Annotated in this window: 53 protein-coding genes; 27 read left to right on the top strand and 26 right to left on the bottom strand. The window is 72.6% G+C overall.

The window, feature by feature from the left end:
• Positions 1–165: 165 nt before the first annotated feature.
• Together ACZ4NT_RS12690 and ACZ4NT_RS12695 are read right to left on the bottom strand one after the other, a co-directional pair.
• A complete protein-coding gene (locus ACZ4NT_RS12690; protein ID WP_467725134.1) occupies positions 166–627 on the bottom strand; it encodes a hypothetical protein in 462 nt (153 codons plus the stop codon).
• Positions 628–819: 192 nt separating this feature from the next.
• Positions 820–1,536, bottom strand: a complete 717-nt coding sequence (locus tag ACZ4NT_RS12695) for an FCD domain-containing protein (RefSeq protein WP_121408410.1) — start codon at positions 1,534–1,536, stop codon at positions 820–822.
• 252 nt (positions 1,537–1,788) lie between these two features.
• Between ACZ4NT_RS12695 and ACZ4NT_RS12700 the strand changes: the two genes are divergently transcribed.
• From ACZ4NT_RS12700 to ACZ4NT_RS12715, 4 genes are all read left to right on the top strand, one after another.
• Positions 1,789–3,030: an aminotransferase class V-fold PLP-dependent enzyme gene (locus ACZ4NT_RS12700; protein WP_467725136.1), complete on the top strand. Its 1,242-nt coding sequence runs from the start codon at positions 1,789–1,791 to the stop codon at positions 3,028–3,030.
• Between the two features lie 71 nt (positions 3,031–3,101).
• Entirely contained in the window at positions 3,102–4,403 is a 1,302-nt protein-coding gene (locus tag ACZ4NT_RS12705; RefSeq protein ID WP_467725138.1) for an ABC transporter substrate-binding protein, read from the top strand.
• Between the two features lie 2 nt (positions 4,404–4,405).
• Positions 4,406–5,410 carry a carbohydrate ABC transporter permease gene (locus tag ACZ4NT_RS12710; RefSeq protein WP_467725140.1) on the top strand — a complete coding sequence of 335 codons (1,005 nt, stop codon included), beginning with the start codon at positions 4,406–4,408 and terminating at the stop codon, positions 5,408–5,410.
• On the top strand, positions 5,407–6,243 hold the full coding sequence (locus ACZ4NT_RS12715) for a carbohydrate ABC transporter permease (protein ID WP_467725142.1): 837 nt from the start codon (positions 5,407–5,409) through the stop codon (positions 6,241–6,243). Before ACZ4NT_RS12710 ends, ACZ4NT_RS12715 begins: the two co-directional genes overlap by 4 nt.
• Here ACZ4NT_RS12715 and ACZ4NT_RS12720 read toward each other — a convergent pair.
• Positions 6,233–6,661, bottom strand: coding sequence for a DUF6281 family protein (locus ACZ4NT_RS12720; RefSeq protein WP_467725143.1), 429 nt, complete (start codon positions 6,659–6,661; stop codon positions 6,233–6,235). The genes ACZ4NT_RS12715 and ACZ4NT_RS12720 overlap by 11 nt on opposite strands.
• Before the next feature lie 217 nt (positions 6,662–6,878).
• On the opposite strand from ACZ4NT_RS12720, the gene ACZ4NT_RS12725 reads away from it, so the two are divergent.
• Positions 6,879–7,508 carry a dihydrofolate reductase family protein gene (locus ACZ4NT_RS12725; protein ID WP_467725145.1) on the top strand — a complete coding sequence of 210 codons (630 nt, stop codon included), beginning with the start codon at positions 6,879–6,881 and terminating at the stop codon, positions 7,506–7,508.
• A 54-nt stretch (positions 7,509–7,562) separates the two neighbouring features.
• Here ACZ4NT_RS12725 and ACZ4NT_RS12730 read toward each other — a convergent pair whose 3' ends face one another.
• The gene (locus tag ACZ4NT_RS12730) at positions 7,563–7,967 is read right to left on the bottom strand and encodes a DUF5997 family protein (protein WP_121408706.1); all 405 of its coding nucleotides are present in this window, start codon (positions 7,965–7,967) and stop codon (positions 7,563–7,565) included.
• A 58-nt stretch (positions 7,968–8,025) separates the two neighbouring features.
• On the opposite strand from ACZ4NT_RS12730, the gene ACZ4NT_RS12735 reads away from it, so the two are divergent.
• Positions 8,026–8,787: a LysR substrate-binding domain-containing protein gene (locus tag ACZ4NT_RS12735; protein WP_467725146.1), complete on the top strand. Its 762-nt coding sequence runs from the start codon at positions 8,026–8,028 to the stop codon at positions 8,785–8,787.
• Positions 8,788–9,330: 543 nt separating this feature from the next.
• Here the strand turns inward: ACZ4NT_RS12735 and ACZ4NT_RS12740 are convergent.
• Positions 9,331–12,477 carry a carboxyl transferase domain-containing protein gene (locus tag ACZ4NT_RS12740; RefSeq protein WP_467725147.1) on the bottom strand — a complete coding sequence of 1,049 codons (3,147 nt, stop codon included), beginning with the start codon at positions 12,475–12,477 and terminating at the stop codon, positions 9,331–9,333.
• A 73-nt stretch (positions 12,478–12,550) separates the two neighbouring features.
• Between ACZ4NT_RS12740 and ACZ4NT_RS12745 the strand changes: the two genes are divergently transcribed.
• A complete protein-coding gene (locus tag ACZ4NT_RS12745) occupies positions 12,551–13,216 on the top strand; it encodes a TetR/AcrR family transcriptional regulator (RefSeq protein ID WP_121408402.1) in 666 nt (221 codons plus the stop codon).
• Between the two features lie 84 nt (positions 13,217–13,300).
• On the top strand, positions 13,301–13,933 hold the full coding sequence (locus ACZ4NT_RS12750; protein WP_467725149.1) for a GNAT family N-acetyltransferase: 633 nt from the start codon (positions 13,301–13,303) through the stop codon (positions 13,931–13,933).
• Positions 13,934–13,979: 46 nt separating this feature from the next.
• On the opposite strand, the gene ACZ4NT_RS12755 is transcribed toward ACZ4NT_RS12750, so the two are convergent.
• From ACZ4NT_RS12755 to ACZ4NT_RS12765, 3 genes are all read right to left on the bottom strand, one after another.
• Positions 13,980–14,462: an STAS domain-containing protein gene (locus ACZ4NT_RS12755; protein ID WP_467725151.1), complete on the bottom strand. Its 483-nt coding sequence runs from the start codon at positions 14,460–14,462 to the stop codon at positions 13,980–13,982.
• A gap of 483 nt (positions 14,463–14,945) precedes the next feature.
• On the bottom strand, positions 14,946–15,650 hold the full coding sequence (locus ACZ4NT_RS12760; RefSeq protein WP_467725152.1) for an HAD family hydrolase: 705 nt from the start codon (positions 15,648–15,650) through the stop codon (positions 14,946–14,948).
• Positions 15,651–15,797: 147 nt separating this feature from the next.
• Positions 15,798–16,274, bottom strand: a complete 477-nt coding sequence (locus ACZ4NT_RS12765; protein WP_121408399.1) for an Lrp/AsnC family transcriptional regulator — start codon at positions 16,272–16,274, stop codon at positions 15,798–15,800.
• A 241-nt stretch (positions 16,275–16,515) separates the two neighbouring features.
• On the opposite strand from ACZ4NT_RS12765, the gene ACZ4NT_RS12770 reads away from it, so the two are divergent.
• On the top strand, positions 16,516–18,003 hold the full coding sequence (locus tag ACZ4NT_RS12770; RefSeq protein WP_467725154.1) for an FUSC family protein: 1,488 nt from the start codon (positions 16,516–16,518) through the stop codon (positions 18,001–18,003).
• A 170-nt stretch (positions 18,004–18,173) separates the two neighbouring features.
• Positions 18,174–19,214 (top strand): lactonase family protein, encoded by a 1,041-nt coding sequence (locus tag ACZ4NT_RS12775; RefSeq protein WP_467725155.1) that lies wholly within the window; start codon positions 18,174–18,176, stop codon positions 19,212–19,214.
• A gap of 137 nt (positions 19,215–19,351) precedes the next feature.
• Here ACZ4NT_RS12775 and ACZ4NT_RS12780 read toward each other — a convergent pair whose 3' ends face one another.
• From ACZ4NT_RS12780 to ACZ4NT_RS12795, 4 genes are all read right to left on the bottom strand, one after another.
• Positions 19,352–20,275: a hypothetical protein gene (locus tag ACZ4NT_RS12780; protein ID WP_121408396.1), complete on the bottom strand. Its 924-nt coding sequence runs from the start codon at positions 20,273–20,275 to the stop codon at positions 19,352–19,354.
• 197 nt (positions 20,276–20,472) lie between these two features.
• Positions 20,473–21,477, bottom strand: coding sequence for an N-acetylglucosamine kinase (locus ACZ4NT_RS12785; RefSeq protein WP_467725157.1), 1,005 nt, complete (start codon positions 21,475–21,477; stop codon positions 20,473–20,475).
• A complete protein-coding gene (locus tag ACZ4NT_RS12790) occupies positions 21,474–22,151 on the bottom strand; it encodes a uracil-DNA glycosylase (RefSeq protein WP_121408394.1) in 678 nt (225 codons plus the stop codon). Before ACZ4NT_RS12790 ends, ACZ4NT_RS12785 begins: the two co-directional genes overlap by 4 nt.
• A 284-nt stretch (positions 22,152–22,435) precedes the next feature.
• On the bottom strand, positions 22,436–23,521 hold the full coding sequence (locus ACZ4NT_RS12795; RefSeq protein WP_183117176.1) for a sialidase family protein: 1,086 nt from the start codon (positions 23,519–23,521) through the stop codon (positions 22,436–22,438).
• Positions 23,522–23,806: 285 nt separating this feature from the next.
• Between ACZ4NT_RS12795 and ACZ4NT_RS12800 the strand changes: the two genes are divergently transcribed.
• A complete protein-coding gene (locus ACZ4NT_RS12800) occupies positions 23,807–24,391 on the top strand; it encodes an Rv1733c family protein (RefSeq protein WP_121408392.1) in 585 nt (194 codons plus the stop codon).
• 185 nt (positions 24,392–24,576) lie between these two features.
• Here ACZ4NT_RS12800 and ACZ4NT_RS12805 read toward each other — a convergent pair whose 3' ends face one another.
• Positions 24,577–24,960 (bottom strand): hypothetical protein, encoded by a 384-nt coding sequence (locus tag ACZ4NT_RS12805; protein ID WP_467725159.1) that lies wholly within the window; start codon positions 24,958–24,960, stop codon positions 24,577–24,579.
• Between the two features lie 303 nt (positions 24,961–25,263).
• Positions 25,264–26,343: an NADH:flavin oxidoreductase/NADH oxidase gene (locus ACZ4NT_RS12810; RefSeq protein ID WP_467725161.1), complete on the bottom strand. Its 1,080-nt coding sequence runs from the start codon at positions 26,341–26,343 to the stop codon at positions 25,264–25,266.
• Between the two features lie 159 nt (positions 26,344–26,502).
• Between ACZ4NT_RS12810 and ACZ4NT_RS12815 the strand changes: the two genes are divergently transcribed.
• Positions 26,503–26,862: an ArsR/SmtB family transcription factor gene (locus ACZ4NT_RS12815; protein WP_467725163.1), complete on the top strand. Its 360-nt coding sequence runs from the start codon at positions 26,503–26,505 to the stop codon at positions 26,860–26,862.
• A 456-nt stretch (positions 26,863–27,318) separates the two neighbouring features.
• Here ACZ4NT_RS12815 and ACZ4NT_RS12820 read toward each other — a convergent pair whose 3' ends face one another.
• Entirely contained in the window at positions 27,319–28,671 is a 1,353-nt protein-coding gene (locus ACZ4NT_RS12820; protein WP_467725165.1) for an FAD-dependent oxidoreductase, read from the bottom strand.
• Between the two features lie 251 nt (positions 28,672–28,922).
• On the opposite strand from ACZ4NT_RS12820, the gene ACZ4NT_RS12825 reads away from it, so the two are divergent.
• The gene (locus tag ACZ4NT_RS12825; RefSeq protein ID WP_467725166.1) at positions 28,923–29,387 is read left to right on the top strand and encodes a DUF6214 family protein; all 465 of its coding nucleotides are present in this window, start codon (positions 28,923–28,925) and stop codon (positions 29,385–29,387) included.
• 39 nt (positions 29,388–29,426) lie between these two features.
• Here ACZ4NT_RS12825 and ACZ4NT_RS12830 read toward each other — a convergent pair whose 3' ends face one another.
• Positions 29,427–30,083, bottom strand: coding sequence for a DUF305 domain-containing protein (locus ACZ4NT_RS12830; protein ID WP_467725168.1), 657 nt, complete (start codon positions 30,081–30,083; stop codon positions 29,427–29,429).
• A 192-nt stretch (positions 30,084–30,275) separates the two neighbouring features.
• Here ACZ4NT_RS12830 and ACZ4NT_RS12835 point away from each other — a divergent pair, with 192 nt between their 5' ends.
• Complete coding sequence (locus ACZ4NT_RS12835) at positions 30,276–31,778, top strand: hypothetical protein (RefSeq protein WP_121408386.1); 1,503 nt, start codon at positions 30,276–30,278, stop codon at positions 31,776–31,778.
• Here ACZ4NT_RS12835 and ACZ4NT_RS12840 read toward each other — a convergent pair.
• Positions 31,766–32,458, bottom strand: coding sequence for a TetR family transcriptional regulator (locus ACZ4NT_RS12840; RefSeq protein WP_121408385.1), 693 nt, complete (start codon positions 32,456–32,458; stop codon positions 31,766–31,768). The genes ACZ4NT_RS12835 and ACZ4NT_RS12840 overlap by 13 nt on opposite strands.
• A 200-nt stretch (positions 32,459–32,658) precedes the next feature.
• Between ACZ4NT_RS12840 and ACZ4NT_RS12845 the strand changes: the two genes are divergently transcribed.
• Positions 32,659–32,904, top strand: a complete 246-nt coding sequence (locus tag ACZ4NT_RS12845; protein WP_467725202.1) for a DUF2630 family protein — start codon at positions 32,659–32,661, stop codon at positions 32,902–32,904.
• Positions 32,905–32,917: 13 nt separating this feature from the next.
• Here ACZ4NT_RS12845 and ACZ4NT_RS12850 read toward each other — a convergent pair whose 3' ends face one another.
• From ACZ4NT_RS12850 to ACZ4NT_RS12865, 4 genes are all read right to left on the bottom strand, one after another.
• Complete coding sequence (locus tag ACZ4NT_RS12850; protein WP_467725204.1) at positions 32,918–33,610, bottom strand: HAD family hydrolase; 693 nt, start codon at positions 33,608–33,610, stop codon at positions 32,918–32,920.
• A 39-nt stretch (positions 33,611–33,649) separates the two neighbouring features.
• Entirely contained in the window at positions 33,650–34,375 is a 726-nt protein-coding gene (locus tag ACZ4NT_RS12855; RefSeq protein WP_467725170.1) for a phosphatase PAP2 family protein, read from the bottom strand.
• 141 nt (positions 34,376–34,516) lie between these two features.
• Positions 34,517–35,452, bottom strand: a complete 936-nt coding sequence (locus tag ACZ4NT_RS12860) for a M56 family metallopeptidase (protein ID WP_121408383.1) — start codon at positions 35,450–35,452, stop codon at positions 34,517–34,519.
• Between the two features lie 153 nt (positions 35,453–35,605).
• On the bottom strand, positions 35,606–36,196 hold the full coding sequence (locus ACZ4NT_RS12865) for a DUF5134 domain-containing protein (protein WP_121408382.1): 591 nt from the start codon (positions 36,194–36,196) through the stop codon (positions 35,606–35,608).
• Between the two features lie 191 nt (positions 36,197–36,387).
• Here ACZ4NT_RS12865 and ACZ4NT_RS12870 point away from each other — a divergent pair, with 191 nt between their 5' ends.
• Positions 36,388–38,040: an FUSC family protein gene (locus ACZ4NT_RS12870; protein WP_467725173.1), complete on the top strand. Its 1,653-nt coding sequence runs from the start codon at positions 36,388–36,390 to the stop codon at positions 38,038–38,040.
• The gene (locus ACZ4NT_RS12875) at positions 38,037–38,669 is read left to right on the top strand and encodes a MarR family winged helix-turn-helix transcriptional regulator (protein WP_467725175.1); all 633 of its coding nucleotides are present in this window, start codon (positions 38,037–38,039) and stop codon (positions 38,667–38,669) included. Before ACZ4NT_RS12870 ends, ACZ4NT_RS12875 begins: the two co-directional genes overlap by 4 nt.
• A 39-nt stretch (positions 38,670–38,708) precedes the next feature.
• On the opposite strand, the gene ACZ4NT_RS12880 is transcribed toward ACZ4NT_RS12875, so the two are convergent.
• Both ACZ4NT_RS12880 and ACZ4NT_RS12885 read right to left on the bottom strand, forming a co-directional pair.
• Entirely contained in the window at positions 38,709–39,476 is a 768-nt protein-coding gene (locus ACZ4NT_RS12880) for a VOC family protein (protein ID WP_467725177.1), read from the bottom strand.
• Positions 39,477–39,578: 102 nt separating this feature from the next.
• Positions 39,579–39,971 carry a VOC family protein gene (locus ACZ4NT_RS12885; protein ID WP_121408378.1) on the bottom strand — a complete coding sequence of 131 codons (393 nt, stop codon included), beginning with the start codon at positions 39,969–39,971 and terminating at the stop codon, positions 39,579–39,581.
• Positions 39,972–40,218: 247 nt separating this feature from the next.
• Here ACZ4NT_RS12885 and ACZ4NT_RS12890 point away from each other — a divergent pair, with 247 nt between their 5' ends.
• Entirely contained in the window at positions 40,219–40,758 is a 540-nt protein-coding gene (locus tag ACZ4NT_RS12890; protein ID WP_121408377.1) for a GNAT family N-acetyltransferase, read from the top strand.
• 3 nt (positions 40,759–40,761) lie between these two features.
• Here ACZ4NT_RS12890 and ACZ4NT_RS12895 read toward each other — a convergent pair whose 3' ends face one another.
• A complete protein-coding gene (locus tag ACZ4NT_RS12895; protein WP_121408376.1) occupies positions 40,762–41,445 on the bottom strand; it encodes a glycerophosphodiester phosphodiesterase family protein in 684 nt (227 codons plus the stop codon).
• Positions 41,446–41,885: 440 nt separating this feature from the next.
• Between ACZ4NT_RS12895 and ACZ4NT_RS12900 the strand changes: the two genes are divergently transcribed.
• The 5 genes from ACZ4NT_RS12900 (at position 41,886) to ACZ4NT_RS12920 (ending at position 46,536) form a co-directional block, all read left to right on the top strand.
• The gene (locus ACZ4NT_RS12900) at positions 41,886–43,283 is read left to right on the top strand and encodes a DUF6421 family protein (protein WP_467725181.1); all 1,398 of its coding nucleotides are present in this window, start codon (positions 41,886–41,888) and stop codon (positions 43,281–43,283) included.
• 35 nt (positions 43,284–43,318) lie between these two features.
• A complete protein-coding gene (locus tag ACZ4NT_RS12905; RefSeq protein WP_183117198.1) occupies positions 43,319–44,077 on the top strand; it encodes an SDR family NAD(P)-dependent oxidoreductase in 759 nt (252 codons plus the stop codon).
• Positions 44,074–45,144, top strand: coding sequence for a threonine aldolase family protein (locus ACZ4NT_RS12910; protein ID WP_121408373.1), 1,071 nt, complete (start codon positions 44,074–44,076; stop codon positions 45,142–45,144). Before ACZ4NT_RS12905 ends, ACZ4NT_RS12910 begins: the two co-directional genes overlap by 4 nt.
• Positions 45,145–45,236: 92 nt before the next feature.
• Positions 45,237–45,830 carry a transglutaminase-like domain-containing protein gene (locus ACZ4NT_RS12915; RefSeq protein WP_121408372.1) on the top strand — a complete coding sequence of 198 codons (594 nt, stop codon included), beginning with the start codon at positions 45,237–45,239 and terminating at the stop codon, positions 45,828–45,830.
• A 13-nt stretch (positions 45,831–45,843) separates the two neighbouring features.
• Positions 45,844–46,536 (top strand): B3/B4 domain-containing protein, encoded by a 693-nt coding sequence (locus ACZ4NT_RS12920; RefSeq protein WP_467725184.1) that lies wholly within the window; start codon positions 45,844–45,846, stop codon positions 46,534–46,536.
• A gap of 41 nt (positions 46,537–46,577) precedes the next feature.
• Here the strand turns inward: ACZ4NT_RS12920 and ACZ4NT_RS12925 are convergent, their stop codons facing one another.
• Positions 46,578–47,306 carry a lysophospholipid acyltransferase family protein gene (locus ACZ4NT_RS12925; protein ID WP_121408370.1) on the bottom strand — a complete coding sequence of 243 codons (729 nt, stop codon included), beginning with the start codon at positions 47,304–47,306 and terminating at the stop codon, positions 46,578–46,580.
• Between the two features lie 186 nt (positions 47,307–47,492).
• Positions 47,493–47,900 (bottom strand): DUF4395 domain-containing protein, encoded by a 408-nt coding sequence (locus ACZ4NT_RS12930; protein ID WP_121408369.1) that lies wholly within the window; start codon positions 47,898–47,900, stop codon positions 47,493–47,495.
• A 75-nt stretch (positions 47,901–47,975) separates the two neighbouring features.
• Between ACZ4NT_RS12930 and ACZ4NT_RS12935 the strand changes: the two genes are divergently transcribed.
• The 4 genes from ACZ4NT_RS12935 to ACZ4NT_RS12950 all read left to right on the top strand — a co-directional run bounded on the left by ACZ4NT_RS12935 (position 47,976) and on the right by ACZ4NT_RS12950 (position 51,224).
• Positions 47,976–48,389 (top strand): thioredoxin family protein, encoded by a 414-nt coding sequence (locus ACZ4NT_RS12935; protein ID WP_467725186.1) that lies wholly within the window; start codon positions 47,976–47,978, stop codon positions 48,387–48,389.
• 239 nt (positions 48,390–48,628) lie between these two features.
• Positions 48,629–49,138, top strand: a complete 510-nt coding sequence (locus ACZ4NT_RS12940) for a flavin reductase family protein (RefSeq protein WP_121408367.1) — start codon at positions 48,629–48,631, stop codon at positions 49,136–49,138.
• Positions 49,139–49,394: 256 nt separating this feature from the next.
• Positions 49,395–50,180, top strand: coding sequence for an electron transfer flavoprotein subunit beta/FixA family protein (locus ACZ4NT_RS12945; protein WP_121408366.1), 786 nt, complete (start codon positions 49,395–49,397; stop codon positions 50,178–50,180).
• 81 nt (positions 50,181–50,261) lie between these two features.
• Positions 50,262–51,224, top strand: coding sequence for an electron transfer flavoprotein subunit alpha/FixB family protein (locus tag ACZ4NT_RS12950; protein ID WP_467725188.1), 963 nt, complete (start codon positions 50,262–50,264; stop codon positions 51,222–51,224).
• Positions 51,225–51,364 lie beyond the last annotated feature (140 nt).

The following is a 51,364-nucleotide window of genomic DNA, read 5'->3' on the forward strand; positions in this document are numbered from 1 at the left end:
CCGCCCCCCCCCCCCCGCCCCCCCCCCCCCCCCCCCCCCCCCCCCCCCCCCCCCCCCCCCTCCCCGCCCCCCCCCCGCCCCCCACCCCGGCCCCCCCCCCCCCCCCCCCCCCCCCCCCCCCCCCTCGACGAGTTCAGCGCCCGACTCGTCGTGGCCGGGGCGGAATCAGTTCCAGAGGGGAAGGGTGACCGTGCGCGCGAACCCGTCCGGCCTGCCGTCGGTGTAGACGAGGTTCATCCGCGTGAAATGGGACAGTCCGGGGTTCTTCTTCCAGTCCTGGGGGCGGTCGAGTCGCACGGTGACGGGGTAGGAGTGGAACTTGCCCGCCGCGCAGTACGGCTTGCAGTCGTTCACCACGTTGAAGCCCCTGCCCACCGCGCGGTTCCCGTCCCACTGCGTCCAGCGCATCGAGGAGAGGCGGCTGTTGCCGTCCCCGCAGGCGAGGATGACCGCGGTGGGGCGCACCTGCGCGCGCGTGAAGCAGTCGACGAGCACCGGGCTGCGCACCTGCCGGGCGGCGGTGTCCGCCGACGGGGGCGAAGCCGCGGGTGCGGCCGCGGCCGTGGCTGTCGCCAGCGACGCGGCGGCACAGAACAAGACCGCCGCCCTGAACGTGTTTCTCGGCATGTCCGCTCCTGACCTGGTGCCACGGGGTCCGCGGGCCCCGCATGGTCCGCCCGGCCGTGCAGGCCGGGCGCGCGGGCTTCCGCCGACTGCGTGGTGCCCGGTCGGCCGTCGTCCCCTGACGACGCTACGACGCCGCCGGCTGATGCACCACCCGCACGGAGCAACCCATTCCGTTTTGCCGCCGGGCTCTCGTCAGGCCGGAGTGCCGGGCGCCGGGTCGTCCTCCTCCTCCACGGGAGGCATGAAGGCGCGCAGCCAGCGTTCGGTCTGGGCGACATGGGCCTCCGCGGCACCGGCCGCGGCCCCCGGGTCGCGGTCGGCGATCGTGGTGGCCATGACGCGATGGTCCTCGTCGCTCTTGCGCCGCATCTCGGGGCCCTCGGGAAGGGTGAACACCTGGTACTTGCGGGAGCGGGCCCGGAAGACCGAGAGCAGGGACGCCAGGGCGGGGTTGCCGGCCGCACTGGCGATCTCGGCGTGGAAACGGTGGTCGAGCTCCGAGGCCTCGGTCGGGTCGTCGGTCGCCTCCATCGCGTCGATGAGCGAGAAGAGCGTCCGCACCGTCTCCGGCGTGCGCCGGGCGGCGGCCTTGGCGGCGACGTGGGCCTCCAGGACCCGCCGGATCTCGTACACCTCCAACAGGCCGGACAGCGGCAGGAGTTCGAGCGTGAGCGACAGGCTGCCGATCACGTCCTCCGGGCGGAGCGGGGAGACATAGGTACCGGAGCCGTGCCGCGGCTCGATCACTCCCAGGGCCGCGAGCATCCGTACGGCCTCGCGCAGCGACCCCCGGGAGACGCCCAGTTCCTCGCAGAGGTCCCCCTCGGGCGGAATGCGCTCACCCGCGACGAGGCGACCCGTCGCGATCATGTGCCGTAGGCCGTGGAACGCCCTGTCGACTGCGGACATCCGACTCCTCCCCTGACGGGCCGGCGGCGTCGCCGAGCCCTCGGTGCACTCTAGCGAGTCCGCGTCAGTCATCAGATGTCCCGCATAAGTCCTCACCAATTCATCTGATGACTTGGGCTGCAAGACCCTTGCGCGGCCGGAAAATGCCGTGCAGGATGCCGAGTCATCATACGTATCCCGGCAACAGTCTGATGTCTCGTGCGGCGCTCCCGTGTCCCGTGCGGCCGTCAGGTCCGGCGGACGAGGAGTCATGTGAGCGAGACCGAGGTCACCACCGCCCCGCGCCCCCTGCTGCTTGCGGACGGCCGGCCCGCCGCTCTGGCGTGGTCGCTGGACCCCGCCATGAAGCACCTGAACCACGGCTCGTTCGGAGCGGTCCCGCTGGTGGCGCAGGAGCGGCAGAACGCACTGCGCGCGGAGATGGACCGATCGCCGGTGGTGTGGTTCCCCGCGCTGCCGCAGCGGATCGCCGCCACCCGGGTCGAACTCGCCGCGTACCTGCGGGTCGCCGCGGACGATCTCGCCCTCGTCCCCAACGCGAGCGCCGGAGTCAGCGTCGTGTTCAACGGTCTGCCGCACCGCCCCGGAGGCGAGATCGTCGTCACCGATCACGGCTACGGAGCCGTCACCATGGGCGCCGAGCGGCTGGCGCGCCGCTGGGGAGGCCGGGTCCGCACCGCGCACGTGCCCCTGGACGCCGACGAGGAACGGGCCTGCGCGGCGGTGGCCGCCGAGCTGACCGAGGCCACCGGCCTCGTCGTCCTCGACCACATCACCTCCGCGACCGCCCGCCGGATGCCGGTGGAACGCATCGGGGCGCACGCGCGCCGGCTCGGCATCCCGCTCCTCGTGGACGGTGCGCACGCCCCGGGCCTCCTCGCGGCTCCCCTCGACGGGCTGACGTGCGACTTCTGGGTCGGCAACCTGCACAAATGGGGCTGCGCGCCGCGCGGCACCGCGGCCCTGGTGGCCCGCGGTGAGCTGCGCGACCGGCTCTTCCCGCTGATCGACTCGTGGGCCGCCGCCGATCCGTTCCCCGACCGCTTCGACCAGCAGGGCACGGTGGACGCCACCGGCTATCTTGCGGCGCCGTCGGCCCTGGACTTCATCGACGGCACCTGGGGCTGGGACACCGCCCGGCGGTACATGGACGACCTGGCCGGCTACGCCGAAGCCGTGGTCGGCGACGCCCTCGCCGAACTGACCGGCGTCCCCGGCACCGTCGACGTCGGCATGCCGGTGCCCGGCATGCGCCTGGTGCGGCTGCCGGCCGGGCTGGCCGCCAGCCGTGTCGAAGCCGACGCCTTGCGCGACCGGGCGGCCGAAGAGCTGGGCGTGGAGACGGCCTTCACCAGCTTCGGCGGCGTGGGTTACCTGCGGCTGTCCGCGCACGTCTACAACACCCCCGCCGACTACGAGTACTTCGCCGAGACCTGTGTCCCCGTCCTCGGTGAATGGGCCCGCGCAGCCCGGACCCGGTCCGACGCGTCGTAGCCGGCGCAGCACCGCCCCCCCGTCCCCGAAGCCGCTGCCAGCGCGGCAGATCCAAGGAAGAGGTCGGCACGATGAAAAGAAGGACGGCAGCCCTGGCCCTCGGTACGGCCGCCACGATGGTCCTGACCGGCTGTTCCGCCATGAGCGGCGGCGACAGCGGCACGGTGACCCTCAACATGGTCGAGAGCCTGACGAACCCCGCCCGCACCAGTCTGCTGAAGGACCTCATAGCGGACTTCGAGCAGCAGAACCCCAAGATCAAGGTCAATCTGATCTCGCCGCCCACCGAGCAGGCCGACCAGAAGATCCAGCAGATGCTCCAGTCGGGCAGTGGTGTCGACACCCTGGAGGTCCGGGACATCACGGTGGGCCCGTGGTCGAACAACGGCTGGCTGTACGACATGAAGAAGGGCCTCACCGGCTGGAAGGGCTGGGACGCCATGACGGAGAACGCCGTCAAGGCGTCCCAGGACACCAAGGGCCGGACGTACTTCGTCCCGTACGGTTTCTACGGGCTGAGCCTCTTCTACCGCTCCGACCTGATCAAGGACGCCGGATTCACCAAGCCGCCGGCCACCTGGCAGGAACTGCTGAAGCAGGCTTCCGCCGTCCACGACCCGGCCGAGCGCCGTTACGGATACGCCTTCCGCGGCGGCGCCAACGCCAACAGCAACGCCACCGCGGCCATCGAGGCGTACGTCGCCGACCGGATCGACCCCGCCGACGGCTTCAAGCTGAAGGACGGCAGTACGATCTTCTCCGCGCCCGAGGCCCTCGACGCCATGGAGACCTACCTCCGGCTCTTCAAGCAGGCGTCCCCGAAGTCGTCCGTCTCCTGGGGCTACCCGGAGATGGTCGAGGGCTTCTCCAACGGGTCGACCGCCTTCCTGCTGCAGGACCCCGAAGTGATCGCCACCGTCTCCGAGTCCAAGGCGATCGGGAAGGACCAGTGGGACACCGCGCCGCTGGTGGCGGGGCCCAGCGGCAAGACCGTGCAGCCGCTGGCCACCGCCGGATGGGGCGTCGCGAGCGGCAGCAAGCACAAGGCCCAGGCGCTCAAGCTCGTCGAGTTCCTCTCCGAGGGCAAGGCGTCGACAACCTTCACGAAGAAGAACAGCCTGGTGCCCATCCTCCAGGCGGCCACCGAGGACCCCTTCTACAAGACCGGCCCGTGGTCCAGCTACGTCACCATGACGGAGCACCCGGAGAAGTACCTCAACGTCAGCCAGCCGCGCGGCGTCCCGTGGTGGACGGAGTGGCAGCAGAAGGCGGACGCCGACATCCAGAAGCTGGTCCTCGGCAAGACGACACCCAAGGAGCTCCTGGCCGGCTGGGACGCGTACTGGACCAAGAAGCGGCAGCAGGAGAACTAGTCATGCCGACCGCGTCCGAAGCGACGAGCACGACACACGTGAGGAAGACGAGGACGGCGGGGCCCTCGGGAAAGGGGGGCCGCCCGCCCGCCCGTGGCGCGGCCCCGGGCCGCCGCAAGCCGGAGTTCACGTCCCGCCGGGGGCTCCTCATCGCCGCCTTCATGGCGCCGGCCGCGGTCTTCGTGGCGGTCTTCACGTACTACCCGATGCTCGCCGGCAGCCAGATGGCCTTCCGCCACTGGAATCTGTCGGATCTCACCGATACCTCCTGGGTGGGCCTGCAGAACTTCCACGACGTCTTCGCCGACCCGGCCTGGGGCACCGTCCTCGGCAACACCGCGGTCTGGGTCTTCGGGTCGATCGTGCCGCAACTGGTGATCGGCTTCGCCCTCGCCCTGTGGCTGCGCCGGAAGTTCCGCTTCCGAGGCCTCTACCAGGCGCTGGTGTTCTTCCCCTGGGCGATCTCCGGGTTCCTCATCGGCATCCTGTTCCGCTGGATGTTCAACAGCGAGTTCGGCGTCGTCAACGACCTGCTGCAGAAGGCCGGCCTGATCGACGAACCGGTCGCCTGGCTCGCCGACCCGAAGACGGCCATGTTCGCCGTCGTGGTCGCCAACGTCTGGTACGGGGTCACGTTTTTCACGATCATGATCCTGGCCGCGCTGCAGTCCATCCCGGACGAGCTGTACGAGGCCTCGGCGCTCGACGGGGCCGGCAAGGTGCGCACCCTGTTCCAGATCACCATTCCCTACATCCGGGTCACGCTCGCGCTGACTGTGCTGCTGCGGGTCATCTGGATCTTCAACTTCCCCGACCTGATCTTCGGGATGACCGGCGGCGGACCCAACAACGAGACGCACATCGTGACCACCTGGATGATCAAGATCACGCAGCAGGGCGACTACGGCAAGGCCTCCGCGCTCGGCCTCGTCGTGGTCGCGACGCTGCTGGTGTTCGCGGTCTTCTTCCTGCTGGCCACCCGTGAGAAGCGAGAGGTGAAGCCGTGATCGGCAAGGAGTCCACGGCCGGACGGGCCGCCAAATTCGCCTTCCTGGGGCTGTGGCTCGTCTTCGCCGTCTTCCCGCTCTACTGGATCACCGTCACCTCGCTCAAGGCCCCCGGCGACATCTTCGCCTTCCCGATCGCCTACTGGCCCGAGCACTTCTCGCTGGAGAACTACAGCGGGCTGTTCGGCAAGGCCGACTTCGGTGTCTATCTCACCAACAGCCTCGTGGTGGCGACCGTCGCGGGCGCGGTCGCCACGGCGATCTCGATGCTGTCGGCGTACGTCCTGGCCCGCTTCGAGTTCCGCACGAAGTCCGCGCTGCTGATGGCCGCCCTGGTCACCCAGATGATCCCGACGTTCATCGCGCTGGGACCCCTCTACCTGCTCATGACCGACCTGAAGATGGTCGACAACCGGCTCGGGCTCATCCTCGTCTACATCGCCGTCTGCATCCCCTTCTGCACGGTGATGCTCCGCGGCTTCTTCGAGAACATCCCGGACGCGTTGGAGGAGGCCGCCATGATCGACGGCCTCTCCCGGTTCGGCGCGCTGTTCCGGGTGCTGCTGCCGGTGATGCGCCCCGGGATCGTGGCCGCGTTCATCTTCAACTTCGTCAACTGCTGGAACGAGCTGTTCCTGTCGGTGACCCTGATGAACAGCGACAGCAACAAGACCGTCCCCACGGCGCTGAACGGGTTCATCTCCAGCTTCAACATCGACTGGGGCTCGATGTCCGCGGCGGCCGTCCTCACCATCCTGCCCACGATGCTCCTCTTCGCCTTCGCCAGCCGCCACATCGTCCAGGGACTCACGTCGGGCGCGGTCAAGGGGTAGGCGAGGCGCCGGGACCGCCGATCAATTCCCTCACCTCCGAAGGGAGTTCACCGCCCCGGCGGACGACGACGAGGCGGACGTCGCCGGGTTCGTCTCCCACGGCGACGGCGATGGCGGGGTCCAGCTCCGCCACGGCGTAGGCGGTCGTGGCGGACCTCGGCACGCCGTCGTCCCCGTCGTTCGGGGTGTCGTCACACGCCGGGACGACCGCCTCGCCGAGCGCTTCCCCGACCGTGAACGGGACGTCGGCCACGTCCTGGTACGTCCGGCCCTCGTACTCGACCAGGAAGGCGCAGGACGACGCGGCCCCACCTCCACCACCGCCGACGCCCGTGCAGGCCACGGCGGACCCGACGACGGCCGTCGCGACCGCCGCCCACACGCCTCTGCCCCGGCTCGCGTGCGGCACCGTTCCCATCGGATGTCCTCCTCCGGGAGCCCCTCGGCTCCCGCTCGGGTGAATGCCGAAGGCCGGGGCCGGGCCCTGCCGCGCCCCCGTCCCGGGCCTTCACCACTACGACGGAGAGGGGGCCGCCTTCGTTCGGCCGGAGGACTTTTCGCGGCGGGTGTCGATGCGGTGTGCCCTCGTTCGACGCAGGGGTGAGAGTGGAAGACAACCGACCGAGGAGCACCTCATGCCCAAGCTGCGTGGACACAACCTCACCGTCTCGGTCGACGGCTTCGCCGCGGGAACGGGGCAACGCCTGGAGGCACCGTTCGGCGACGGCATCGACGGCCTGCACACGTGGATGTTCGACGCCCTGCGGGACCGCGCCGACGGCAAGAAGGGCGTCGACATCGACTGGGTCGAACGGTCCGAGCGCAACATCGGCGCCACCATCATGGGCCGGAACATGTTCGGGCCCCAGCGCGGCCCGTGGGAGGACGCGTCCTGGACGGGCTGGTGGGGCGACAACCCTCCCTTCCACCACGACGTCTTCGTCCTCACGCACCATCTGAGGCCGTCGGTGGCGATGGCGGGCGGAACCACGTTCCACTTCACCGACGAGCCCGTCGACACGGTGCTGCAGCGGGCGTTCGATGCGGCGGGCGGCAGGGACGTACGCGTCGGCGGGGGAGCGGCCACGCTGCAGCAGTACCTGCGGGCCGGTCTGATCGACGAACTGCACCTGGCCGTCGTCCCGCTCCTCGTCGGCCGGGGAGAGCGGCTGCTCGACGACGTAGCGGACGCGATACGCGACTACCGGGTGGCCGAGACGGCCGCCTCACCGGCCGCCGTCCACACGCTCCTGGTCAGGCGCTGACCCGCGGCCCACGCCCGACGAGGCGAACCCTCTCCGCCGGGGCGGGGGAGCGGGTCAGGAACGCGAGCCGCCGGACTCCTTCGCGCGCTCCGCCTTCTTCTCCTTCAGGCGCACGGTCTCCTTGCGGACCTCGGCCTGGGTGGCGCGCTCCCGGCGCAGCCACTCGGGGCTCTCCTGCTTCAGCGCCTCGATCTGCTCCGTGGTCAGTGCCTCGGTGACGCCGCCGCGCGCGAGCCCGGCGATCGAGACGCCGAGCTTCGCCGCGACCACCGGCCGGGGGTGCGGGCCGGTGCGCCGCAGCTCCGTCAGCCACTCCGGCGGATCGGCCTGCAGGGCGCTGAGCTCGGTGCGCGAGACGACACCCTCCTGGAACTCTGCGGGGGTGGCCTCGAGGTACACACCCAGCTTCTTCGCCGCGGTGGCGGGCTTCATGGTCTGGGTGGTCTGGTGCGACGTCATGGTGTCCAGGGTATCGAGCATGTGCGCCCCCTCCGACCACGCCCGGTAGCCTGGCCAGGTGACAGGCTCGGAAGCATCCCCCTCGTTCCGGCTCGCGTATGTCCCGGGAGTGACACCCACCAAGTGGGTGCGGATCTGGAACGAGCGCCTGCCCGGCGTCCCCCTCACCCTCGTCGCGGTGCCCGCCGCCGAAGCGGGCGACCTGTTGCGCGACGGAGGCGCGGACGCCGGGTTCGTCCGGCTGCCGGTCGACGGCACGGACCTCAGCGCGATCCCGCTGTACGCCGAGACGACGGTGGTCGTGGTCCCCAAGGACCACATCGTGGCGGCCGTCGACGAGGTCTCCGCCGAGGACCTGGCCGACGAGCTCGTGCTGCACCCCCTCGACGACGTGCTCGACTGGGAGAGCCTGCCCGGCCGGCCGGCGATCGAGCGACCGGCGACGACCGCGGACGCCGTGGAACTGGTGGCAGCGGGCGTCGGAGTCCTCGTCGTCCCGCAGTCGCTCGCCCGACTGCACCACCGCAAGGACCTCACCTACCGGCCGGTGTCGGACGCCCCCGCATCACGCGTCGCGCTGTCCTGGCCGGAGGAGAAGACCACCGACCTGGTCGAGGACTTCATCGGCATCGTCCGCGGCCGGACCGTCAACAGCTCACGCGGACGGTCCACGGCCCCGGCCGCGACGCCCGCGCAGCCGAAGCGGAAGCAGCCCCCGAAGGGGGACGCCCGCCGCAAGCCCACGGGCGGCAAGAGCCCGCGCGCTGGTTCCGGCGGCGCCAAGGGCGCGAAGCGCGGCAAGCCCCGCCGACGCTCGTAACCGCCCGCCGCGGAAACAACCACCACCCGCCCCCGCCCGCGCGGCGGCTTCGGGAAGCGGTGCACCCCTGTCCGGTCCACCGGCACGGGCCGGCCGTCTCCGGCGAGGCCGTCCCGGGCCGCCCCGGCGGCTGCGCGGAGGCGGTACGCCGCTGGGTGCGCCGCCGGTGACGGCCGGCCGGAGTGAGGTCCCCGGGATCCACCGGGTGGGGTCGCAGCGCGGCGGTCCCGCCGAGGCGGTACGCCCCGCTCCGGGTGCCACCCCCGTGCGCGGCACGGCGCCGTCCCTCGGAGACCGGTACACCCCTGTTCGGGTGGGGGCACCCCGGTGCGCAGTACCACGCCGTACCTCGGAGGCCGGTACGCCTTTGTCCGGGTGGGGCCACGCCGTACCTCGGAGACCGGTACGCCCCCGCCCGGTGGGGCCACCGGGCGCCGTCCGTCGGCTGCGGTGCGGTTGTCGGAGGCGCCTGGGTGCGCCGGGGACCCGCCCGCGGCTCCGCCGAAAACGCTGCCGCCCGTCCCCCTCGGAGGCAAACGGGGCTCACCACGTGTCGACGAAGCCCCGTCCGTCCCGCGGGCGGACACCCTCGTGCCCGTCGAGCGCCGCCAGGATCCACTCCCGCGACCGGGCGGGATCGATCACCGCGTCGATCTCCAGCGCGGCGGCCGCGTTGACCGCCTTGCCGTGTTCGTAGAGCTCGGCGACGCGGGCCTCGAAGGCGCGGCCCCGCTCCTCGGGGTCCTGGATCGCCTCCAGCTCCTTTCGGTAGCCGAGGCGGACGGCGCCTTCGAGGCCCATACCGCCGAACTCGCCGCTCGGCCAGGCGGCCGTGGCCAGCGGAGCGCGGGTGGAGCCGCCCATCATGGCCATCGCGCCGAGCCCGTACGCCTTGCGCAGCACGAGGCAGACGAGGGGCACGCGCAGGTTCGCCCCCGTGACGAAGAGGCGGGCGAAGTGCCGTACCGTCGCGGTGCGTTCGGCGTCGGGGCCGACCATGAAGCCGGGGGTGTCGCAGAGCGAGACGACCGGGAGACCGAAGGCGTCGCAGAGCTGCAGGAAGCGGGCCGCCTTGTCCGCCGCGTCCCGGTCCACGGCGCCGCCGAGATGGGCCGGATTACTGGCCACGAGCCCCAGCGGCCGGCCCTCGATCCGGACCAGGCAGGTCAGCACGCCGACACCGAAGGACGGGCGCAGCTCCAGCACCGAACCGGTGTCCGCCAGCGCCGCCACGGCCGCCCGCATGTCGTACGCGCGCCGTCGGTTCTCCGGTACGGCATGCCGCAGCAACCGCGGGTCCGCCGCCTCCCACTCGTCCTGCGGACCCCCGAAATAGGAGAGGTACCGGCGCGCCACCCGCACGGCCTCCGCCTCGTCCCGCACCGCCACGTCGACGACGCCGTTGGGCACCTGCACCGACAGCGGCCCGACCTCCTCGGGCCGGTACACCCCGAGTCCACCGCCCTCGATCATCGCGGGACCGCCCATGCCGATCGTCGCCTCGGGCGTGGCGATCACGACGTCGCAGCAGCCGAGCAGAGCCGCGTTCCCGGCGAAGCACCGGCCCGAGGCGATGCCGACCAGCGGCACCGAGCCGCTCAGCCGGCCCATCCGGTGGAACGTCGTGATGGTGAGGCCCGCGACGGACGTGGTGTCCGTGTCCCCGGGCCGGCCTCCGCCGCCCTCCGCGAACAGCACCACCGGCAGTCGCCGCTCCTCGGCGATCTCCAGCATCCGGTCGGTCTTGCGGTGGTTCTGGTGCCCCTGCGTCCCCGCCAGGACCGTGTAGTCGTACGACATCGCCACGCACGGCGCACCGTCGACCCGCCCGGTGCCGGTGATCAGGCCGTCGGCCGGGGTGGAGCGGATCAGGTCGTCCAGGGAGCGTCGCCGGCGCTGCGCGGCGATCGCCAGGGCACCGAACTCCGTGAAGGTACCCGCGTCGCAGAGGTCCTCGATGTTCTCGCGGGCGGTCCGGCGGCCGATCGCGCGGCGCTTGGCGACGGCCTCGGGCCGGTGCGCGTCCAGACCGATGTCGTGACGGCGCCGCGCCTCGGCCAGGTCGGGCCGTACCGCGTCCGGATCCACCGTCTCGACCGCCCCGGACTCCGCGGACGCATCGGCGGTCTCGTCCAGCTCGACCAGGGATTCGCCCTCGCGCACCGCGTCGCCCACGCGCGTGCCCAGGGACCGGACGACACCGGAGACCGGGGCACGCACCACGTGCTCCATCTTCATGGCCTCCAGCACCAGCAACTGCTGTCCCGCGCGGACGCGGTCGCCCGGTGCCACGTCGACGCCGACGACCGTGCCGCTCATGGGTGCGACCACGCCCGCGCCGGTGAGCGAGGGGGCCGCCTCCTCGGGAACCAGCTCGGCCAGGTGCTCCTCGACGAAGCCGGTGTGCGCCCAGAACTCCGGCCGCTCCAGAACGGCCCGCAGCAGCGGGATCCCCGTCCGGACACCCTCGACCGCGAACTCGCCCAGCGCCCGCCGGACCCGCTCGCAGGCCGCCGTCGGGCCCTGCGGCGAGACGGCGATCACCTTCGCCAGCAGCGAGTCGTAACGGACACCCACGTCGACTCCGGCCCGGGCGGCCGTGTCGACCCGGACACCGGGCCCGGTCGGCACGTCGAAGCGCGCCAGCCGGCCCGACGAGGGGCGTACCGTCCCGTCCGCCGCCGTCACCTCCGCGTTCACCCGCGCCTGGACCGCGTGCCCGCGCGGCGCCACCGGCTCACCCGCCAGCCCCAGGGACTCCAGTGTTCCGCCCGCCGCCAGCGCCAGTTGTACGGCGACCAGGTCGACGCCCGTCACCTCCTCGGTGACCGTGTGCTCCACCTGGAGACGCGGATTCGCCTCGATGAACCGGAACTCCTCGCCACGAACCAGGAATTCGAAGGTACCGAGCCCCGTGTACCCCACGGCCCGCGCCATCTTCAGGGCGCACGCATGCAGCGACTTCCGTACGCCTGCCGAGAGTCCGGGCGCCGGAGCCATCTCGATCAGCTTCTGATGGCGGCGCTGTGCGCTGCAGTCCCGGTCCCACAGATGCGTGACGGCCCCGGTGGCGTCGCCGACGATCTGCACCTCGATGTGCCGGGCGCCCTCCAGCAGCCGCTCCACGTACAACTCGGCTCGGCCGAAGCCCTGTCGGGCCTCCGAACGGCACCGCTCCCACGCCTCGGCCAGCTCCCCGGCGGAGCGCACGACCCGCAGGCCGCGGCCACCGCCCCCGCCGACCGCCTTGACCATGACCGGCCCGCCCGCGAGGAGCTCCCGCGCCTCCTCCAGGCCGGCGCCACCGACCGTCCCTTCGAGCACCGGCACGCCGAGGTCCACGGCCAGCGCACGCGCGCGTGCCTTGTCGCCGAAGAGGGCCAGTACCTCGGGGGAGGGGCCGACGAAACGGACCCCCCGCTCCAGGCAGCGCCCGGCGAACTCGGCGTCCTCGCTGAGGAATCCGTAACCGGGGTGGAGGAAGTCGCAGCCGCGTGCCGCGGTCAGCACGGCGTCCGCGTCCGGATAGCCGCCGCCGCCCAGCGGCACCGCCTCGTCCGCGTACCGGACATGCAGGTCGTCACCCGGCGCGTACACCGCGACGGTGCGCAACCCGGCTTCGGCCGCGGCCCGCAGGACACGTACGGCGATCTCCCCGCGGTTGGCGACGAGTACGGCGGCAGAACCCATGAGCCCCTCCGGAGACCGTGGTCGGCGTCGCCATGCTCATTGACATTGACGTCAACGTCAATATGCTCGCGGCGTGACAGCCGGAGAACGGGCAGGGCGGCGGCCCTGGGCCACCCGCACCGCCCGCGACCGCACCGACGCCCCCGCGCGGGGCCGCCTCCTCGATGCCGCCGAGACCGTCTTCGCCCGGCTTGGCTACGGACCCGCCACGGTGGCCGACATCACCGCGGAGGCCGAGGTCTCGCGGGCCGGCTTCTACGTGTACTTCGCGTCCAAGGAGGAGGTCTTCCGCGTCCTCGCGGCTCGTGTCAGGGACGCGTTCCTCGCCGCCCAGGACGTGCCCGGCGTCGACGCCGGAGACGCGTACGCCGTCGCCGAGGCCTCCGTCGGCGCCTTCATCGCCGCCTATGCCCGGCACCTGCCGCTCCTTGGCCTGCTGGAGCAGCAGGCCCGGACCGACCCGCTCGTGCGCGAGCTGTGGCGGGAGACCCGCAGGCGACCCGTGCACCGCCACGCGCGCTACATCCGCCGCCTGGCCGCGCAGGGCCGGGCCGCCCCGGTCGTCGAACCGCTCGCCGTCGCCCACGCGGTCGGCAGCATGTGCGTCGAGTTCGCCCGGCTGACCGCCGCGGCCCCCGACACGTACGACAGCGCGGTCCGTGACGTCACCACGATGTACCTTCACCTGCTCGGACTTGAGCCGCCACTCCCGAAGCAGCCGCGTCCCGACGGCACATGAGGGGGGCCGCGCCGGCGGACGGGGCCGATTCCCGTCAGGGGAAAAGGAGTTGTGGGAGCGCTCCCAACTGTGCAGGATGCTGCGGTGACTCCGTCTCCCGCCGTACGCCCGTACCGTCCCGAGGACCGCGCGGCCCTCGAGGACATCTGCGTCCGCACCGCCCACAACGGCGGCGACAGCAGACCCCACTACGAGGATCCCGGGATCTTCCCCGCCACCTTCGCGGTCCCGTACGTCCACTTGGAGCCGGAGCTGGCCTTCGTGCTGGACGACGGGCGGGGCAGTGCGGTGGGTTACGTCCTCGGGGCCGCCGACACCCCTCGTTTCGCGGAGGACTTCCGCACGCGCTGGCTGCCGCTGGTCGCGGACCGCCATCCGCTGCCGCCAGGGGAGCCGGACACGCCGGACGCGGCGATGATCCGACTGCTGCACCACCCCGAGCGGATGGTCGTCCCCGAGGTCGCCGGGTACCCCGCCCACCTGCACATCGACCTGCTCCCCGAGTGGCAGGGGCGCGGCCACGGCCGGGCGCTGATGCGGAAGCTGCTGCAGGCTCTGCGGGACCGTGGGGTGCCGGCCGTGCATCTGGTGATGGTGGCGTCCAACCGGCCGGCCCGGGCGTTCTACGACCGGCTGGGCTTCCACGAGATCGACGTGCCGGACCCCGGCCCGGTCACCTGGCTGGGACGTACGACGGGGGAGCTCGACCGGCTGTGAGTGCCGTTCCGGACGCCGAGGGAGCCCGGAACGGGCGGGCGTCCGCTCACTCGCCTCCGCTGCCCCGGGTGCGCTGCTGCGGAGACGGGCGACGCGGCGGCTGTCCGGGAGTGGGCGTGGCCGGGTCGTCGGCACGGGGCGGCGCCGGAGGCCAGACGGGACGGTGTTCGGCGGGCAGTTCCAGCAGGGCCTGGCCGACCGTGAGCCGGGTGGGCAGCAGCTCCGAACTCCCGGTCTGCGCCAGCAGTTCGGTGAGCCGGCGGCCCGCGCCGGCCAGGACGAGCCGTCCCTGACGACGCTCCAGCAGCCACCGGATGGCCAGCAGGCTGTTGAGCCCTCGGGAGTCGCAGAAGACGAGGGCGGTCACGTCCAGCACGAGATGGCGGTGGCCGGCGTCCACGCTGGCGCCGAGCGTGCGGAGGAAGAGCCCCTCGCAACTCTGGTCGAGTTCGCCGCTGACCCGGAGGACCGCGCAGTCGTCGCAACTGGTGATCTCGGTGATGGTCAGGCGGTGGGTCTGTGTGGACATCGCACCTCCATCCGGCCCTCGTGCGGTGAGCCACTACTACCAGAGCTCTCCTGCACGTCAGTGCTCGTCCGGGCCGGCGAACGATCCGCACGATTCTCCTCAGGCCTCCCCCGTGGGGCTGCCGTGCGGTCCAGGTGCCGTCCGATCGTCACCCGTACGGGTGCGTGTGCCCCGCATTCCGGGCGGTAGCACACGCGCGGGAGCGGCGGAGCCGACCGGTCCGGTGGAGCCGCGCCCCGTCGCGCGGCCCGGACGTGGACCCTAGCGCGCCGGGCGCGCGAACCGGACAGGAATGACGATTCCGGCCCCACTGCGAGGCCCCGAGCAGGGATGACGCGACCGCGAACCCCGACGCCCGCACCGTCGGACCGCACCGCGCACCGCGCACCGGGCGGCGGGCACCGCGCACCACGCGGCGGGCAGCGGAGCGGGTGGCCAGTGGTCGGCGTGACCGGGCCGCCAAGGGCCATCGGCCCTGATACGTCAGGGAGTTCGGGGTGGCCGGGCCGAGCGCACGAGCCAGTCGTGAGCCCCTCGCGCGGTGAACTCGGCCTGGCCGCCGGGGAACAGCAGGCCGGCCGTGGCGAAGGCCGGATCGTCCGCCTGGGCCGCCACGTAGGGGATCGCGATGCAGCGCATTCCGGCCGCGTGCGCGGCGGCCGCGCCCGGGGCCGCGTCCTCCAGCACCACGCAGTCCGCCGGTGACACCCCGAGGCGGCGCGCGGCCTCCAGGAAGACGTCGGGTGCGGGCTTTCCGTGGGCCACCTCGTCGGCCGAGACCACGGTGGTGAGCCACCGGTCCAGGCCCGTGCCGGCCAGGATCGCCTCGATGGCTTCGCGTGTGGAGCCGGAGGCGACGGCCATCGGGACCCCCTCGCCGGCCAGCGTCTCGACGAGCCTCCGCATCTCGGGGAAGACACGCGTGGCGGCGCGGGCCAGTTCGAGATAGCGGCCGTTCTTGTCCGCGAGCAGCACGTCGAGCGGGGCCGTGAGCCCGTACCGCTCCGTCCACAGCCGGAGCGTCTCCCGGGTGCTGATGCCCACGTAGCGCTCGTGGTCCGCCCAGGTGAAGTCGTCGACGCCGTACCCGGCGAGTGTCCGCCGGCCCGCCTCGAAGTAGTTCGGCTCGCTGTCCACCAGGGTGCCGTCGAGGTCGAAGACGACCGAGGTGCCGCCGAGGGTGCTCATGGCCTCCAGCATGCCAAGGCCCGCCCACCCGGTGGAGGCCCGTCGGCCGGGGGTCCGTCCGGACGAAGGGTGCCCGTCCGGGCGTGGCGGTGCCGTTCCTCCCCGATGCCGAGGGCGGCGGAGGCGGCGGGGCGGGTTCCCCTCCGGTCAGTTCGCCGCCGCGCGGCCCATCGACTCGACCAGCGGCAGCAGCCGGTGCGGCACGCGCTCGCGCAGCACCACCTCCGTACGGGTCCGGACGACACCCGGCAGGCTGATCAGGGACTGGATGACGTCCTCCAGGTGCGCGTTGTCACGCGCCACGACCCGGGTCAGCAGATCCCCGCCGCCCGTGATCGAGAAGGCCTCCACGATCTCCGGAACCGCGGCGAGCGCGTCCCCCACGTCGTCGAGGTTGCCCTGGGTGACCTCGACGTGCACGAAGGCGAGGACGGGGTGGCCCAGCGCCGCGGGGGAGAGGGCGGGAGCGGTCCCCGTGATCACCCCGTCCCGCTCCAGGCGGTCGAGGCGGGCCTGCAGCGTGCCCCGGGCGACGCCCAGGATGCGGGCGTACTCACGCACGCTGGTGCGCGGCTGCTCCAGAAGGAGCCGCAGGATGCGGGTGTCGAGTTCGTCCACGGCCATGGTCCGTTGGCCTTCCTGCTGTCACGAGTGATCGGAGATGACTGTACCAATGGCTCAGTGAACGGGCAGCCGGTTGAGCCACTGCCCACCTGGTGTTTACCTTGGTGCCATTGATGGCGCCGCGCAGCGCAGGACAGGCAATGAAGCCGGATCCGTGCCCGCGGCGCCATTCCCATGTCCCGAGGGCTTTCCGAGGGCTGTGTCGATGCGAAGTGGGGGCGGGCTGCCGGCAGTGAAGAAGATGTTCAAGGCTCCGGATCCGGGACTGTTCCGGCTGCGGGTCTCGCTGCGGGCGGTGCTCGGCATCGGCCTCGCCGTGACCGTGTCGGAACTGGCCGGCCTGTCCCTGCCCGCCTCCATCACGGGCGGGCTGGCGGCGCTGCTCGCCCTGTTCACCGTCGGCGACGGCACGGTGCGCGGCCAGGCGGTCACCACCGCACAGCTGCCGGTGGTCGGCTTCCCCGTCCTCGCGGTCGCGACCGCCCTGCACGGAGTGCCGGCACTGCGCGACGCGACCTGGCTCGCGGTGATCTTCTGCGGGGTGTACGCCCGCCGGTGGGGGCCGCGCGGCCACGCGCTCGGGATCTTCGCGTTCATGATGTTCTTCACCACCCAGTTCCTGCACGCCGTGCCCGGTCAGCTGCCGCAGCTGTACGCGGCCGTCGCGCTGTCGCTGGCCGCCTGCTCCGCGGTCCGCTTCGGGTTCTGGTGCATCGAGCGGCGTACCCCGCCGCCCGCCGTACCCGCCCCGCTCGACGGGCGCGGCCTCGACCGCCCGGCCACCCGTCAGGCGTTCCAGGCGACGGCCGCCTGCGCCTTCGCCGTCGCGGCGGGCCCGCTCCTCTCGCACGAGCGCTGGTACTGGGCCGTGGGCACCGCCTGGTGGATCTTCGTCAACACCGCCTCGCGCGGCGAGACGCTCGTACGCGGCTTCCGGCGCGTCGTCGGCACCGTCACGGGGATCGGCGCCGGGCTGCTGATCGCCGTCCCGCTGCACGGTGCCCCGGCCCCCACCGCCTCCCTCGTCGCCGTCTGCGTCTTCGGCATCTTCTACACCGCGGCCCCCTCGTACAGCTGGATGATGTTCTTCGTCACCGTCATGGCGGGACTGCTGTACGGGCTCCTCGGCGTGCTGCACCCGGGGCTGCTCGCCCTGCGGTTCGCCGAGACCGGTGTCGGGGCGCTCGGCGCCGCGCTCGCCGTCGCGCTGATCCTGCCGATCACCACGCACGCGGTCACCGACCGCTGGGTGGAGCGGGCGCTGCACGCGGTGCACGGCAGCACCGCGGCGGCGGCGCGCCGGCTGGCCGGGGACGCGGAGGCGGACCCCGCGCCGCGCGTGGCGGAGCTCGAAGCGCTTCTCGGGCGGGTGCGGATGGCGCTCGCGCCCCTGGTGCACCCGCTGAACCCGCTGCGCGCGCGCAAGGCGCGGGCCCGGCAGGTCCTCGCGCTGCTCGACGACTGCGCCCGCGAGGCGCGCGGACTCGCCGCCGTCGCCGCCGATCCGGACGCCTCGCACGACGCGCGTCTCACCGCGGCGTGCGGGCGCGTCGAGGCGGCGATGGAGACCCTCGTCGGCGCGGTACCGGAGCGTGCCCTGCCGACCCACGCGACCGCCCCGGGACACCACCCCGGCGCCGAGCAGGCGCTCGCCCACCTCCACGGCCTGGAGCGGGCGCTGGCCGCCCTCGCCGCCCCGCTGCGCGGCTCCCGCCTCCTGGGGGCGTGAGGGCTCCGTCTCCCCGGCCCCGACGCCCCCTCGACGGTCGCTCCCGGCATCGAGGGGCCGGGCCGCGGGGTACGGCCTCGACGTGCCGCGGAGAACGCCGGCTTGGTCTAGACCGGTGATCCTCGACTGCTACCGTCGCCCCGGACAGCGCAGAGCGAGAGGGGACGGCAGTGACAGACGGCGTCAGGCGGCAACCACGGGCGTTCATCGGGTCGTTCACGGCCGCGGGAGGTCTCGGTGTCCTCACCGCGGCGGTGGACGAGCAGACCGGCACGCTGACGGTCCTGAGCGCCGTGGACGGCGTACCCGATCCGTCCTATCTCGCGCTGTCGCAGGACGGCGGCACGCTCTACTCCGTCAGCGAGACGGCCGACGGGGCCGTGGCCGCCTACCGCGTGACCGGCGACAACCCGGAACTCATCGGCCCGCCGGTGCGGATCGACGGCAGCGGACCCACGCACCTCAGCCTCCTCGACGGCCACGTCCTGACCGCCAACTACGGCTCCGGCAGCGTCACCGCCGTGCCCGTCCGGCCCGACGGGCGCCTCACCGACACCCCGTCCCATGTGTTCACACACGCGGGCTCGGGACCGCACACCCAGCGCCAGCAGGGCCCGCACGCCCACCAGGTGCAGCCGGACCCCAGCGGCCGGTGGGCGGTGAGCGTCGACCTCGGCACGGACTCCGTGCGGGTGTGCGCGCTGGACGGCGGAACCCTCGCGCTGCACCGGGAGACCGCGCTGCGGCCCGGTTCGGGGCCGCGTCACCTCGCGTTCCATCCGCGCGGCGGCCACGCGTACGTCGTGAACGAACTCGCGCCGACCGTGACCCTCTGCCGCTGGGACGCCGCCGAAGGAGCGCTGCGTCCCTTCGGCGAGACCGCCGTGCTGCCGGGCTCCGCGGACGGCGACGCCTACCCGTCGGGCATCGTCGTCTCGCCCGACGGACGCTTTGTGTGGATCGCCACCCGGGGCGAGGACGTCCTCTCGGTCCTCGCGCTCGACGGCGAGGAGCTCCGACTGGTCGCGACGGTGCCGTGCGGCGGCACCTGGCCGCGCGCCCTCGCCCTCCACCCCTCCGGCCGCTTCCTGTACGTCGCCAACGAACGCTCCGGCGACGTGACCTGGTTCGCGGTCGACCCCGCCACCGGCATGCCGCGCAAGGGTGGATCGATCGAGGCGCCCGCGGCGTCCTGCGTGGTCTTCGGCTGAGCATCCGACCGCTGCCGGCTCGGCCGGCCCAGACGGCGAAGGGCCCGTTTCCCAGGGAAACGGGCCCTTTCGGCGTCCGAGGTGCGGCGGTTCCGGCCGGCCCGCCGCACCCCGTGGGGAGGACCGGCCGGACGGGTTCAGCGGGCCGGGGCGCCCTGCGGCTGCTGCGGGGCGATACCCAGCGCGGTCGTGTACTTGGCCAGCGCGAGCTTGCCGATCGCCGGATACGGGCCGAGCGCCTCGGCGGCGGAGCAGCCCGCCTCCTTGGCGGCGGCGTCGAGCAGCCCGGCGTCCAGTTCGGGGCCGATCAGGTACGGCGCGAGCGCGAGCTGCTGGGAACCGGAGGACCGCAGCTGCTCGGCGATGGCCGCGATTGCGCCCTCCTCGTCGAGGGCCGCCGCCATCACCGGCACCGCGAGGCGCGCGGCGAGCAGCATGCCGGTGATCCCGGCCGCCTGCACGGCCTCCTCGCCGCCCACGGAGGCGAGGATGATGCCGTCCGCGGCGGTCGCCACGGTGAACAGCCGGGCGCGGTCGGCGCGCGCCAGGCCCGCCTCGGACAGGCGCACGTGCAGCGCCTCGGCGAGCAGCGGGTGCGGGCCGAGGACATCGGTCAGGTCGGCCGCGACCCGGCTCTCCATGACCGCCTGGCGGATCCGGCGCAGCAGGGCGTTGTCGGGGCCGGCGAGCAGCGGCACCACGACGGCCACGGGGCCGTCGGGCTCGGCCACGTCCGCCCCGGCGGCGCGCGCCTGCTCGAAGCGGGCGGTGCGCTCCTCGGCGGCACGGCCGAGCACGGACTGCAGCGTGGGGAACTCGGCGTCGTCGCCGTCCAGGTACCCGATGCGGGCGTCGAGGCCGGGGAGCTCGGAGCGGGCGATGCTCACGACCTCCTCGGCGAGGCTGCGCGTGGCGGCACTGGGAGTGCCCGGCAGCGCGAGGACGAGCGCGGGCGCGCCCTCGGGAGCCGCCAGGGGTTCCGGGCGGCGGTGCCGCCCGGGCTGGCGGGGTCGCGGCATTCGTACAGGCAGGCCGGACGCGGGCCCAGTGGAGGAGCTCATGGCGCCGCATGTTACTGGCTTCCTGGGCTCCCCTGTTCGGGGAGGGTGCAGGTGAGCGGTATCCGTCCGGTTTTGTCTCATGCGTTACGTACGGATTAGAAATGATCACTGCCGTACCACTTGACGCGCGCACCGCGACTGTCTATGTCCATCCCCGAGCGTCGAAGGGGTACTCCTCGCCTACCCGGCGAAATGCGTCAATCCGGCTTCTCGGCCACCACGTACAGCATGCGGTCGTCGGGGGGCAGTGCGAGCCTGCCGAGCGCGAGGTCGATGCCGATGAGCATGGCCCCGTGCAGTGGATCGCCCGCGGCCGGAACCGGACGGGCCTGGGGCAGCTGCTCCGCCAACTCCTCGCGCAGCGGTGCGAGGAGCGGTTCCCCAATCTTGAACAGGCCGCCGGTGAGGGCGACTTGCACTTCGCCGCCGTCCCGGCCGGCCGGACAGACCGCGGCGGCGGATTCGGCCATGTGCCGGGCCGCCGCTCGCAGGACGTCCGCCGCCACCGGATCGGTCCCCGCACACGCCGCCACCTCGGGAGCGAACGAGGCCAGCACGGCGGCCCGGTCGGCCCGCGAGTACAGCCGGCCCGGCAGCTCGGGCGCCGGCCCGAACACCTCTTCGGCGCGTACGAGGAGCGCCGCCGACCCTCCGTGACGCCCGTCGAAGGCCCGTACGGCCGCGTCGAGGCCGGCGCGTCCGATCCAGGCGCCGCCGCCGCAGTCCCCGAGCAGATGGCCCCAGCCGTCCGCCCGGCGCCAGCTCCGCAGATCCGTACCGATCGCGATCATGCCCGTCCCCGCGGCGATCACGGCGCCCGGCCGCGACCCCAGAGCGCCCGTGTACGCGGTGACGGCGTCGGCGGCCAGCACCACGCGCCGCACGCCCAGTTCACGCCGCAGGGCGGACGGCAGCTCGGCACGCAGATCGTCGCCCAAGGTGGCGAAACCGGCCGCCCCGAGGGCGAGCGCCCCGAGCTCGTCGACCCCGGAGTCGGCCATCAGCCGCCGGGCCATCGGCAGCAGTTGCTCCAGCAGATGTCCCGCGTCGATGCCGCGCGGACCGGTGCGCACTGGCTCCCCGGACGCCAGCGGCCCGGGACGTGCGGTGCCGGCGTCGACGGGGACACCGAGCGCGGCACGCACCCCCGAGCCGCCCGAGTCCACGGCCAGGACACCGGACACCGGGGCGGACCGCGTCACGGCAGTCGCCAGTCCACCGGTTCGACGCCCTGCCCGGTCAGGAGGTCGTTGGCGCGGCTGAAGGGGCGGGAACCGAAGAAGCCCCGGTCGGCCGACATGGGAGACGGGTGCGCGGACTCGATCGACGGAAGGTCTCCGAGCAGCGGACGCAGATTCCGGGCGTCACGGCCCCACAGGATCGACACCAGCGGCCTGCCGCGGGCCGCCAGCGCCCGTATGGCCTGTTCGGTGACTTCTTCCCAGCCTTTGCCCCGGTGGGCCGCGGGGCTGCGCGGGGCCGTCGTGAGGGCTCGGTTCAGCAGCAGCACGCCCTGTTGCGTCCAGGGCGTGAGGTCACCGTTGGACGGCTGCGGCAGCCCCAGGTCGGTGGTGAGCTCGCGGTAGATGTTGATCAGGCTGCCGGGCAGCGGCCGTACCTCCGGCGCGACCGAGAACGACAGACCCACCGCGTGCCCCGGGGTGGGGTAGGGGTCCTGCCCGACGATGAGGACGCGCACCTCGTCGAACGGCTGCTGGAAGGCGCGCAGGACATGCGGCCCGGCCGGGAGGTAGGTGCGCCCCGAGGCGATCTCCGCGCGGAGGAAGTCCCCCATCGCGGCGATCCGTCCGGCGACGGGTTCCAGGGCCTTCGCCCAGCCTGCTTCGACGATTTCATGCAACGGTCGTGGTGCCACGGGCGTCACCCTACTGCCGTACGGGCGGCGGCGATCAACCGGTGGGCGGAGGCCGACCGGAGATGACCGGTGACGACCGGGTCGGCGCCCCGAGCGGCGACGATCGCCCGATGGTCCGCGGTCGTCCATGGCCGGTGCCTCGTCGCGTCCGGTGCTCCGCGGTCGTCCACGGCGCGTGGCCTCGTCCTCCCGTGCCTCCCGGTCGGCCACGGCCCGTGTCCATGCCGTCCGGGACCCCCGGTGCCGCGCCGGCCCGGGCCGGTGTCCTGTCGCCTGACGGCCGCTCAGCCGACCACCGCCGCCCGCACGCACAGCACGTCCGGCAGATGGGAGGCCAGTTGCTGCCAGCTGTCGCCGTCGTCGGACGAGGCGAACACTTCGCCGTTGCGATTGCCGAAGTACACCCCCGCCGGGTCCGCGTCGTCGGTGCACAGGGCGTCGCGCAGCACCGTGCCGTAGTGGTCCTCGTCCGGGAGCCCTGCCGTGAGGGGCTCCCAGGTCTTGCCCGCGTCCGCGGTGCGGAACACCCGGCAACGGCGGTCGGCCGGCACCCGATCCGCGTCGGCGTTGATCGGGAAGACGTACGCCGTGTCCCCGCGGTGCGGATGAGCCGCCACGGCGAACCCGAACGTGGACGGCAGCCCCGCGCCGATGTCCGTCCAGTGCGCGCCCGCGTCGTCGCTTCGGTAAACACCCCAGTGGTTCTGCAGATACAGCCGGTCCGGATTCACCGCGTCCCGCGCGACCTTGTGCACACACTGACCGAACTCCGGGTTCGGATCCGGCAGGAACACCGCCGAGACACCGGAGTTGGACGGTGTCCAGCTCGCGCAGCCGTCGGTGGTGCGGAAGACCCCGGCGGTGGAGACGGCCACTGTGACGGCCTGCGGGTCGCGGTCGTCGGTGAGGATGGTGTGCAGCCCCTCGCCGCCACCGCCCGGCACCCACTTCGAGCGGGTGGGGTGCTCCCAGAGCGGGCGCACCAGGTCGAAGGTCTCGCCCCGGTCGTCGGAGCGGTACAGGGCGGCCGGCTCGGTGCCCGCGTAGACCACGTCCGGCTCGGCGGCCGCCGGGTGCAGCTGCCACACCCGCTCCAGCGAAGCCCCGGTGTCCTTGGGGAACTTGACGGCGGGTCGGGCCGGCTCGGTCCACGAGCGGCCCAGGTCGTCCGAGTGGAAGACGGAGGGCCCCCAGTGCGCGCTGTCCCCTCCGGCCAGCAGCCTCGGGGTCTCGCCGCGGGTGTCGATGGCGACCGAGTAGACGGCCTGCGCGTTGAAGTACGGACTCTCGTCGAACTCCCAGGCGCCGCCCCGGCGCCGGCCGACGAAGAGTCCCTTGCGTGTACCTACGGTGAGCAGTACGTCGGCCATGCCGACCACCTCCGCGACGTCGTTGTCCCAGCACCGGCCAGTCTGCACCCCGGCACTGACAGTCACCCCCCGACCGGCATCGTCGCAGGTCAGAGCGTGGTGTCGGGGGCCGCGCCCCGTCACCGCCCCTTCCTCGGTGCCTCCTGGCCCCGGGCCGCCCGCAGGAGGAGGGGGCGGGCAGGCATGAGGCCGCCAACTCGGAGCATTCGTATGAGCATCGAGGAGACGGCTCCCGTATGGGATTGCGGTCCGGCATGTCCCTGAGCCCGTGAGGAGGATGCCCCGATGGCGGCATTCCGTGGTCCGAAGCTGTGGCTGTGGCGGTGGCGACGCAACCCACTGCGCCGTCCCAGTGACGCCCTGGAGGCGTGGATCCTGCTCGTCGCCTGGACCGTCACCGTGCTGTGCGGGGTCTTCACGGGACTGACGATGGCGAGGTCCGTCGAGAGCGACCTCGCCCGGGAGCGCGTCGAGTGGCGTCCCGTCACGGCGCTGATCACCGAGGACGCGCCGCGGCTGCGGACCGCCGCCTCGTCCTCCGGTGCCGACCGGGTGTGGGCCAGGGTGCGCTGGACCGCGGCCGACGGCACGGTGCACGCCGGGCAGGCCCGGGTCGAGTCGGGCAGCGCGGCGGGCACCGCGGTGACCGTGTGGACGGACCGCTCCGGCCGCCTGGTCGCCCAGCCCGTCTCCGCCTCCCAGGCCCGGCTGCGGGCGTCCCTGGTCGGCTTCCTGGTCGGGGTCGGCGCGGCGAGCGTGCCCTTCGCGTCGGGCCGTCTGATCCGTGGCCGACTGGACCGCCGGCGCATGGCGCAGTGGGACGAGGAATGGCAGCGGTTCGGTCCTCTGTGGGGCCGCAAGACAAGCTGACCCCCGCCACGCGCCCAGCGCCGACTGTCCGGACGCCGCCTGCCTCCTCCCACCTGCCCGTCACCACGCAACCAACCCGGCGCCCCCGGCCTGCCGACGCCCGGTGCATCGACCGGGGTGAAGCGGCCGCCCCCGCACTCCGGCAACCCCGGCCCGCGGTGCACCGACCGGGGTGACCGCGTCCCTCATCCGCCGTCCCGGCCCGGCGCCGTCGTGACGCCGGCGCGCCGCCACGCGGGCCGACGGCCCTCGTCCTCCGCCCGGCCGCCCGCCACCCCCTCCCGGCGGGCCCGCAGCAACCGCTCGTCCTCCAGGGTGTCGCTGCCGTCGAAGCCTCCCGAGCGGGCCAGGTGCCTGCGCGGGGTGGCGAGTTCGGCGTGGAGCAGGTCGTGGAGGGGTGCCCCCGCCGGGCCCGTGCGGGCGAGGCGGCCGGCGATGGTGCCGCGGGTCTGCGCGTTCTCCTGCCTGGCGACGTGGAGGACCGGGAGGACCGGCTCGGCGTCCCCGGTGACCTGCCGCAGCGCGGACGCCGCCGTGGTCCGCTCCCAGACCCCGTCGGGGCCGCGCATGCGACGCAGCGCGTGCCGCCTGCCCGAGACGGCCCCGTGCCTCGGCGGCCGTCCGCCGCGGAAAGGAACGCTCGTCCGTCAACTCCCCACACGGCACGGGGAGTACGGCGTCGGGGTCCTGGTCCGGCGGCCACGGGGCCGCCGCCGCGGCCACCCCGCACTTGGTGGTGCACCGCGCCGCTCCTCCCGGGCGAACGGTCGTCACCTGACCGTGAGTGTGCACCACACCGCTGACAGCCGCGTCCGGGAGGCGGACCGGTCGGAGGGTCCCTCGGAATGTCCCGCGCCCGGTGGGGGAGTCGACTAGACGGAGCGGTGGTACTGCTCCGGCACGTGCACCTCGGCGCCCAGTTCGCGTGCCGCGAGGCGGGCGAAGGACGGATTGCGCAGCAGCTCACGGCCCAGCAGCACCGCGTCCGCCTCGCCGTTGGCGACGATCTTCTCCGCCTGCTCCACGTCGGTGATGAGGCCGACGGCCGCGACGGGCATCGGGGTCTCCGCCTTCACGCGGGCCGCGAAGGGGACCTGATAGCCCGGCCCCACCGGAATGCGGACTCCGGACGCGTTGCCGCCGGTGGACACGTCGAGGAGGTCCACTCCGTGCTCGTGGAGCTGCGCCGCGAAGCGCACGGTGTCGTCCGCGGTCCAGCCGCCGTCCTCCAGCCAGTCGGTGGCGGAGATGCGGAAGAACAGCGGCTTGTCGTCCGGCCACACCGCGCGCACGGCGTCCACGACCTCCAGGGCGAACCGGGTCCGGTTCTCGTACGAGCCGCCGTAGGCGTCGGTGCGGTGGTTAGTGTGCGGGGAGAGGAACTCGTTGAGCAGGTAGCCGTGGGCCCCGTGGAGCTCGGCGACCTCGAAGCCCGCGTCCAGCGCACGGCGGGCCGCGTCCACGAAGGCGGCGGTGATCCCGTGGATCTCCTCGACGGACAGTTCCGCGGGGACGGGGTGCTGCTCGTCGAAGGCGAGCGCGCTCGGCGCGACCGGCTGCCAGCCGTGGGCGTCCGTGCCGACGGGGCCGCCGCCCTTCCAGGGGCGGTCCGTGGAGGCCTTGCGGCCGCTGTGCGCGAGCTGGATGCCGGGCACCGTGCCCTGCGCGACGAGGAAGCGCGTGATCCGCCGGAACGCCTCCACCTGGGTGTCGTTCCAGATGCCGAGGTCGTACGGGCTGATGCGCCCCTCGGGGGAGACGGCGGTCGCCTCGACGATGACCAGACCCGTGCCGCCGGCGGCCCGGGCCGCGTAGTGCGAGAAGTGCCAGTCGTTCGGGGCGCCGGTGTCGGGTCCTTCCGGTGCGGCCGAGTACTGGCACATCGGCGGCATCCACACTCGGTTCGGGATGGTCAGATCGCGCAGGGTGTAGGGCTCGAAGAGCGCGCTCACGGCGGACTCCATTCGTCACGGGGGCAGGGGCCGACTCGTACGATAGGCATCGTAGTACGTGAAGTGTCAAACTACGAGAGTTCTCGTACAATGACCGTGGTGGGCCCGCTGCGCGGCCGTCGCCGCGTCCGCGGCCCGCCCCGACGAACTGGAGCAGCCGTGACGACCGCCGCCCCCGCAGGCAGCAGCCGCGATCTCCCGCACCCCGCGAACGACGAGATCCGCCTGGAGAGTGTGCTGCACGCGCTGTCCGACCCGATGCGGCTCCAGGTCGTGCGTGAGCTCGCCGCCGACGGCGACGAGCTCTCCTGCTCGCGTTTCGACCTGCCCGTCACCAAGTCCACGACCACGCACCACTTCCGGGTGCTGCGCGAGAGCGGCGTGATCCGGCAGGTCTACCGCGGGACGGCCAAGATGAACGGGCTGCGCAAGGACGACCTGGACGCACTGTTCCCCGGTCTCCTGGACAGCGTCCTGGCCGCGGCCGCCCGGCAGGCGGACCGGCTCGCCGCCGGCTGACGGACCGGCCGGCCCGGTGGCCTCCGCCGCCTCGCCCGTACCGATGGCTTCGTCCGAACCGGCCCTGCCGGGCAGCTGGTCGAAGAGCAGGTCCAGCGCGATCGCGGTCGGGCATCCGGCGCTGATTCCGCTGTCCATCACCGTCTGGAACCAGTCGGGGAACCTCTCGTGGACCGGGGACACGGCCGGCCGGCAGCATCGCCGTCGGACGCGCCGCCCCCCCGTCAACGTCTCGTGGGAGAGCGGCCAGGAAGCTGACCAGCGGAAGGGCGTGCCCGGCGCAGCCGGCGTTCCACCGGAGCCGGCCAATTGCTTCCGCAAGCTCGGGCTGCGCTGGGCACTTCCAGTCCGCCCTGCGGGCCCCCTCGTCCGGGTCCCACGGCACAGTCTCCGTCCGGACCCTGCCCGGAACCCCTCCGTCCGGCCTCCTGCCGGACCCCGCCCCGGAGAGGCAGGTCAGCTTCCTTCCGTGCCCGCCGCCGCGCGCAGCGACGCCCAGTCGGGCAGTTTGACGACGCCCCGCCCGAGCGAGGCGCCCAGCTCCGCCTCCGCGCGTTCGATCGCCTGCCACCCGGTCCACTCCACCGGTGCCGCTCCGGCCGCCCGCAGCGCCGCGAGCGGATCCGCGGGCGTGTCCCGGCGTGCCAGGACGGGGGCGTCCTCCAGGAGCGAGGTGACCGTCTCCTTGGCGCAGGGCCGGTTGGTGCCGATGACTCCGGTCGGGCCCCGCTTGATCCAGCCCGCCACGTACTCGCCGGGAGCGACGACGCCGTCCCGCAGGACCCGCCCCGCGAGGTGCGGCACCGTGCCCCGGGTGGCGTCGAACGGCAGGCCCTCCAGCGGCACTCCGCGATAGCCCACCGACCGCAGGACCAACTGCGCCTCGATGTCCTCGTAGCGGCCCGTGCCGGTCACCCCGCCGTGTCCGTCCGGTACCGTCCGCTCGAAGCGCACCGCCCCCACCCGCCCGTCGTCGGCGGGGAGGAGTTCGACCGGTCGCAGGAAGAAGCGCAGCCGGATCCTCCGGTGCCGGCCGAGGGGTGGCGCGGCGGCCCAGACCCGCATCACCTCGACGTTGCGGCGGACGGCGGCGGGCAGGCCCGACGGGTCGGCGTACCCGGGGTCGAGCTCCAGTTCCCGTGGATCCACGACCACGTCGACGTCGGGCATGGCGCCCAGCTCACGGAGTTCCTTGGTGGTGAAGCGGGCCTGCGAGGGGCCGCGCCGCCCGACCATGTGGATCTCCGTGATCTCGCTGGCGGCCAGAGCGGTGAGCGCCGCGTGCGGTATGTCCGTCGGGCTGAGCTCGGTGATGCCGCGCGCCAGCATCCGCGTCACGTCGACGGCGACGTTCCCGACGCCGATGACGACGGCCGTCCGCGCACCCGCCACGAATCCGTCGGCGGTGGAGTCGGGGTGGGCGCTGTACCAGGACACGAACTCGGTCGCCGACCAGCTCCCGGGCAGCTCCTCACCGGGGACGCCCAGGTGGCGGTCGGTGGCGGCGCCCACGCAGTACACGACGGCGTGGTACAGCTCGCGCAACCGGGTGGCGGGCAGACCCCCCGGGCCGACCTGGACGCCGCCCAGGAACCGGACCCGCTCGTCCTCCAGGACCGTGCGCAGATTGTTCTGGAGGGACTTGATCTTCTCGTGGTCGGGCGCCACCCCGTAGCGGACGAGTCCGTACGGGCAGGGCAGCCGGTCGAGCACGTCGACGCGGACGCCGGGGAGCAGATCCTGCTGGACGAGACTCTGGGCGGTGTAGACCCCGCTGGGCCCCGAGCCGACGACGGCGACCTTCAGCACGGCGGAACTCCTTCCCGACGTCGAACGGTCCGAGGAGATCGCTGGTAGCTGGCTCCAGCATGGCACCGGGGGGCCTCCGGCGGGAGGGGGTGCGGCGGAGGGGCTCCACGCCCGGGCTCCGCCGACGGGGTACGGAGGCCGCCGTTGGTATGCGTGCCTATTCGCATGGAATGTGATCATGCGGTTACGTAGCGTATGTGCTCGAAGCATCCTTTCTTAATCTTTCTGATCGTGATCGACCGGATGGGGCGGTGTCCGTGCGGCCCGCGTGGGAAGTGCGGGAAGACGGCAGCCGGACGTCCTGGTTCGACGTGCGGCTCGCCTTCGCCGACGGTGCCCGGGTCGACGTCCTCGCGGTGGTGTCGCGGGAGGGCGTCTCCGTCGAGGACGTGCGGTCCTCTCCGCCCCTGTCCCTCGACGATCTGACGGTGCTCGCCGAGTGGCTCGAGGGGCCGCTGTACGAGGCGTGCGGCGCCGGGGGCGAGGGGTCGGGCGAGGTGCGGCAGGCGCCTCCGCGTCGGGCTCGGCCGCCCTGGCCGCGCGGCACGGAGGGGCGGCGCCTGGTGGCGGAGGAGTACCGGGCGGCCCAGGAGGACGGCCAGGACCCCGTTCTCGCGGTCATGTGCGCGACCGGGCACAGCCGCAGGCGCTCGCTGCGGCTGATCGCCGCCGCCCGTGACGCGGGTTTCCTGACGCCGCGTCACATCCGTCGCTGACCGGGCCCTTCGGTCGGGGCGTCGGTGGCCGGGACCGCGTCACATGTCGCGCATGCGGCTGATCTCGCTGGTCTGCTGGGCGATCACGTCGTCCGCCATCTCCTCGATCTGGACGTTGTTGCCCTGCGCCTTCACGTCGGTGGCCATCGTGATCGCCCCGTCGTGATGGGTGATCATCAGCTTGAGGAAGAGTTCGTCGAAGGCCTTGCCCCGGGCGGCGCGCAGCGTCTTCAACTGCGCCTCGGTCGCCATGCCGGGCATGGCCTCGTGCCGGTGTCCCGTGTCTCCCTTCGATCCGCCGTGCTGTTTCAGCCAGCTCTTCATGACGGCTATCTCGGGTCCCTGGGCGGCCGTGATGCGGTCGGCGAGCCGGCGCACCTTCTTCGACGCCGTCCGCTTCGGCACGAGTCCGGTCATCTCCAGTGCCTGGCCGTGGTGCTCGATCATCATCCGCGCGTAGGCGAGGTCCGCCGAATTCGGTGCGCCGTCACCGGAGTTCTGCTTGCGGGCGTCCTCGGCGGAGAGTGTTTCGGCCGCCTCACCGGGTTTTCCGGGCGCGATCACCGAAGGGCCGCCCGTCGACGGGGACTTGGCGTCGGCTCCCGGCGAGTCGGAGTCACAGCCCGCGAGTACGAGAACGGCAGCCGCCAGCGAGGCTGTGACCAGGCACGCGCGGGACGTACGGCGAACGAGCACAACGACCTCCTGAGGCCCAGGTGTTGACGGGCACCTCTCGGTGCCGAGAACCGTCCTAGCACGCTTCCGCGTGCTGGTGATCAAAAACTTTTATTAAGGCTCCGTTGCCATCTGTTGATCTGTGCATGATGAAGACGATACTTCGGGGGTCCGTGGACCGTTCGAACCCGAACGGCGACTAGGGAGGACACAGTGACCCTGTTGAACAACCCCAGAACGCGGCGCAGACGCCTCGGAGTTGCCGCAGCCGCGGCAGGACTCCTGGCCACGCTGCTCACGGCCGGCCCGGCGGCCGCGATCCCCGACCCCGGGGACGGCCCCGCCACGCAGGAGAAGATCTCCAGGAGCGAGGCCGCCGAGGTGAAGGCGGACATCGCGGCGGGCGACATACCCGGGCAGGACGAGGTCGTCCACTCCGACAACATCGAACACCTCGTCAACATCCCCAAGGACACGCTCGCCGGATTCAACTCGGACCTGGCCTTCCAGGGTCACTACGCGTTCGCCGGCAACTACGACGGCTTCCGCATCTTCGACATCCGTGACCCCAAGGCGCCCAAGACGGTGGCGCAGGTGCTCTGCCCGGGCTCCCAGAACGACATCTCCGTCTCCGGGGACCTGCTCTTCCTCTCCACCGACTCCTCGCGCAGCGACAACTCCTGCAACAGCACCACGCAGCCGGCGACGGAGAAGTCCTCGTGGGAGGGCATGAAGGTCTTCGACATCAGCGACAAGGCGAACCCGAAGTACGTCGCCGCCGTGGAGACCGCCTGCGGTTCGCACACCCACACGCTGGTGCCCGAGCGCCGGAACGTCTACGTGTACGTCTCCTCGTACTCGCCGAACGCCTCGTTCCCCGACTGCCAGCCGCCGCACGACGGCATCACGGTCATCAAGGTGCCGCGCAAGGCCCCCGAGAAGGCCGCGGTCGTCAACTTCCCCGTCCTGTTCCCCGGTGAGGGGCCCGACGGCGGCGGCAACCCGGGTGCCCCCACCAACCCGGGCGTCTCCAAGACCACCGGCTGCCACGACATCACCGTGCTGCCCTCCAAGGACCTCGCGGCCGGCGCCTGCATGGGCGACGGCATCCTCTTCTCCATCGAGGACCCGGAGAACCCCAAGGTCATCGACCAGGTCCAGGACAACGTGAACTTCGCGTTCTGGCACTCGGCGACCTTCAACCAGAAGGCCGACAAGGTCGTCTTCACCGACGAGCTCGGCGGCGGCGGCGCGCCCACGTGCAACGAGGCCATCGGCCCGAACCGCGGCGCCGACGGCGTCTACGACATCGTCGGCCGCGGCGACCACCGCAAGCTCGTCTTCCGGAGCTACTACAAGATCCCGCGCCACCAGGCCGACACCGAGAACTGCGTGGCCCACAACGGCTCGCTCATCCCGGTCAAGGGCAGGGACATCATGGTCCAGGCCTGGTACCAGGGCGGTGTCTCCGTCTGGGACTTCACGAACTCCGCCGCCCCGAAGGAGATCGCCTACTTCGAGCGCGGACCGCTGTCCACCACCGGCCTCGCGACCGGCGGCTCCTGGTCGGCGTACTACTACAACGGCTACATCTACTCGAACGACATCGCCAAGGGCTTCGACGTGCTGAAGCTCAGCGACCGGCGCACGGACCCGGCCAAGCGGATCCGGCTGGACGAGCTCAACGTCCAGTCGCAGCCGGACTACTTCGACTGACCGGACGGCTCCGGTCCGGACGCCTCGCGGCTCTCCGTCGCGAAGAACCGTGACAGGTCCTCGTCGTCGATCCCGCCGGATGCCCCGGCATCCGGCGGGATGCCCATCGAGCGGTCCAGGCCGTAGCGCTTGAACAGTTCGGCCCGCAGCACCGGCACCGGCATCGGCACCCCCGGCACCAGCGCCGCGAACACCGCGCCCATCAGCAGCGCCCGCAGCATCGGATAGTCGGCGGCGGCGTCCGGCGACCCGTGGCGCGCGACGGTCTCCCGCAGCAGCTCCGCCAGCCGCTGCTGTTCCGGGCACTGCACGAAACCCTCGGCCTGCAGAATCCCCGCCATGTGCTGCCGCATGAGAACGGGGTGGTCCCTGGTGAGTCCGAGGATGGCGTCGATCGCCCGCGCCATCCGCTCCCGGCCGTCGTCGGTGCGCGGCTCCCGCTCCAGCGCCTCTTCCAGCGTGCGGTGCATCAGCCGGTGCACGGCCGACTGCAGCAGCTGCCTCTTGCCGGGAAAGTAGTACGACACCAGGCCCCGCGCCGAACCCGCGCGATCCGCGATGTCCCCGAGCGTCGTCGCGTCGTATCCGCGCTCCCGGACCAGCTCCACGGCCGCCTGCAGAAGCCGCTCCCGGGAACGCCGCCGCAACTCTTCATTGACCGAGGCGCTGCGCGGGGACATGCTGTAACTCCTGCGTTGACTGGCTGCCAGCCAACTATACTCAACGCGTCCGGCCAAGACCCCCAGCGGGTCCGATCCGGGCTGCCGTCCGCCCTGGGCGACGCGGGGGATCGTCCAGGGCGGGCCTGCGCAGCCAGCTGTCGCAGCGCCGCCGATCCGTCCCTAGAGTTGTGGACACGGGGGCCGAGGAGGCGATGGACATGGATCAAGAGGAGATCCTGGCCAGGATCACGGCGATGGTGGACGACGAGCGGCGCCTTCGTGACGCCCTCGCCTCCGGAAGGATCGACAGCGCCACGGAGAACCAGCGGCTCGGACAACTGGAGCGCGAGCTCGACCGCTGCTGGGACCTGCTCCGCCAGCGCCGCGCGAAGACGGAGTTCGGCGAGAACCCGGACGAGGCGCGGGTGCGCCCCGCCTCGCAGGTCGAGGGCTACCAGAGCTGATCCGCCGGGCCGGTCAGTCGAGCAGGCCGAGCACCGGCCGCAGTCCCGCCGGGCGGTGGGCCACCGGCAGATGGTCCACGAAGTGCACGTCGCAGCCCAACGCCGCGGCGCCTCCGTCCGCCAGGCGGTCGTCCCCGACCATCACGGTGTCCTGCGGGGCGACTCCGAGCGCATCGCAGGCCGTCGCGAAGAGTCGTACGTCCGGCTTCTGTATGCCGTGCTCGTAGGAGAGCACATAGGCGCCGACGTACGCGTCCAGTCCGTGCTCGCGGAACACCGGGCGCAGATCCCAGCCGATGTTGCTGACCACGCCCACGGCGATCCCCCGCTCGCGCAGCGTTCCGAGCACCTCACGGGCGTCCGGGTACGCGGTCCAGGCGGCCGGGGCGCGGTGCCGGTCGTACAGGGCGTCGTAGAGTCCCGGATCGGGCAGCGGGACCTGGCGCGCGACTCCGGTGTACGCGGCCCGGTGCAGGTCGGCACTGCGGTCGCGTGCCGCCCACACCTCGGCCAGGTCCTCCGGGACCGGCCGGAGCGCGGAGGCGCCGCCCGGGAGCGCGCCCACCGCCTCCAGCTCCCGGGCCGCACCGATCAACTCGGGCTCGGGCAGGGAGACCTCGGCGTCCGCCAGCACGGCCCGCAGCCAGGCCTCGGTGGACTCGATACGGAAGAGGGTTCCGGAGAAGTCGAAAAGCGCACCTTTGATCGCCATGGGAGTCGATCCTTGATCTCTCCGTCGTGCCGGTCAAGACCGCCCCGGCCGTGGGCCGGGCGCGGGCGGCGCGGCCGGCGTTCCGGCGGGCTCGACCCAGCGGTGGTACGCCGCAACCGCCAGCGCGACCAGGAACGCCCCGATGAGCCAGCCGCCCAGGACGTCCGAGGGCCAGTGGACGCCCAGCCAGACGCGCGTGAGGCCGACACCCGCGGCGGAGACCACCGCGAGGGCGAGAGCGGTCCACCACAGGGCGCGCCCCGCGCCGTACCGGCGGAGCAGCCACAGCAGCAGCCCGCACACCACCGTCGCCGTCAAGGCGTGGCCGGAGGGGTAGGCCGAGTAGTGGGCGGAGTCCACGGGATCGGGCCAGACGGGGCGCCGGCGGTCGACGGCGGCCTTGATGCCCTGCTGCAGCAGCGTGCCCACCGCGCAGGTGACCGCCAGCCACAGGGCCGTCCGCCAGGCCGAGTGCTTCAGCACCAGCCAGAGGATGACGACCACGCAGAGGATGCGCATCGTCGTCGGATCCCACACCCAGTCGGTCAGCACGCGGAAGGCCCGGGTGGTGCCGGGTTCGTCGACCGCCCAGCGGTGCGTGGTGCGCGCGATGTCGCCGTCGGCGTTGAGCAGCGGACGCCAGGAGGACGCGACCAGCAGGAGGAGCGCGAGGGAGGCCACGGCGAGCGGCACCGCGACGAGGGCCGCGATCCGTGGGGCCGGTGCGCGGGCGGGCGTGTCGACGGGCGGGTGGTGCATACGTCGATCCTCGCCGAAGTCCGGCATTCCATGCCAATGTCCCGCTTTCGGGTCGCGGGCGGGAGGCCGGCACGCGCCCGTACGGCGCGGCGGGCGCCGCCCGTGCGCCGCGACGGCTGGGCGGTGTCCGGTCGCCGAGGGCTACCCGAGCGCCCGCAGGCCCGGCACGAACGCGATCAGCACGGGGATCACCGGCACCAGGGCGCCCGCCGCGGTCAGCCGCAGCCGGCGCGCCGCCGTCAGCCGGTCCGGCGGGGTGAGCAGGCGGTGGACGCGCTGCGGGACGTGGGCCTGCGGCGTCGGACAGGGCCCGAACACGCCCCGGTCCTCGTTGAGTTCGACCAGCGCGAGCGCGGTGGTGAGGCGGCCGAAGCGGCGCGACGCCATGTCGTCGGCGGCGAGTTCCACCAACCGGTGCATCTCGTTGCGGAATGCGGCGAAGACCGGTACCTGCGGGAACCCGTTGGCCAGCGCGCCCGAGCAGTGCAGCAGCCAGTCGTGACGCGCCTGCGCGTGGCCCTGCTCGTGGGCGAGGACGGCATCCAGCTGACGTCCGTGCAGCCGCTGCAACGCGGCCGTGGTGATGACGAGTTGGGGCGCGGCGCCGGGCAGCCACCAGGCGTCCGGACGCTCGCCCTCCAGCACCACCAGCCGGTCGCTGCCGGGCTCCTCACCCGGCAACAGCGGGGCGCGGTGCAGGAGTTCGGCGCGACGCCGCCTGCGGCGCGCCCCGGCGCGCATGATCTCGCGGGTCAGCATCGCCGCCGTCCACGCGCCTCCGCACGCGAGCGCCACGGCGGTCGCCGCGGCCCAGGGGCCGCCCGTGCTCAGCGCGTAGGCGTCCACGACGGAGTGCGGTGCCGGTGCGAACACATGGCCTCGCACGGCGACCCAGGCGGCGGCCGCGCTCAGCGTCATCGACAGCACGCAGCACAGCAGGACGCCCGCGACAACGCACTGCCACACCCACAGGGCGACCACCGGCTCGCGGTCCGGCCAGTCGGCCCGGGCGAGCAGCCGCGGAGCGACGACGGCGGCCAGGGCGCCGAGCAGCAACAGTGCCGCGGGGACCATCATGGGTGCAGCCTATGAGCGGGGACCGCCGGACGATACGGGCTGCCACGTCAAGTGACGCACGCCACGGGGCCGTACGCCCTCGGCCGCGCGGTCCGCCGCGGGACCCGCGCCCTCCCGGTGTGCCTGTCCGGTGCGGCCTCGTGCGCCGCGGGGTCAGAGGGTGAGCAGCATGGCCACCATGGCCATCCCCATCGAGAGCCGGCACGCCCGCGCCACTTCGGGGCGGTCGCCCCAGCCGACGGCGCCACCCCCGCGACCCGCCGGTGCCGGGGCCGCCGCGCCGGCCGGCCCGGCCGCGCCGGGCACCGGCAGCAGCCTGGTCCCGGACCACAGCACGTATCCCGCGAAATAGAGCAGGAGGGCGCCGGTCACCACCGGTATCCCGGAGGTGCCGTGGCCGGCGTGCCCGTGCGCGGCCGGGGACGCGGCCATCACCGCGCCCATGTAGGCCATCGCGCAGGCGCCCACCAGATGGTGCAGGTGATGGGCGCTCCGGCGGGCCGCCCAGAGCGCGCGGACGGCGGCGGAGCCGAACACCGCCGCGTACACCAGCCAGGTCCAGCGCGGCGGCGCCGCCACGGCGGCGGGTACCGCCATCGCGGCCATGCCGAAGCCCATGAGCGCCTCGCCGCCCGCGGCGCGGCGCTGCTCGTCGACCGGACTGCGCATCCGCAGCAGGCAGTAGGCGCCGGTCGCCGCGCACAGCGCGACGAGCAGCCAGCCGGGCGAAGCCGGTCCGTGCACCGCGCACCTCCCCCTTCGACGGTGTCGGACGGTCGGTCAGGGCATGCCCGGCCCGCTCGGTGCGCAAGCGAGCGCAAGGGTGTACGCGGGGGAGCGTGCGGGGGTGCACCGCAGGCCGGACGGCCGGGGGAGCGGATGCACGGATCAGGGGTGAATCGTTTACAGGTAAAACACCTGTTAAGGTTGTCCTCATGAGCAGTGCGTCCCCCATGTCTCCCCTCGCCCGCGTACGTCACCTTCCGCTCGCCGGAGCGCTCCGCCTGGGCAGGCCCTCGGACATCTGGTTCAAGCCCGCGCTGAGCGTCGTCGCCGCGGTCGCCCCGCCCAACCTCACCCTCCTCGCGCTCGGCCGTCTCGACCTGGCGATGTACACCATGGCCGGATCCCTCTGCGCGCTGTACGCCCACAACCGCCCGTACGCCGCCCGGGCGCGGGTGCTGGCCATGGTGGTGCTCGGCATGCTCGGCGGAGTGACCGTCGCCCTGACCACGGCGTCCCTCACCGGGAACACCGTCGTTTTGGTCACCGTCGGCGCGCTGCTGGCCGCCGTGCAGAAGACGCTGTGCGACGCCACCCGCGTCGGGCCGCCCGGGCACGTCATCCTCACCTTCATCAGCTCCGCGTCCCTCTTCGCGCCGCAGCACCTCGGCCAGGTCCCCGGGCACCTGGCGCTCGCCGCCTGCGCGGGTGCCTGGGCCTGGCTGGTCGGCATGGCGCCCGCCCTCCTGCGCCCGCACGGACCCGAGCGGCGGGCCACGGCGCAGGCGCTCGCCGCCGCGGCGACGTACGTGGAGACGCGGGGCACCGCGGACGGGCACGCGGGAAGCCGGGCAGCCGGTGCCGCCGCCGTCCACGCCGCCTGGCAGTGCCTGCTCTCCACAGGCGCCCGCTCGGCTTCCCGGCGCGCCCTGGAGCGGCTCGTGGTCCGCGCGGAGGTCGCGCTCGCCGCCCCCGCCGACACCGATGCCGGGCAGCTGCGCAGCTGGGCCGCCCGGCTGCGCGGTACCGGTCCCGTCCCGTCCGCGGGCGATCCCGGGACCGGTGAGCTGCTCGGCGTGGAGGCCGAACTCGACAGCCCGGCGCGCCCCTTGTCCGCCAGGCTCGCCCCGCTGGCCCCCATCGCCCTGCGCACCGCGCTCGGCTGCGCCCTCGCCGGCTACGTGTCACTCGCCCTCGGTGTCGGCCGCCCCTACTGGGCACTGGTCACCGCGGCCTCGCTCTACCAGGCCAACGTCACCCTCACCTGGAGCCGGGGAGTCCAGCGCGTGGTCGGCAATCTGGTCGGCGTGCTGGTCTTTGCCGCGATCGTCCCCCTCGCGCACCTAGGACAGGCCGCGCTCGTGCTGTGCTGCCTCCTGCTCAACTTCGGGGCCGAGGCGCTGATCGGCCGCAACTACTGGCTCGGCAGCGTCTGCGTCACCCCCATGGCGCTGCTCATCACCGAGTTCGCGCGCTACCAGGAGCCCGGTGAGCTGATGACCGACCGGGTGGTCGACACCCTCGTCGGCGCGCTCGTCGGATTCGCCGCGGCCGTCGTGGTCACCAACCGGCGGGCCGGCGACCGCATCGAGGAGGCCCTCGGCGCCGTCGAGCGCGCCCGTGGCCATGCGGCCCGCGTCCTGGCCGACCGGCAGGCCGCGCCCGGCGCCGTGGAAGCCGCGCGCCGCGCCCTCGCCGCCGCCACCGTCGAGCTGCGGGCCACGGCCGACGCGGCGGCGGGCGAGTGGTGGCAGCGCGCCCTGCCGGAGGAGCGGGTGATGCGGGCGGAGCAGGCCGCACACCGTACGCTCGCGGCGACGGTACGACGTCGGGGACCCCACTCCTTGGAGGACGCACAGGCATGACGGCAGCACACGGGCGGGCGGCGAAGGCGGCGGCCGGGCGGGCGCCGGCCGGGGACGCCCCGGGCAGCACACCCGGGAGCGGCTCCGAGGACACCGGGCCCGTGGCCGGGGCCGGGCCGGCGGCACCGGTGGACACGATGGCCGCCGTGGTACGGCAGTGGCAGTCCGTCCATCCCGGCCTCGACACCGGTCCGATGGAGATCATCGGCCGCATCAACCGCAGCGCGGCCCTCCTGCAACAGGCGGAGGACGCCCCGCTGCGCCGGGCCGGCCTGACCCGCCCGGAGTTCGACGTCCTCGGCACACTGCGGCGCACCGGCCACGAACTGACCCCGAGCGAGATCGCCCGCGAGACCTTCTCCTCCGGCGCGGCCGTCACCAAGCGGCTGAAGCAGCTCACCGAGCGCGGGCTGGTCGAACGCCGCGGCGACACCCGGGACCGCCGGGTCGCGCACGTCCGGCTGACCGACGAGGGGCGCGATCTCGTCGACGGCATCCTGCCCGAGCAGCTCGCCTACGAGACGACCGTCCTGTCCGGGATCGACTCCGGCCGGCAGCGGGAGCTCTCGGTCCTGCTCGGCGAGCTGCTGGGGCAGCTGGAAGGCGCGCTGGGCAGGCCGCGCGTGTGACCGGCCGCGGCGCACCGGGAGATCCGGGTCGCCGACCCCTCAGGCCTGGTCCCCGCCCGCCGGGCAGATGCCGAAGACCGCGCCCTGCGGGTCCTTCAGCAGGGCGATGCGCGGCCCGTCCGGCACGGACGTCGGCTCCATGAGCATGCTGCCGCCCGCCGCGACGGCCGCGTCCGCCCGCAGGTCCACGTCCTCGACGGCGAAGTAGGGCAGCCAGTGCGGCGGCACCTCGGGCGGGAACGTGCCGTCCATCGTCAGCATGCCGCCGAAGTCGGCGCCGCCGAGACCCCACTGCGTGTACTGCTCCGAGGCGTTGACGCTCCATCCGAAGAGCGTGGTGTAGAAGGCCGTCGCCTGTTCGGGCGTGCGGGTCAGCAGCTCGACCCAGGCCAGGGACCCGGGTGCGTCGAACAGTCCGGCGCCCGGGAAGGCCCGCGGCTGCCACAGCTGGAAGGCCGCACCGGCCGGGTCGAGGGCGACCGCGAACCGGCCCATGTCGAAGACGTCCATGGGGCCGTGCACGACGGTGCCGCCCGCAGCCCGTACGGCATCCGCCGTGGCATCCACGTCGGGCGCCGAGAACGAGACGTTCCAGGCGACCGGCTGCGCCTCCCCGTACAGCGGGGAGATCGCCGCGACGGCCGCGTCACCGAGGTGCGCGACCGTGTAGCCGCCCGCCTCCTCGCGCGGATCCGTCTCCGGGCGCCAGCCGAACAACTCGGCGTAGAACCGCTTGGCCGCCTCCGGATCACTGGTCCCGAGCTCGGTCCAGCAGGGACCGCCGGGCACGGTGTTGGCGAGCTGCATGGCGCTTCCTTCCACCAGGACGGCTGTCCCCAGCACGCTAGGGCCTGGCCGCGGCCGGGGCCATCCGGTGGGCCGGCACGGACCCCGCGGGGCCGGTCGGCGTCAGATGCCGGGGCGGTACCGCAAGGGATGGTCGGCCGGGATCTCCACGATCACGATCTCGGTCCCGTCGGGGTCGGCGACCCACATCTCGATCAGTCCCCAGGGCTCCTTCACCGGCGGACGCACGATGTCGACGCCCGCGGCGGTGAGCTCCGTGTGCGCCGACGCCGCGTCGGCGACCTGGAGCCACAGCTTGAGGGCGGGGGACGGCGGGGTGTCGGAGCGCCCCGCGACCTCCAGGAAGCCCCCGCCGAGGAAGTAGACCGTGCCCCGCTCGGGGCCCGTGCCGAACTCGCGGTGTACGGCGAGGCCCAGCTGCTCTCCGTAGAAGCGGCGGGAGCGCTCGGGGTCGGTGGGACGCAGAAGGGTCCGGCTGCTCAGTACATGCACCATGCACCCGCAGCCTAGGCGGTGTCCGCACGGCCGCGCCTGCCCCACGACTCCCGGACGCACTCCCGCCGCACCGGGCGGACACCCGGGGCGGGCCGGTACGCGGGCCTCCGCTTGGCACTCCGAGAACACGCACCGGAGGCCGCGGGGGCCCGCCCTCCGGGTGAGCGGCGCGACCGTGCGGACACCGCCCGGGCGAGGGTTACTCTCGTCGGTGCCCGAGCCGCGCCACCGATCGGAGAACCGCTCCATGGACACGACCGCCGACGGACTGACCTTCCGCGACGCCACCGATGCCGACGTCGACGCCCTGGTCGTGCTGATCGAGTCCGCCTACCGCGGGGACACCAGCAGGACCGGATGGACCACCGAGGCCGACATCCTGGACGGGCAGCGGACCGACCCCGAGGGCGTGCTCGCCGTGATCAAGTCGCCGGACAGCCGGCTGCTCACCGTGGAGCGCGACGGCACGGTGGTCGCCTGCTGCCAGCTCGAACACCGAGGCGCGCACGCCTACTTCGGCATGTTCGCGGTGAACCCTGCCCTCCAGGGCGCCGGCCTCGGCAAGGTGATCATCGCCGAGGCGGAGCGGCACGCGCGCGAGGCCTGGGGCGCCGAGGAGATGCACATGACGGTGATCTCGGTGCGCGACGACCTCATCGCCTGGTACGAGCGGCGCGGGTACCGCCGTACGGGCAGGATGACGCCCTTCCCGTACGGCGACGAGCGCTTCGGCATTCCCCGCCGCGACGACCTGCAGTTCGAGCTGCTGGTCAAGCCGCTGCCGTGACGTTCATGCAGTGAAGCGGCCGGTGCGCTTGATCTCCGGGTAGTCGGTCGTCGCGCCGTCCAGTTCCAGGGCCCGCACGAGCCGCAGGTGGTCCTGGGTGTTCACCACCCAGCCGATGATCCGCAGGTCCGCCTTCCGCGCTCGTTCGACGACCTCCAGGGTCAGCCGGCGGATGTTGAGCACCAGGGTCGAGGCGCCCACGGCGGTGGCGCGGTCGACGACGTCGACCCCGAAGCGGCTGGCGACCAGGGCGGTGCGGACGCCCGGCACGAGCCGGGCGATCTCGGCGATCGCCTCGTCGTGGAAGGACAGCACCTCGACCCGTGCGACGAGGTCCCTCCGGTGCATGACCTCCGCCAGCGCCCGCGCCGCCGCCACGTCCTTGATCTCGGCCTGCAGCGGCGCCTTGACGGCGTCCAGCACCTCCTCGAACACCGGGACGCGCTCGCCCTGCCCGGCGTCCAGCGCCCGCAGCTCGGCGAGCGTCTTCTCGGCGATCGGGCCCGTGCCGTCGGTCGTGCGGTCCACGTCGGCGTCGTGCATGACGACCAGGGCGCCGTCCTTGCTCAGATGCAGATCGAGTTCAATCAGGTCGAGGCCCGCTTGCTGGGCGGCGACGAAGGAACGCAGGGTGTTCTCGGGTTCGACACCCATCACTCCGCGATGACCGATGGTGAGGAAGTTCAAGGTTCAACTCGCTTCCGTCGACGGCGGCTCGGCTCCGGCGTGGAGTCCGACGGGGCGTCCACGCGGCAAGGCCGCAGCCTAACGGCCCTTGCGGTGCGTTGTACCCGCTCGTACGCCGGGCAATGGGGGCCTTGCGCAGGGCTGAACCGCACCGCGGCACCGGACCGGGTCACCCTGGGGTGGGCGAGTCACCGGCGGGTTGACCACCGTCGTCGGCCCTGCCCCTCGTGGGGCTCGGTGACGACTTTCCGGAGTGTCTTCAGGATCCGCGCCACACTCGGCGTCATAGCGCGGAAGTCACCGCCTGCACGGTGTCCGACAGGAAAAAGAGCGGTGAAGACGGGGGTCGCACAGGATAATTTGCCGGGTCTCCACTTGTGGGAAGGAACCTCGAATGCATACGGTGTCCATACGCGAGGTTCTCCCGTGGAGGATGGGTCATGACGGAAATTCTTGTGCAGGTGGGTACGGAGGAACGGATTCCTCCCCTGACCAGGGTGGTGGAGCACCCGGCTTGGCCTGTGCTCAAGGATGCCGTGGAGCAGATACGGCCGTGGCAGGCCAAGGACGGGTCCATCGACTTCGAGGCCGAGGGGGCCCCTGACGCCTCCGACGCCGAGCTGGCCGTCCACCGTGTCATCGACGCGGTGAAGCAGCTCGCCCCGCTGGTGCCGCACGACGCCGAGTACCACGAGGCCCTGGTCAAGGACCTGCAGCGCTGGGCGGACGACGGCTTCAAGGTGCCGGACTTCCTCGACTCGCTGCTGGCCTTCCAGCCGGCGGCCCATCGCGAGGACGGCCTCCAGCACCTCGTGCTCTTCCCCATGTACACGCAGAACGGCAACCCGGACCGCAACTTCGAAGCGGTCGTGCTGCGCATGGTCTGGCCCGACTGGCTGGCCGAGCTGGAGCGCACGCGCTACGACAACCCGCTGTTCTGCGGCATCACCTTCGAGGACTTCACCGCGGGGTACGACACCAACTCCGCCGTGCTCTTCCCGGAGACCATCGCCGTGCGCGAGGCACCCGAGCGCTTCACCTGGGGCGGCATCTTCTGCGACCGTGAGGCGGCCCGCTTCCGCGCGGTCACCGACGCGGCGGTCGGCATCCTCGGCCTGGACCTGCCCGAGGACATCGCGGCCATGGTCCACGACCAGAAGCGCTGCGAGGAGGCCTTCGTCCTGTGGGACATGGTCCACGACCGCACCCACAGCCACGGCGACCTGCCCTTCGACCCGTTCATGATCAAGCAGCGGCAGCCGTTCTGGATGTACGGCCTGGAGGAGCTGCGCTGCGACCTCACCGCCTTCAAGGAGGCCGTGAAGCTGGAGGCCGACGGCGTCCCGCAGGCCCGTGACGTGCAGTACGCCGTCCTCTTCGACCGCATGTTCCGCTTCCCGGTCACCGGTGAGCGCGTGCGCAACTACGACGGCCTCGGCGGCCAGCTGCTCTTCGCCTACCTGCACAAGCACGACGTCGTCCGCTGGACGGACAACAAGCTGCACATCGACTGGCAGCGCGCCCCGCAGGTCACCAACCAGCTCTGCGCCGAGATCGAGGACCTCTACCGGGCGGGCATCGACCGTCCGAAGCTGGTGCACTGGTTCGCCGCGTACGACCTGGTCTCCCGGTTCCTTGCCCCGCACCCCGGTTCGCGCTGGGCCAAGGGCCCCGACGCCCTGGACCTGAGCCTGCCGCCGCGCAAGCTCGTCGACGACGTGCTCCCGGACGAGTTTCCGCTGAGCATGTTCTACGAGGCGCTTGCGAAGAAGCTGAAGAACGTGATCGCCTCGACCAAGGGCATCACCGCGGAGAACGCCGGGCGGATCGCCGCGTGAGCGCCCGCGCCGAGGACGCTCAGGAGGCGAAGACGATGGCCCAGGGGAACGGCAACGGAGCACTCGCGGGCGCGGTGATCGCGGTGGCGGGCGCCGGAGGACCGGCCGGGCGGGCCGCACTGCTGCGGCTCGCCGAGGCGGGCGCCGTCGTCGTCGGCTCGGACGCCGACCCGCAGCGCCTCGCCGAGGCCGTGGACGCCGCGCGCTACGCGCACGGCGGTGCCACCGTCGTCGGCGACACGGTCGACCTGCTCGACCTCAAGGCGACCCGTGACTGGGCCGACCGCATCGAGAAGGACTTCGGCCGCGTGGACGGGCTGGTCCACCTGGTGGGCGGCTGGCGCGGCAGCGCCTCGTTCGCCGAGACCGACCTCGCGGACTGGGACCTGCTGGAGAAGCTGCTGATCCGCACGGTCCAGCACACCTCGCTCGCCTTCTTCGACGGGCTCCAGCGCAGCGACCGCGGACGGTACCTGCTCATCAGTGCCGCCGGCGCCTCCAAGCCCACCGCGGGCAACGCCGCCTACTCCGCGTCGAAGGCCGCGGCCGAGGCCTGGACGCTGGCCATGGCCGACGCCTTCCGCAAGGCGGGGGGCGAGGACGGCCCGCGCTCCGCGGCTGCGATCCTGGTGGTGAAGGCACTGGTGCACGACGCCATGCGCGCCGAGCGACCCAACGCGAAGTTCGCGGGCTTCACGGACGTCACGGAGCTGGCCGAGGCCATCGCCGGCGTCTGGGAGAGGTCCGCCGGTGAAGTGAACGGAAACCGTCTGTGGCTGACCGAGAAGCCGTGAACCCTCCGAAGACCGATGCCCGGCGTCACCACGACCCGGACGTCCGCGGCTTCGCCAGCGACAACTACGCGGGGGCCCACCCCGAAGTGCTCGCCGCCCTGGCCCTGGCCAACGGCGGGCACCAGGTCGCGTACGGCGAGGACGACTACACGGCCAACCTCCAGCGGATCATCCGCAGCCATTTCGGCGCCGGAGCCGAGGCGTTCCCGGTCTTCAACGGCACGGGCGCCAACGTGGTGGCGCTCCAGGCGGTCACCGACCGCTGGGGCGCGGTGATCTGCGCGGAGAGCGCGCACATCAACGTGGACGAGGGCGGCGCCCCCGAGCGCATGGGCGGCCTCAAGCTGCTCACCGTACCCACGCCGGACGGCAAGCTCACGCCCGAGCTGATCGACCGGCAGGCGTACGGCTGGGACGACGAGCACCGGGCGATGCCGCAGGTCGTCTCCATCACCCAGAACACCGAACTCGGCACCCTCTACACGCCCGAGGAGATCCGGGCGATCTGCGAGCACGCGCACGCCCACGGGATGCGGGTCCATCTCGACGGTGCCCGGATAGCCAACGCGGCCGCCGCGCTGGACGTCCCGATGCGGGCGTTCACCAACGCGGTCGGCGTGGACCTCCTGTCGCTGGGCGGCACGAAGAACGGCGCGCTGTTCGGCGAGGCCGTCGTCGTCCTCAACCACGACGCGGTCCGCCACATGAAGCACCTGCGCAAGCTGTCCATGCAGCTGGCCTCCAAGATGCGGTTCGTCTCCGTGCAGTTGGAGGCGCTGCTGGCCAAGGACCTGTGGCTGCGCAACGCCCGGCACGCCAACGAGATGGCCCAGCGGCTGGCCGAGGGCGTCCGCGCCGTCCACGGCGTGGAGATCCTCCACCCGGTGCAGGCCAATGCGGTCTTCGCACGCCTGCCGCACGACGTCAGCGAGCGGCTGCAGAAGCGCTACCGCTTCTACTTCTGGGACGAGGCCGCCGGTGACGTGCGCTGGATGTGCGCCTTCGACACGACGGAGGACGACGTGGACGGGTTCGTGGCGGCACTGAAGGAAGAGATGGCGCGCTAGATCTCGAACCGCGGGATCACGATGTGCATAGATATACGGTCGACCGAAAAGTCATTGACTCTCGGTCGACCGTATTCCTATGCTCTGCCGGCATGGAGCTGATCCAGCAGACCCCCGACCTGTCCGCCTATCTGGCCGCCGACGAGGTCATCGACCATCATCACCCCGTGGTGCGCGACGTGGCTTCCCGGCTCGCGCGGGAGGTGGCAGACTCGTATGCCTATGCGCGAGCCGCCTACGAATTCGTGCGCGACACCATTCCGCACTCGCAGGACGCCGGAGATCCGCGCGTCACCTGGCGCGCCTCCGACGTGCTGGAGCGGCGCACCGGGATATGCCACGCCAAGGCGCACGCGCTGACGGCATTGCTGCGGGCCGAGGACATTCCCACCGCGCTCTGCTATCAGTCCCTGCTGCACGACGACGGGAGCGGACGCTGTGTGCACGGTCTGGTCGCCGTGCGCTTCCGCGGGTCCTGGCACCGTCAGGACTGCCGCGGGAACAAGCCCGGGGTCGACGCCGAGTTCTCCCTCGACGGCGAGCGGCTGGCCTGGATCCCGGATCCGGAGTCCAATGAGGTGGACTATCCAGTACTGTACGCTGCACCTCATCCGGAGGTGCTGGCGGCCCTCAAGGGTGCCCGGGACCGCCCGCACCTGTGGAAGACACTCCCCACCGCACTCTGACGCAAGGCAGACGATGACTCTCACCCTCACCGTGTCCGACGAGGTCCGCGCACTCGCGCCCGGCTTCACCCACGTGGCGATCGAGGCGGACGGGCTCGTCAACGGACCGAGCACGGACGGGACTTCGGCGCTCCTCGACGACGCGGCACGTCGTCTCGCCGCACGGCTGGCAGGCCGCGCCCCGCACGAGGACCCGCACATGGCGGCCTGGCGGGAGACCTACACGGCATTCGGCTCCAAGCCCTCCCGCACGCGCAACTCGGCCGAGGCGCTGGCGAAAAGGGCGCTGTCGGACGCCGGCCTGCCCCGCATCAACCTGCTCGTCGACGTCTACAACGCGATCAGCGTCGCTCACCTGATCCCGGTGGGCGGCGAGGACACCGACCGCATCGAGGGCGGGATGCGGCTCGTGCGCGCCACGGGCGACGAGGAGTTCCTGACGTCCGCGGGCGGGGAAGAGGTGGTCGAGCACCCGGACGCGGGCGAGGTGGTGTGGCGCGACGAGGCGGGCGTGACCTGCCGCCGCTGGAACTGGCGCCAGGGGCCGCGCACCAGGCTCACCGAGGCGTCCACCTCCGCGGTCTTCCTGCTGGAGGGCCTGGCGCCGATGCCGGTGGCCGACGTCGAGCGGGCCGGTGCCGAACTCGCCGGTCTCCTGGAGAAGTTCAGCCCCGGGGCGCGGGTCACCGTCCACGCCCCGGTCTGAGGAGTAACCGGCGCGCGTCCACGCCCCGGCCCGGAATGTGCTCAGCGTGCCTCGGCGGCCCGCACCTCTTCGGGGGTCGGTGCCGTGCCGCCGAGGTGCGCGGGCATCCACCAGGTGTCGTCCGGGCCCTTGGGGCGGACGGGATAGGCGCGCTGCGCCGCCTCCAGGAGTTCCTGCACCCGTCCGCGCAGCCGGCGCGTGATGGCGCCCGCGTACTGGTCGCTCGGGGCCTCGACCGGCTCACCGACGCGGATCGTGATCGGGATGTGGCTCCGCTTGAAGTTGCGCGGGTGTCCCTTGGTCCACAGGCGCTGGGTGCCCCACAGCGCCATCGGGATCAGCGGGACGCCGGCCTCCTGCGCCAGGCGGGCCGCGCCCGACTTGAAGCTCTTCAGCGTGAACGACGGGGAGATGGTGGCCTCGGGGAAGACGCCGACGATCTCGCCGGAGCGCAGCGAGTCCAGCGCGTGCGAGTACGCCTGCTCGCCCTGCTTGCGGTCCACCGGGATGTGCTTCATGCCGCGCATCAGCGGGCCGGAGATCTTGTGGCGGAACACCGACTCCTTCGCCATGAAGCGCACCAGGCGCTTCTGGGGGAGCGCGGCCATGCCGTCGAAGATGAAGTCGAGATAGCTGATGTGATTGCTCACCAGCACGGCGCCGCCCGAGCGCGGAATGTTCTCCGATCCCTTGCAGTCGATTTTGAGGTCCCAGGCCTTGAACAGCGTGAGGGCGAGACCGACGACGGGACGGTAGACAAGCTCTGCCATGGACGGGGTGGACCCTTCTCTCTGCCTGGGAAAGGGGGCTCCCGGCGGGAAAGTTACGCAGCCGTAGGTTTACGGCATTGCGCAGATCGTGCCCCAAGAACGGACGGGGGGCCAGTCCTGGTGCCGGAGAAGGGCGAGATCCTCGTCACGTCGACCCGTGATCGACCTCGGGGTTTTCCCGGGGCTTTACCCCGCGCGCACCGTCAGACGACGTACGAGCAGGTACATCTCGCAGCCCAGGCAGTATCCGAAGACCGCGTTGAGGAAGGCCGCGGCGAGTGCGGCCGCGGTCGCCGCCATGCCGAGCCACTGCGGGCCCGCCGCGTAACCCACCAGTCCCACAAGGGCGAAGGCGAGCCCGACCACCTGTGCGAACCGCGGGGGCTCCGGCGGTTCGAACTCCGCCGGCGGCCCGATCCGGGGTCGTACCGCCGTGCGGAACAGCCACCCGTACGGCGAGCGCCCCGCCGCGCCCAGGGCGAAGACCAGGGTCTGCCAGGCCAGCAGCCAGGCGCTGTTGGTGATCAGGACGGCCGCCAGGACGACGGTCGTCACGGCCGCTCCGAACCGCGGCCCTCTCACATCGATGTCCATGAATCAAGCATTCCGCATGGGGCAGGATCCGTGGAGCCGGGAATCTTTGCGGTCTCGTGAACGCTGTCGCCGAGGATGACCGGACTTGTGGTGTGCGTGGTGGTGCTCGCGGCGGCGAGCGCCTATGGAGTGCTGCATCGGCGGCGGAGCGGGAGAGTCGGAGTGCGCGGGCGTGACGGCGGGAAGCGGCTCGGCCCGGCCGAGTTGGGGGAGGCGCTGGGCGAACGGGCCACGCTCGTCCAGTTCTCCAGCGCTTTTTGCGCGCCCTGCCGGGCGACTCGCCGGGTGCTCGCCGAGGTGGCCGGACTGGTTCCGGGCGTGTCCCATGTCGAGATCGACGCCGAGCACCATCTGGACCTGGTGCGGGAACTGGCGATCCTGAAGACGCCCACGGTGCTGGTCCTCGACGCGGACGGGCGGGTCGTGCGCCGGGCGACCGGGCAGCCCCGCAAGGCGGACGTGATCGCCGCGCTCGGGGAGGCCGTCTGACCCGTGGTGATCTTCGTGAGGGATCTCCCAGAACGCGGGACGCGCTTGACTGCACCCGCCACCTATCGTCAGCCTGACCGTATGCCCCGGGAACTCCTTCTCTTCGCGCGCGTCCACGTGGACCTGGCCCGCACCGCGAGTGCGCGCTGTCCGGGCCGTTGAGCAGCCACGGACCCGCCCCCGATCGCGGCATCACCCGAGCGGGGGGCCCACGTCACCTCGCGAAGAAGGACCACTCCATGACGGCCACACCCGGTCTCGGCACCGCCCGGCTCGCCTCTCCCGACCTCCTGCGCTCCGTCTTCCGGCAGCACGCGGCCGGAGTCGCCGTGATCACGGCCCGAGGTGAAGCGGGTCCCGTCGGCTTCACGGCCACCTCGCTGACCTCCGTCTCCGCCGATCCGCCGCTCGTCTCCTTCGGCATCGGCACCGGCGCGTCCAGCTGGCCCGCGGTGTCCGCGTCGGACCACGTCGGCGTCCACATACTCGGCGAGCACCAGCAGGAGCTGGCCGGCACCTTCGCCCGCAGCGGCGCCGACCGGTTCGGGGCGCCCACCCGCTGGCGCGAGGGGCCCGAGGGCGTCCCCCTCCTGGACGGCGTCCTCGCCTGGCTGGTGTGCCGGGTGGTCGCCCGCGTGCCGGCCGGCGACCACCGCATCGTCCTGGCCGAGGTATCCCTGGGCGAGCCCTCGGGCGCGGGCCGCCCGCTGCTCTACCACCAGGGGCGCTTCAACGGTCTGCGTGACTAGGGGGTGCTCCCGACGAGACCCCCGAGGACGGATCGAGGTCCCCGGGTGTGGCCGATGCCACAGGCTCCGCAGTTGATTACGCAGCGTTGTCAAGGTCACAGTTCAAAGCGCTTGCTTAGTGGGCAAGCGATAGGTGTACTGACGAGTAATATTTCGTTCGGAGCGCGGGTCGCCCCGACCGGGATCGGCCGCTTCAGGCGCCTATGCTGCCTGCAAGAAGGCAGCCCAGAAATGACGATGCAGTAGGAGAGCCGGCGTGAGCTTGAGGATCGTTGTCACTGTGAAGTACGTGCCCGACGCCACTGGCGACCGGCACTTCGCCGATGACCTGACGGTGGACCGCGACGACGTGGACGGTCTGCTCTCGGAGCTCGACGAGTACGCGGTGGAGCAGGCGCTGCAGATCGCCGAGGACGCCGACGACGCCGAGATCACCGTGCTGACCATCGGCCCCGAGGACGCCAAGGACGCGCTGCGCAAGGCGCTGTCCATGGGTGCTGACAAGGCCATCCACGTCGAGGACGACGACCTGCACGGCACCGACGCCATCGGCACCTCCCTGGTGCTGGCCAAGGCGATCGAGAAGGCCGGCTTCGACCTCGTGGTCTCCGGCATGGCGTCCACCGACGGCACGATGGGTGTCGTTCCCGCGCTGCTCGCCGAGCGTCTGGGCGTGCCGCAGGTGACGCTGCTCTCCGAGGTCTCCGTCGAGGACGGCGTGGTCAAGGGCCGCCGGGACGGCGACGCCGCCTCCGAGCAGCTGGAGGCCTCGCTTCCCGCGGTCGTGTCGGTCACCGACCAGTCGGGCGAGGCGCGTTACCCGTCCTTCAAGGGCATCATGGCCGCCAAGAAGAAGCCGGTGGAGTCCTGGGACCTGGAGGACCTGGAGATCGAGGCCGACGAGGTCGGTCTCGGCGGTTCCTGGACCAAGGTCGACTCCGCTGCCGAGCGTCCGGCGCGCACCGCCGGCACGATCGTCAAGGACGAGGGCGAGGGCGGCAAGCAGCTGGCCGAGTTCCTCGCGGGCCAGAAGTTCATCTAGGCCCGCCAGATTCGCCCGGGGTCCGGCCCGTCGGACCCCCACCGCCCCCTGACACTTCGTAAGCAGGAGAGAAGAAGTCCCATGGCTGAAGTTCTCGTCTACGTCGACCACGTGGACGGCGCCGTCCGCAAGCCCACCCTGGAGCTGCTGACGCTGGCCCGCCGCATCGGCGAGCCCGTCGCCGTCGCCCTCGGTGCCGGTGCCGACAACACCGCGGCCGCTCTCGCCGAGCACGGCGCGGTCAAGGTCCTCACGGCCGACGCCTCCGAGTTCGCCGACTACCTGGTCGTGCCGAAGGTGGACGCGCTCCAGGCCGCGTACGAGGCCGTCTCCCCGGCCGCCGTGCTGCTGCCGTCCTCCGCCGAGGCCAAGGAGATCGCGGCCCGCCTCGCGGTCCGCATCGGCTCCGGCATCATCACCGACGCCGTCGACCTCGAGGCCGGCGACGAGGGTCCGGTGGCCACGCAGTCCGCGTTCGCCGCCTCCTTCACCACCAAGTCCCGTGTCTCCAAGGGCACCCCGGTCATCACGGTCAAGCCGAACTCGGCTCCCGTGGAGGCCGCCCCGGCCGCGGGCACCGTCGAGGCCCTGACGGTCTCCTTCTCCGAGAAGGCCACCGGCACCAAGGTCACCTCGCGCACCCCGCGCGAGTCGACCGGGCGCCCGGAGCTGACCGAGGCCGCGATCGTGGTCTCCGGCGGCCGCGGTGTCAACGGTGCCGAGAACTTCTCGATCATCGAGAGCCTCGCCGACTCGCTCGGTGCCGCCGTGGGCGCCTCGCGCGCCGCGGTCGACGCCGGCTGGTACCCGCACTCCAACCAGGTCGGCCAGACCGGCAAGTCCGTCTCGCCGCAGCTGTACGTCGCCTCCGGCATCTCCGGTGCGATCCAGCACCGCGCCGGTATGCAGACCTCGAAGACCATCGTGGCCATCAACAAGGACGCCGAGGCCCCGATCTTCGACCTCGTCGACTACGGCGTGGTCGGCGACCTCTTCGACGTCGTCCCCCAGCTCACCGAGGAGATCAACACCCGCAAGGGCTGATCCTCCACACCGGAGGCGCGCCCGCGAGGGCCGCTCCTCCCTCTCCTTCCGGGGGGGGGGGGGGGGGGGGGGGGGGGGGGAGAGGGGGGGGGTGGGGGGGGGGGGGGGGGGGGGGGGGGGGGGGGGGGGGGGGGGGTGAG

The organism is Streptomyces sp. NPDC026417 (assembly GCF_055567695.1).

Excerpts from the sequence above, each read along its gene's own strand:
- ACZ4NT_RS12920 (WP_467725184.1), top strand. The coding sequence starts at position 45,844 with ATGACTCTCACCCTCACCGTGTCCGACGAGGTCCGCGCACTCGCGCCC.
- ACZ4NT_RS12840 (WP_121408385.1), bottom strand. The coding sequence starts at position 32,458 with ATGTCCCCGCGCAGCGCCTCGGTCAATGAAGAGTTGCGGCGGCGTTCC.
- ACZ4NT_RS12845 (WP_467725202.1), top strand. The coding sequence starts at position 32,659 with ATGGATCAAGAGGAGATCCTGGCCAGGATCACGGCGATGGTGGACGAC.
- ACZ4NT_RS12950 (WP_467725188.1), top strand. The coding sequence starts at position 50,262 with ATGGCTGAAGTTCTCGTCTACGTCGACCACGTGGACGGCGCCGTCCGC.
- ACZ4NT_RS12935 (WP_467725186.1), top strand. The coding sequence starts at position 47,976 with ATGACCGGACTTGTGGTGTGCGTGGTGGTGCTCGCGGCGGCGAGCGCC.
- ACZ4NT_RS12770 (WP_467725154.1), top strand. The coding sequence starts at position 16,516 with ATGTTCAAGGCTCCGGATCCGGGACTGTTCCGGCTGCGGGTCTCGCTG.
- ACZ4NT_RS12710 (WP_467725140.1), top strand. The coding sequence starts at position 4,406 with ATGCCGACCGCGTCCGAAGCGACGAGCACGACACACGTGAGGAAGACG.
- ACZ4NT_RS12780 (WP_121408396.1), bottom strand. The coding sequence starts at position 20,275 with ATGAGCTCCTCCACTGGGCCCGCGTCCGGCCTGCCTGTACGAATGCCG.
- ACZ4NT_RS12740 (WP_467725147.1), bottom strand. The coding sequence starts at position 12,477 with ATGGGTTCTGCCGCCGTACTCGTCGCCAACCGCGGGGAGATCGCCGTA.
- ACZ4NT_RS12905 (WP_183117198.1), top strand. The coding sequence starts at position 43,319 with ATGGCCCAGGGGAACGGCAACGGAGCACTCGCGGGCGCGGTGATCGCG.
- ACZ4NT_RS12900 (WP_467725181.1), top strand. The coding sequence starts at position 41,886 with ATGACGGAAATTCTTGTGCAGGTGGGTACGGAGGAACGGATTCCTCCC.
- ACZ4NT_RS12760 (WP_467725152.1), bottom strand. The coding sequence starts at position 15,650 with ATGAGCACCCTCGGCGGCACCTCGGTCGTCTTCGACCTCGACGGCACC.
- ACZ4NT_RS12875 (WP_467725175.1), top strand. The coding sequence starts at position 38,037 with ATGACGGCAGCACACGGGCGGGCGGCGAAGGCGGCGGCCGGGCGGGCG.
- ACZ4NT_RS12695 (WP_121408410.1), bottom strand. The coding sequence starts at position 1,536 with ATGTCCGCAGTCGACAGGGCGTTCCACGGCCTACGGCACATGATCGCG.
- ACZ4NT_RS12720 (WP_467725143.1), bottom strand. The coding sequence starts at position 6,661 with ATGGGAACGGTGCCGCACGCGAGCCGGGGCAGAGGCGTGTGGGCGGCG.
- ACZ4NT_RS12870 (WP_467725173.1), top strand. The coding sequence starts at position 36,388 with ATGAGCAGTGCGTCCCCCATGTCTCCCCTCGCCCGCGTACGTCACCTT.
- ACZ4NT_RS12885 (WP_121408378.1), bottom strand. The coding sequence starts at position 39,971 with ATGGTGCATGTACTGAGCAGCCGGACCCTTCTGCGTCCCACCGACCCC.
- ACZ4NT_RS12915 (WP_121408372.1), top strand. The coding sequence starts at position 45,237 with ATGGAGCTGATCCAGCAGACCCCCGACCTGTCCGCCTATCTGGCCGCC.
- ACZ4NT_RS12765 (WP_121408399.1), bottom strand. The coding sequence starts at position 16,274 with ATGGCCGTGGACGAACTCGACACCCGCATCCTGCGGCTCCTTCTGGAG.
- ACZ4NT_RS12930 (WP_121408369.1), bottom strand. The coding sequence starts at position 47,900 with ATGGACATCGATGTGAGAGGGCCGCGGTTCGGAGCGGCCGTGACGACC.
- ACZ4NT_RS12755 (WP_467725151.1), bottom strand. The coding sequence starts at position 14,462 with ATGTCCACACAGACCCACCGCCTGACCATCACCGAGATCACCAGTTGC.
- ACZ4NT_RS12800 (WP_121408392.1), top strand. The coding sequence starts at position 23,807 with ATGGCGGCATTCCGTGGTCCGAAGCTGTGGCTGTGGCGGTGGCGACGC.
- ACZ4NT_RS12860 (WP_121408383.1), bottom strand. The coding sequence starts at position 35,452 with ATGATGGTCCCCGCGGCACTGTTGCTGCTCGGCGCCCTGGCCGCCGTC.
- ACZ4NT_RS12705 (WP_467725138.1), top strand. The coding sequence starts at position 3,102 with ATGAAAAGAAGGACGGCAGCCCTGGCCCTCGGTACGGCCGCCACGATG.
- ACZ4NT_RS12925 (WP_121408370.1), bottom strand. The coding sequence starts at position 47,306 with ATGGCAGAGCTTGTCTACCGTCCCGTCGTCGGTCTCGCCCTCACGCTG.
- ACZ4NT_RS12880 (WP_467725177.1), bottom strand. The coding sequence starts at position 39,476 with ATGCAGCTCGCCAACACCGTGCCCGGCGGTCCCTGCTGGACCGAGCTC.
- ACZ4NT_RS12940 (WP_121408367.1), top strand. The coding sequence starts at position 48,629 with ATGACGGCCACACCCGGTCTCGGCACCGCCCGGCTCGCCTCTCCCGAC.
- ACZ4NT_RS12890 (WP_121408377.1), top strand. The coding sequence starts at position 40,219 with ATGGACACGACCGCCGACGGACTGACCTTCCGCGACGCCACCGATGCC.
- ACZ4NT_RS12730 (WP_121408706.1), bottom strand. The coding sequence starts at position 7,967 with ATGACGTCGCACCAGACCACCCAGACCATGAAGCCCGCCACCGCGGCG.
- ACZ4NT_RS12795 (WP_183117176.1), bottom strand. The coding sequence starts at position 23,521 with ATGGCCGACGTACTGCTCACCGTAGGTACACGCAAGGGACTCTTCGTC.
- ACZ4NT_RS12690 (WP_467725134.1), bottom strand. The coding sequence starts at position 627 with ATGCCGAGAAACACGTTCAGGGCGGCGGTCTTGTTCTGTGCCGCCGCG.
- ACZ4NT_RS12855 (WP_467725170.1), bottom strand. The coding sequence starts at position 34,375 with ATGCACCACCCGCCCGTCGACACGCCCGCCCGCGCACCGGCCCCACGG.
- ACZ4NT_RS12725 (WP_467725145.1), top strand. The coding sequence starts at position 6,879 with ATGCCCAAGCTGCGTGGACACAACCTCACCGTCTCGGTCGACGGCTTC.
- ACZ4NT_RS12805 (WP_467725159.1), bottom strand. The coding sequence starts at position 24,960 with ATGCGCGGCCCCGACGGGGTCTGGGAGCGGACCACGGCGGCGTCCGCG.